Source organism: Gillisia hiemivivida, assembly GCF_007997295.1.
Taxonomy (GTDB): Bacteria; Bacteroidota; Bacteroidia; order Flavobacteriales; family Flavobacteriaceae; genus Gillisia; species Gillisia hiemivivida.
In genome coordinates this window covers 57,672-101,717 of the sequence record NZ_VORY01000011.1, presented here as the reverse complement: position 1 = coordinate 101,717, position 44,046 = coordinate 57,672, and the positions used below count along the sequence as shown (strand labels likewise).

Sequence of the window (44,046 nt, the reverse complement as noted above, 5' to 3'; positions counted from 1 at the left end):
ATCAAAATGATCCACTAAGAATTGTGGCAATACAAGCTTAATTAAATCTAGGTAGTTATCCAAACCTCTTTTTTTGGCAAATATCGAACTACATTTTCAATTCACACACAACTTTTGAGATTGATCCTTTTAGTCCCAACAATTTATGTCCTAAGTTTCCAGAAAATATTGGATAAAAAATAAATCCGGTAACTATTGAAGCCAATGCTGAATAAAGTACATGTTCCACTGAAACTTCCCTGTTCAAATAATCATCTACCGAGTTTCCAAGTATATTATAATATATTAAGGTAATTATGAGATATATAATTCCTTCTAACAAATGTGCTAAAAGGCGCTTTACTTTAGACGCTATTTTATATTGAGATTCGGGAGTTTGCTCCATGATTCCTAAATTATATTTTAAGCTAAATAGAGTGCGAAAATATCATTTATAAACCAATACCCCTATTTAAATTTAAACAGCTGTTAAATTGAATATTCTGATCCCAAAAAAACAATTTAAATCTATCATTAATTCTTTTGTTTAATTATTTAACGAAATAATTAAACATTTTAACATTACTTCAAAATTATCACTCAAAATTTTATGTAGATTTGTTTTTATTATTTCAAGCTACCCCATGGAACAGGTTAAACAGAATTTCAGCATAAAAGATTTAGAACACCTTAGCGGTATTAAAGCCCATACTATTAGGATTTGGGAAAAGAGATACAACATTCTTACTCCCAATAGAACCGAAACTAATATTAGAACCTACGATCTGGAAAGTCTACAGAAAATTTTAAATGTGACTTTCCTGAATGACCATGGTTACAAAATTTCCAGAATCGCAAAATTAACTGATCCCGAAATTGGAAAGATGGTAAAGGAAGTGGCCTCTACTGCAAGCGAAGAAAATAGAGCCATTAATTCTTTTAAGATTTCTATGGTTAATTTTGATTCTAATTTATTCCATAAAACTTATCTCAATCTCTTAGAATCTAAGAGTTTTAGAGAAATATTTTTAGAGATCTTTATTCCTCTATTAAATGAAATAGGTCTTTTATGGCAAACAGATACTATTAATCCTGTACACGAACACTTTTTAGTAGGATTAATAAAGCAAAAACTATATCTAAATATCGCTCAACTGGAAACATCTGGGGACTATAATGGTAATGAACTTTATGTTCTTTTTTTACCAGAAAATGAGATTCATGATCTAGGAATTTTATATTTAAATTATGAGCTTAATTTTCATCATAAAAAGACCATTTATCTTGGACCTAGTATGCCTTTAGACGATATGAGGTATCTTTTAGAAATTCATCCAAACCCAACTTTTATAAGTTATCTCACCACTGAGCCTAGAGAACTTTCTGATTTCCTCAAGGAGTTTGATGCTGTTTTATGTAAAGATAAAAAAATGGAACTGAATCTTTTTGGAAGTAAGATCCAATCTGTAGATCCCAATAGTTTTTCAAAAAACATCAAGATATTTAAATCTATTCCTGAGTTTGCTAATCAATTTTCAAGTTAATGAGTAAAACGGTAAGTATAATAGGTTCTGGTTTCGCATCTCTTGCTGCGGCTTCTTACTTAGCAAAAGATGGATACGATGTCTCTGTTTACGAGAAAAATGCGGACTTAGGAGGACGAGCAAGACAACTTAAAAAGGATGGATTTACTTTTGACATGGGGCCTTCTTGGTATTGGATGCCAGATGTGTTCGAGCGTTTTTTTGCCGATTTCGGTAAAACTCCATCAGATTATTACACCTTAGACAAATTGAATCCAGCTTATAAAGTTTTTTTTGAAGGCGGAAAGAGCATCACTATAGAAGATACTCTAGAAAAAATTTATGTGGCTTTTGAAAAAGAGGAAAAAGAAAGTTCTAAGAAACTTAAAAAATTTATAGATCAGGCGCAGAGCAATTATAATATAGCTATTAAAGATCTTGTATATAGACCGGGCGTATCACCATTAGAACTTATTACTCCAGCCACAATTAAAAAACTTGGACAATTTTTTGGAACTATTGCTGCAGATGTTCGTAGTGAGTTTAAAAACAAGAACCTTATTCAAATATTAGAATTTCCAGTTTTATTTCTAGGCGCTAAACCTAGCGATACGCCATCTTTCTATAGCTTTATGAATTATGCCGACTTTGGTCTAGGTACATGGCATCCTAAAGGAGGAATGAATTTAGTAATCCAAGGTATGATCTCTTTAGCAGAATCTTTAGGAGTTAAGTTTCACACTAATGCTTCAGTAGAAAAAATAAATGTTTCTGAAGGAAAAGCAAAAAGTATTACTATAGATGGAAAAGAAGTAGCATCAGATATTATTTTAACAGGCGCAGATTATCATCACAGTGAAACTTTATTAGAATCTAAATACCGTCAATATTCTGAAAAGTACTGGGAGAAAAAGATCTTTGCTCCCTCCTCTTTACTTTTCTATGTTGGTTTCAGCAAAAAACTAAAAAATATCGAGCATCATAACTTGTTCTTCGATGTAGATTTTGAAGCTCACGCGAAAGACATTTACGATGTTCCTAAATGGCCGAAAGATCCACTTTTTTATGCAAATTTCACCTCTGTAACAGATGCTAACACTGCGCCAGAAAATTGTGAAAATGGCTTTTTTCTTATTCCATTAGCTCCAGGCATAGAAGATACTGCAGAATTGAGAGAAGAATATTTTGAAAAGATTATTACTAGATTCGAAAAACTCTCAAACCAAAAGGTAAAAAAATTCGTTATATTTAAAGAATCGTTTTGCGTAAATGACTTTATTAAAGAGTACAATAGTTATAAGGGAAATGCATACGGAATGGCAAATACCCTTTTACAAACTGCCTTTTTGAGACCCAAATTAATGAGCAGCAAAGTAAAAGGTTTGTTTTTTACCGGACAACTTACCGTTCCTGGTCCAGGAGTTCCTCCTGCACTTATTTCAGGGAAATTAGTGTCTGGTCTCATTCAAAAAGAATTTACAATATGAAATCGATTTTCGACACAGTTTCTCGCGCTTGTAGCCAGACAGTAACTAATTCGTATAGCACTTCGTTCTCGATGGCTACAAAAATGCTAGCTCCTTCAATTAGGCAAGATATTTACAATATTTATGGATTTGTAAGGTTTGCAGATGAAATTGTAGACTCATTCCATGACTACAATAAAGAACAATTACTAGAAGATTTCACTCAGGATCTTTATAAAGCAATAGACCGTAAAATAAGTCTGAACCCTATTTTAAATTCTTTCCAGGAAACGGTACACAAGTATAAAATAGAACCTGAGCTTTATAATGCATTTTTAAAGAGTATGAAATTAGATTTACATAAATCTACCTATCTAACTCAAGAAGATTATAAAGAATATATTTATGGTAGTGCAGATGTTGTGGGTTTAATGTGTTTAAAGGTTTTTGTAAAGGGGGATAATAAAAAATATGACGAATTAAAAGATTCTGCCATGAGTTTAGGATCGGCCTTTCAAAAAGTTAATTTTCTGAGAGATTTAAAAGCAGATTTTGAAGATCTAAGCAGAAGTTATTTTCCAGACACAAATTTGGCCGCACTAGACGAAGTTAGCAAACAAAAGATTATTTTTGAAATTGAAGAAGATTTTAACGCAGGATTAAAAGGCATTGCTAAATTACCAGTAGAAGCAAAATTTGGAGTTTATACGGCCTATATTTATTACAGCAAACTACTACATAAATTAAAAAAAGTACCATCTCTGGAAATTAAGAATAAACGCATAAGCGTTCCTAATTACCAGAAAGCCGGATTGCTTGCAAAATCTTATATCTCATATAGGTTAAATTTAATATAATGGAACTCATATTTTGGATCGTAATTTTTATCGCAACCTTTTTAATGATGGAAGGTATGGCATGGTTCACTCATAAATATATAATGCATGGTTTTTTGTGGAAATTGCATCAAGACCATCATAAAAAAGATCACAGCCACTGGTGGGAAAGAAACGATCTCTTTTTCGTTTTCTACGCCATAGTTAGTATCACATTTATTCTTTTATGGAGACTCGAAGGTCTCTGGATAGGTTTACCAATTGGATTAGGGATTCTCGCCTACGGAATTGCATATTTTATGGTGCATGATATTTTCATACACCAACGATTTAAAATATTTAGAAATGCTAATAATAAATATGCAAAGGGAGTTAGAAGAGCACACAAAATGCATCATAAACATCTAGGTAAAGATGAAGGAGAGTGTTTTGGGATGCTTTGGGTACCTTTCAAATATTTCAATAAATAAATTCGTATACAAACACCCATTAATTAGTGCCACAAAAATTCGATTATATTATTATTGGAAGTGGCTTAGCAGGACTTCAGTTAGCATATACATTTGGTCAAGATCCTTTCTTCAAGAAATCAAAAATTGCGATCATAGACCCTTCTAAAAAAGAAACCAACGATAAAACATGGTGTTATTGGGAAAAGGGTGCTGGGAAATGGGATGAAATTATTACAAGTTCCTGGAACCAGGGTAAATTTATTTCTACAGAAGCCAACATAAATCTAAATCTAGATCCCTATTCTTATAAAATGCTGAGATCTTTAGATTTCTATAATTTTGTAAAAGCGGTATTAAAAGACAAGTCCAACTTTCACTTTATTTTAGACCAGATCGAAGAGATTGATGAAAAAAATTCTATCGCATTAGGCAAGAAAGAAAACTATACTGCAACCCATTTTTTTGATAGTCGAATAAATTCCGGCTATTTAGAGGATTCAGGTAGCACCAAAATTTTTCAGCATTTTAAAGGCTGGCACATCAAAACAAGTTCTCCTGTTTTTGATAAATCCACTTTTACAATGATGGATTTTAGAATAAAATTTCCGGATAGCACAAGTTTTACATACGTTTTACCTTTAAATGATTGTGAAGCATTATTAGAATATACGTTTTTCACCCCCTTTCTTACCGAGGAGTCTATCTATGATACATATCTAAAATCCTATATTAAGGATATTCTCAATGTTGAAGAATATGAAATTATTGGAACCGAAAAAGGAGTAATTCCTATGACCGACTATGATTTTCATGAGGCTAGTAGTCCAAAAGTGACTAAAATAGGAACTGCTGGTTCTTGGGTAAAAGGATCTACTGGCTATTCATTTAAACATACCGAAAAAAAAATAGCGCAATTAATTGAAAATATTAAAACTGGGAAAGATCCTAAGAAAGGCTTAATGAATGCTCGGTCTAGATGGTATGATGCTATTTTTCTAGATGTCTTAAACAGAAATAATGAGCATGGGGAACAACTTTTCACTAAATTCTACTCTAAGAATACTCCTCAAGAAATATTCAAATACTTAGATGAAGAAACGAATCTAACAGAAGAGCTAAAAATAATGTTTAGTCTATATGATTCACAGTTTGTTCGCTCATTTTTCAGAAAACTCTTCTAGTAGAAGTTTATCTATTGTTTTTCTAAGACTTTCACTATTCCAATCTGCTGCGCCAATCTTTTTAATAACAATAGCGCCATCTTTATTTATTAAAAATGTTGTTGGCAGTGTATTCCCATTTAAAGGATCTGGAGCCTCACTTAAGGGTCTGTATGCAGGTAGTGAATAGTTCTTTCGGTTTAAAAAACCTCGAACTGTTTCATGATCTTCAGAAGAAACAAATAAGAATTCCACTTTATCCTTATAATCTCGATATAGCAACTCAAAACTTGGCATTTCGGCGATACAAGGAGGACACCAGGTAGCCCAAAAATTAACAAGAACAACTTTGTTCTTTAAATCTACAAACTCTAATCTATCCTTATTGTTTTTTTCCAGAACCCACTTATAGTCTACAAGAGATTCTCTTTCCTCCTCTGACGTTACAGAAGGACTAAAAGCCAATAATTTATTTACAAAGATTTGTATGGGTTTACGGGTACCGGGAATGATCATCGCAAGAATTATTACAGCAATAATTATGTTAGACCATTGATTTTTAAAAAGCTTCATCTTAAAATATTCTTGTAACTATTGGACTCAAAAATTAGTCCCAAAGTTACTATCTATTTATCTAGATTGATTAATTTTTTGTTCAATTTAAACAATTCCATTTTTAAAAAATCTATAGCTTCTTCCATATTCTGTATTTTCCCTTTAGAAGCTATCTGGTGGTGAGGTAGTATTACGTTACTAATTTTACCTCGCACAACCATCGCTTGGTATATGTCAGATTTACGTATTTTTTTTAGTTGTTCTGTTTCGAGTTCGTTATCGCTTTCTAGAAGAAGATAATCTGTGTTGTTATCTAATCTAATACGTTTAATTAATATACCGCTTTCGGTCACTAATAAAATCAAAGACCCATCTAAAATATTATCTATTTTAGGTTGATCTTGACAAATTAAAACGTCCCCGGAAAGAAGGGTGGGTGTCATGCTATCACCAGATACTTCAAATAATTTTTGTTCAAAAGCTGGATTAAACCCAGGAATTCGATACCAGTCTGCAACTTCGAAACTATTCTCTTCATGAAAATTTTTGATAAAACCTGCATGTGCAGATGCTTTTATAAGCGGAATAAATCCGTTTGTTGGATCTATCCTAATCAAAAACCTTTCTCCTTTTAAAATAAAATCTGTCGTTACTTTATAGAGTTTGCTTAAATTAATAATATGGTCTACCGCTATCCCGTTTTGAGAGTTTTCAATTAAAGAATATGCAGCTTGGGATATATATAATTTTTCAGCCACTAGAGATTGAGAAAAACCATTTTGCTTACGTAAAGTTTTGAGTCTTTCACCAATAGATAATCTCTTATTCATCATAAATTTTCTTTTCTAATAAGTGAGGTTAATTGTTGGGAATTTAAGACGAAGGTCGACTAATAAAACGTAGGGGATTATGTTTATAATGAATAATAATATAATGCACTGAGAGTAGGACTTGACGCGTTAATTTTTTGTTAAAAAAATATTTCAAATAAGAGAAATTATCGATTTATTTTAATTTTAAATCGACATTATATAATAATTTGTTATTTAAATACCCGTAAATAATTATATATCAGTCAATTAAGTTGTACATTGGAACAATACTGAAAGATAATCAAGTTCTTAATGAATTGTTAATTTTACTTAAGAATCTAATGCTTTAACTTTCAATGTTTTTAAAGCTGATTTTCAGAAGCTGAAGAATCCATTAAAGAAAAATTGATTGAGCGATTGTAGGGTATTGCTCGGTCATATAAGAAGCTCGGAGAAATTTTTCCGAGTTTTTTATTTGTTTGATTATCAATATGATAACCAAATATATAATTAGTTGTGATTACTTTAAATATTTATCGGTTATTGTAGGTTGCACCACTTATATGTTAATTGTTTGTTAAAGCCTAACAATGCTCTATTGTAGCTTATTAAATCCCTAAATTTATTTTTTAATCGCATAGCGATTTTAACTGATTTTGCAACCCCTACCTTCTAAAATCAGTTTATTTCGAATTAAACACTATTCGAGATTAAACATAATTACATTATTTTATATGTCGGTGTATACAAAGTAATTCGTGTATATATTTTTTTGTGTGTTTAATATAATTGATACGCAAGCTTGTCTGACTTTGATAATTGGTTGGTTAGTTAATAGTAGGGTATTGACTTTCCTAACTAAAGAACCCCGGAAAATTAATTTTCCGGGGTTTGCTTTTTATAAAATGTAAGAGTATTACTTACTAGTTATGCATTGTTTTGGATCTTTATCAAGTTCAATGCAGAACCTCGTTTAAACCACTCTATTTGAGAGTCGTTATACGTATGGTTTGCTTTAAAAGTATCCTTACTCCCATCTGCATGCACAACCTCTATAGTTAAAGGTTTATCTGGTGCAAATTGAGCTAGATCTACTAAGTTGAAAGTATCATCTTCTTGAATAAGATCGTAATCCTTTTCATTTACAAAAGTGATTCCTAACATTCCTTGCTTTTTAAGGTTAGTCTCGTGAATTCTTGCAAAAGACTTCACTAGTACAACCATAACCCCAAGATGTCTCGGCTCCATGGCTGCATGCTCTCTAGAAGACCCTTCTCCATAGTTGTGATCTCCCACTACTATAGTTGAAATTCCGGCAGCTTTGTATTTTCTAGCCACTGCAGGTACCCCATCGTACTCGCCAGTAATCTGGCTTTTTACGAAGTTTGTCTTTTTATTAAAAGCGTTTATAGCTCCAATAAGCATGTTATTAGAAATATTATCTAAATGCCCTCTAAATCTTAACCATGGTCCAGCCATAGAAATATGATCTGTAGTACATTTTCCAAAGGCTTTAATAAGTAATTTTACTCCTGTAAGATTCTTACCATCCCAAGCTTCAAAAGGCTCCAATAATTGCAAGCGCTCACTATCTTCAGCAATCTTAATCACTACAGCACTTCCATCATCTGATGGCGCAACATATCCAGGATCTTTAACATCAAATCCTTTTGGAGGAAGTTCTATTCCGGTTGGTTCATCCAACATCACTTCTTCCCCATCTTCATTTAATAATTTATCTCTGGTTGGATCAAAATCCAATCTTCCAGAAATTGCTATTGCAGCAACCATTTCTGGAGAACCCACAAATGCATGGGTATTTGGATTCCCATCTGCTCTCTTAGAAAAGTTTCGATTAAAAGAATGAACTATAGTATTTCTTTCATCTCCTTTTCTATCACTTCTATCCCATTGTCCTATACAAGGACCACAAGCATTCGTGAAAATGGTAGCATCCAAATCCTCAAAGATCTGAAGCAATCCATCTCTCTCTGCCGTAAATCGAATAGTTTCTGAACCCGGGTTAATACCGAAATCTGATTTTGCTTTTATATTTTTGTCTACCGCCTGCTTCGCAATAGAAGCAGCTCGTGTTAGATCTTCATAAGATGAATTTGTACAAGAACCTATAAGACCCCAGTCCACCTTTAATGGCCAATCATTCTCTTTAGCTTTATCTCTCATTTCAGAAATAGGAGTTGCAAGATCTGGTGTAAATGGACCGTTTAAGTGAGGTTTTAATTCAGATAAATTAATCTCGATCACTTCATCAAAATATTGTTCTGGATTTGCATAAACTTCATCATCTCCAGTTAAATGCTCTCTAATTTCATTCGCTGCAGCAGCAACATCTTCTCTATTCGTAGCATTTAAATAACGTTCCATAGAATCGTCATAGCCAAATGTAGAAGTTGTAGCTCCTACTTCAGCACCCATGTTACAAATAGTTCCTTTTCCTGTACAAGACATAGATCGAGCACCTTCACCAAAATATTCAATAATTGCACCAGTACCACCTTTAACCGTTAGAATACCAGCTACTTTCAAAATAACATCTTTAGCAGAGGTCCATCCAGAAAGTTTACCAGTTAACTTAACACCAATCAGTTTTGGGAATTTTAGCTCCCATGCCATACCTGCCATAACATCTACAGCATCTGCACCACCAACTCCAATGGCCACCATTCCTAATCCACCTGCATTTACAGTATGAGAATCTGTTCCGATCATCATTCCTCCAGGAAAAGCATAATTTTCTAGCACTACTTGATGTATGATTCCCGCACCAGGTTTCCAAAATCCAATTCCATATTTGTTGGAAACAGATTCTAAAAATTCAAAAACTTCATGACTCGATTTGTTTGCTGAAACTAAATCTATTGCTGCTCCCATTTTCGCTTGGATCAAATGATCACAGTGAACAGTTGTAGGTACTGCAACATTCTTTTTTCCAGCTTGCATAAACTGAAGCAAAGCCATTTGCGCAGTAGCATCCTGACAGGCAATTCTATCTGGAGCAAAATCTACATAATCTTTACCACGTTTGAACGCTTGGTTAGAATCTGCATCCCATAAATGGGAATAAAGTATTTTTTCTGAAAGTGTTAAAGGTTTTCCAACAACTTCTCGCGCTTTATTTACACGATCTGCCATTTGACTATAAACCTTTTTAATCATATCTATATCGTATGCCATATTTTATTTGATTTTATGTTCTAAAAAAGTCTTGCAAATTTACGAAATCCAATCGAATTTTAAAAATTAGAACTAAATTTGAAGTATTATTGCGCATTACATAATTAACCAACCATTTAAGAACAGAAATTTATTAAATTGGCAATTTTGAATGATTAAATTGTTAAATCAACAATTAACGAATGCAGCTTAATTCGAAAATGATGGTTTTAACATTCTCTTGAATAAATAAACAGTAGGTGCAAAAGCGATGAGAAAAAACATGGACAAGATCCAAAATGTTTTATCCAAAATTGGTTTTTGAATCATATCTACCAGTATAACTGCCCAAAAGAAAACCAAGAGAAATAATCCAAGCCAAAATAAAGACTCAGCATTTGTAGCATGTTGGAAATAGTAAATTGCGCAGAAAAAATAAATCACATAAAAAGCTATGCTTACAACAATTCTATTTTTTATTAAAAACTGAATCATGTTAAAATAAAGATTTAATAATTTGATCTTCTGTGATTCCTTCTGCTTCAGCTTTATAATTTCTTATAATTCTATGCCTAAGAATTCCAGATGCAACTGCTTGTATATTTTCTATATCGGGAGAGAATTTTCCATTCAAAATAGCATGTGCTTTTGCTGCAAGCACCAAATTTTGTGACGCTCTAGGTCCCGCTCCCCAATCTACATAATTCTTTATAATCTCTGGGGTAGCTTCTCCATTTGGTCTACTCTTGCCTACCATTCTTACCGCATATTCAATTACATTATCTGGCACCGGCACTCTTCTAACCAATTGCTGAATCTCTGTAATTTCTGAAGCTGAAAATAAAGGATTTACAACCTGCTCTATATTAGAAGTAGTTGCTTTTACTACATCTACTTCTTCTTGAAAAGAGGGGTAATCTAAATTAATAGCAAACATAAATCTATCCAATTGAGCTTCTGGTAACGGATAGGTTCCCTCCTGCTCTATTGGGTTTTGTGTTGCCAGAACAAAATAAGGCAAACTAAGCTTGTAATGATTTCCCGCAACAGTCACAGAACGTTCCTGCATGGCCTCTAGCAAAGCTGCCTGAGTTTTAGGCGGTGTTCTATTTATCTCATCGGCAAGAATAATGTTAGAAAAAATAGGACCCTTAATAAATTTAAAATGCCTGTTCTCATCTAAGATTTCCGAGCCTAAAATATCACTTGGCATAAGATCTGGAGTAAACTGGATCCTTTTAAAATCCAGCCCCAAAGCTTTAGCTATGGTATTAACCATAAGAGTTTTTGCCAAGCCGGGAACACCTATCAATAATGCATGACCTCCGGAAAAAATTGATAAGAGGATTTGATCTATAACTTCCTCTTGACCAACGATTACCTTCGCTATTTCTTTTTTAAGAAGTTGATGTTTATCAACTAAATTTTCTACAGCGGTGACATCAGACATTTTTGTGTTTTATTTTTTTAACCAATCACGATCAAAAGTACAATTACGGAATTTACCGTTGATCTTAATATAGGTATTAGCTATTTTTTCGTTTTGCCATTCCCCTATTGCCTCAAGTTGTTTATTTTGAAGTGCCAATCCCTTGATCTTCATATAATCTTGCACAAAATCTGCATCATGCGCCTTATACCTTTTATTAACGGTGATAATTTTATAGAAAATCTTTCCTGTACGTTCTTGGTCTCTTAATACTAATGAAACATCACCTTCATTTAAATTCACGACTTGCTCGTAAAGTTCTGGATCTATTTTGGTAAGTTCAAATCTAGTATCCCCGTTTGTAGGGTTTATTAACTTCCCGTTATTTGCCGCGGTTTGCTCTTCATCTGAAAATTGTTTTGCAGCAGCTCCAAAGGTGATCTCTTTATTTAAGATTTTAGCTCTTAAACTATCTACTTCAGCCTTCGCACTTTCTACAGTTGCGTTGGTAACATCTGGAATCAACAATATATGTCTGATCTCAAGATTTTGTCCAATCACTTTTTCAACTTTAATAATATGGTATCCAAATTGTGAAGCAAATGGCTCACTAACTTCCCCTTCTTGTAAACTAAAAGCAGTGTCTTTAAAATCTTTATCAAGACCATCTTTTCTAGTGATCACCATTCTACCACCATCGCTACTAGAACCTGGATCTTGTGAGTAAAGCACAGCTTTAGTTCCAAAACTCGCGCCATTATCTACGATATCCTCTCTAAATTGCTTTAGCCTATCTATTACCTTTTGCTTTTCACTTTCAGGAACTTCAGGTTTAATTATAATTTGAGAGATCTCTACTTCATCCCCGAAATATGGTCTTTCTTCCGCTGCCATATTATCAAAAAATGAGCGAATTTCTTCTGGAGTAATTTCCACTTTCTCTATAATACTCTGTTGCATTCTTTTAGAAAGTTCCTGCTGCTTGTTAAGCTCAAATAATTCATTTCTAAAATCATCTTCAGAATCTCTTTTGTAGAAATTCAACACCTTTTGCATAGAACCAACTTGTCCCACCATTTGGGTGATTTGTTGATCTACATAATTTCTAACTTCAGCATCAGAAACCAGAATACTATCCTGGATTGCGTGGTGAGCATATAATTTATTTTCTAATAAACTCCCGGCTAACTGGCAATCTGTAATATCTTCAGTAGAAACACCTTGACTTTTAAGGTCTTTGTACATTAGGTCCACATCGCTCTCTAAAACCACATAGGCTCCAACAACCGCTGCAATACCATCAACTTTATATCGCTGAAATTCTGCCGGCTCCTCCTTAACTTCAACCACTTCTACAGTAGGTTGAATCGCGGTACTATCTGTTACAATTACTTCCTGTGCTTTAACATTGCTATTAAACCCTATTAAAAGGGTTCCTATAGCTATACCTTTAATTATAAATTTCAAATTGTTTGTTTTCAATCGCATCTCTTGTTATATCTTTTTCTAATTCTTTTACCAAATTGGCTTTCCGCTTATTAAGCAGAATCTGTTTTATTGTGGAAACCGCATATTCTAGCGGGGCTTGGTCGTTCCTTAATAACACGTCATTTACATACACCAAATATACCTCTAATGAATCTTCAAGCTGAAGAAAATTTGACTTTTTTAAAAGTTGAGACTTATTGCCATCATTTAAAGGAACTATTCTATTATATACAGATTTAGTACTTACCCAAACCGAATCATTAAAGGAGTAGGATTTAAACTGAAGGGAAATCTTATCCAGCTCAGCTCTGTCCTCTTCATTAAACCTAATGAACTTCCTTTTCACATCATCGAAATCTAGATTAGTATTCAGGTTAATAAATCTCAATTTCACAAGATCTTCATTCAGTCTGAAATTCTCCAGATGCTCATTGTAATATTCTTCAATTTCGTTCTGATTGAAAGTGGTGTCCAGTCTCTTGGCAACCATAGCATCTGCATAGGCTTTACTATAAAGTTCGTTTTTATAGTTACTTACCAATTCATCAAATTCCTTTTGTTGCTCAATACTTAAATTAAATTTTGCCTTATCTATTAGTAATTGCTGAGTGGCCCATCTTTTAATAAAATCGTTTACCATCAAGGTACTGTCTTCCTTAGAAACCCCTTCCCCAACCAAGGATTGAATGTCTTCTATATACAAATAGTTTTCATTAACCCGAGCCACTACTTCTTGTTCTTCTGCAGTTTGAAAATAATTACAACTTTGCAATAGGATTACGCAACCAAGGGATACTATAAATTTCGAAATATGATTCTCCATTGTAGGCAAATAACTTTAATAATAAAATGCATTTTCAATTAAAGCAGTATGACCTGAGTATTATAAAAATACAGCCGCAAAAATAATAATTCCTTAAGCTTATACAAGCTATAATGTGTAAACGATTCAAAATACGGGAAATTATGCCCTTCAAAATTAATTTTTCTGAAGTATCTTAGAAACTAAGCTAAAATGATACCAATATGAAATATTCAAAAGAAATTATCATCGATCTACCTAGGGAAGAAGTAATTGCCAAAATGGAAAATCCTGAAAATTTTAAGCATTGGCAAAAAGGCTTTATTTCCTACAAACATCTTAGCGGAAATCCAGGCCATGTAGATGCCCGTTCTAAATTGAAATATAAGATGGGAAAACGTGATATAGAAATGGTAGAGACTATAGAAAAAAATAACCTGCCTAAAAAGCTGTTTATGTCTTACGATGCAAAGGGAGTATGTAACAAACAGAAGAATTATTTTGAAGAAGTTGGAAACAATTCGACCAAATGGATATCAGATAATGAGTTTGAATGTTCGGGTTTCATGAAAATAATTGCAATTTTGACGCCGGGGTCTTTCAAAAAACAAACCTATATGTATATGAAAGATTTTAAAGCCTTTGCCGAAAATGGTAAAAGTGTCCTAAATCAATAAAAATAATGGAGAGACAAATTAAACTTATCTGGGATTTTAGAGGTCCCGAAGCACTACATATAGCTAAACACCATGAGATCCATTTAAAGGATTTTATTAAAGCTGAAAAAATTACTGATCGAGATCTAACAGGATATGAAGAAGTAAATGATTTACATGCTATTGCATATTGGGTTATTATGGAGTCTGAGATCAAAAAATATCGGGATGTATTAAAACCCAATAGAGCAACAGTTTATGAAAAGTGATCTTTTTAGGATTAAACTTATAATTATTTGATTGTCTCTATTATATTTGAAAAAATAAAAAAATCATGAAAAACGTTTTACTGGCCCTAGCCATTTTTATTACAAGCATTAGTCTTCAAGCGCAAACTAAAGTAGGAACTATAGATGCAGAATATATTCTTTCACAAATGCCTGAGGTTGCAGCGGTTGATGAAGGCTTAAAAGCCTATAACACCAAACTTCAGGAAGACGTGCAGGCAAACATTGTGAAATACGAAGAATTAGTAGCAAGTTATCAAACTAATAATTCCACATTTACTGAGGAAGAAAAGTCAACCAAAGAGTCTGAAATTATTTCAATTGAAAATGATATCAAAAATTTTAGACAGAAAGCTACCGTCCTTATGCAAGTAAGACGCAACGAATTAACACAACCTCTTTATTTGAAAATTGACGAGGCTATGAAAGTTATTATTACAAATGAAAAATACACTCAAATCTTCAATACAAGTGTGAATGGCTTGGCCTATTCAGACGAAAAGTATGATATTACCGATGCGGTGATGAGAAAGTTAGGTATAGAAGCTCCAAAAGAATAGTTTTAATTGGATTCAATAAAAAAGAGTGCTCCAAATAGAGCACTCTTTTTTATTGAAATAGTCTCAGTTTGAACCTATAGAAACCAAATTTATATTTCGACAAGCTCAATATAACAAATATCTATCTACTGTAATTTGGAGATTCATTAGTGATTGCAACATCATGAGGATGACTTTCATTAATTCCAGAAGAAGTGATCTTTACAAACCTACCGGTCTCTTTTAAAGTTTCAATATCTTTTGCTCCGCAGTAACCCATTCCTGCTCTTATACCTCCAACAAATTGATGGATGCTTTCCTCTAGCTCTCCTTTGTATGGCACTCTACCAACAATTCCTTCAGGAACTAATTTCTTAATATCGTCTTCTACATCTTGGAAATACCGGTCTTTGGAACCTTGTTTCATAGCTTCAACAGACCCCATTCCTCTGTAAGACTTAAATTTTCTACCTTCATAAATAATAGTCTCTCCAGGAGATTCCTTAGTTCCTGCAAGTAAAGATCCTAACATTACACAATCTGCTCCAGCTGCAATTGCTTTAGGAATATCTCCCGTATAGCGTATTCCACCATCTGCAATAACAGGAATTCCAGTTCCTTTAAGTGCGGCTGCAACTTCCAATACTGCAGAGAATTGAGGGAATCCTACTCCCGCTACAACTCTTGTGGTACAAATGGATCCAGGTCCAATTCCAACTTTTACAGCATCGGCACCAGCATCAACTAAATATTTAGCAGCTTCAGCAGTTGCAATATTTCCCACAACTACCTCTAAATCAGGAAATTTTGCCTTTATATTTTTTAATACCTCTACTACTCCTTTGGTATGTCCATGAGCAGTATCTATTATAATTGCATCTACCCCTGCTTTTACCAACGCGCTAGCACGTTCTACAGAATCTGCAGTAACACCAATAGCTGCTGCAACGCGAAGTCTTCCGTAGCTATCTTTATTTGCATTTGGTTTTAGGGTAAGTTTTGTAATATCACGAAAAGTAATAAGTCCAATCAATTTATCCTGATCGTTTACTACTGGTAACTTTTCAATTTTATTTTTTTGTAAGATCACCTCAGCTTCTTCTAGCGAAGTCCCTTCAGAAACAGTTACTAAATTTTCTGAAGTCATTACCTCAGCAATTGGCCTGTCATTGTTTTTTTCGAATCTTAGATCTCTGTTAGTTACAATACCTAGCAACTTTCCGTCTTCATCAATAATTGGAATTCCTCCAATACTGTGCTCCCTCATGTTGTTCTTGGCATCGATCACCTTAGCAGATAGAGGTAAGGTAACCGGATCTATGATCATTCCACTCTCCGCACGCTTCACCTTACGAACCTTCAAAGCTTGCTCCTCTATGCTCATGTTCTTATGTAAAACACCTATACCGCCTTCTCGAGCCATGGCAATAGCCATTTTACTCTCTGTAACCGTATCCATAGCAGCGGATATTATTGGCACATTAATAGTGATGTTTTTTGTGAATTTTGAGCGAATACTTACGTCTCTTGGTAGAATTTCGGAATATGCAGGAACCAATAATACGTCATCGTATGTAAGGCCTTCCCCAATGATTTTGGAATTGTTTGCAGTCATAGCAATTAAAGATTTAATTGCGTGCAAATATACGTAATTTAAAACAAGGAAATAGTCTGAAAATCAGCTAATCTTGAATTTATTCGGAAAAAAATATTCAGCATAAAGAATACAGAAAACCTCTTTAACCAATTTTACAACTTTATTTGTAATGTTGCATACCATGTTATTGGTTGGGCCGGAATAATTCCAGGACCAGGATAACCTGTGGCTCTTCGAGTAAAATAAGAATTATCCAATAAATTGTTTATTCCCGTCTCCAGTTTAAATTTTCCTAAACTATAAGATGCTGAAAGATCCATTATTCCATAAGCAGGAACTGCTCCTTCTATCCCTCGATTATTTTCCGATTTTACCTGTGGAGCATTCGTTGCATCTGTAAACTGACTCGATAAATAGGTATACTGTAAACCTGCAAGAAAATTCTTGTAACCAAAGTTCAAACCTGTTTTCAAGTTGACCTTTGGAATGAATTCAACTTCATTTCCTTTCACGTTGACCTCCTCTGAACTGGTGTACTCAGAGTTTGTAAATGCTGCATTTACAAAAGCACTCAACTGATAGTTTTTTGCAGACTGAAAAAAGCTATTTCTTATATTCCATTCGGCAAATGTTTCAAGACCATAAATAAATGCGTCTCCTATATTACCTCTAAACCTAACAAGTCTGCCGGTCTCCGCAAGTTCCCCTTCGGCGTTAACTCGCTCTTCAGGTCTGAGTACTTCCCCAATCCTGCCATTATATTTCAATGCGAAAACACTCGCATCATAGGATAAGAAGTCTTTTAACTGCCCGCGAATACCAATATCTGAAGTAAATCCTTCTTCATCATTAATGTTTTCATCTACCTGAAAGCTTGGATTTACAACTCTAATATCACTAAATGTAACCGACCTGTAGTTTTGTGAAAAGTTAGCATAAAGCTCATTTGAAGCATTTAAATTATAACTACTTCCAACTCCAAGCAGAATAAAATTTCGTTCAAATTTTCGATCATCTTCAATAGTCTCATTCAACAAAGTATTTTCTGCGTTATCCTTTATTATATTTTTATAAAAACCATCGGACTCGGTATTGATATACTCAAATCTGAAACCTGGAGTTACTGAAAAATTATTTGTGATATTAAAAATATTCTCACCAAAAAACGCAAGGTTTCTATTTGGAAATTCAAATACTGATTGTCTTTCGTAGTCTGGATATTCTGCTGTTGCAAAATCAAAATCTGGCCCTACTGTAGCACTACCTGCTCCTTGCTGCTGTTGGTTGGAAGCCTGATAATATTTACTTCCCAATAACAGGACTGATTCATCTTCAAACAAATCATATCTGGTCAAAACTCTGGCTTCAGCTCCCCAGTTGGAAAAATCATCTACCAACAACTCCCTCGGCTCTTCAGGATCATCAGCCTGTGCTACTCTGTTTTGTCTAAATCCTAAAGCCTTACGTGTGGCATCGAGACCAAAAACGTTCAAACTAAAATCTGTCTTCTCAGAAAATTTGTGTTCCAGCTTCAGTGCAAAAAGATTCCAGTTTACATCAAACCAATTGCGGGAACGATTGCTGAAATCAGGATCATTATAAAATTGAGAATCTGTTAATCCTCCTGGTTGCTGAGCTAAATAGTCTAAGTAGGTATATTCAAAGCTAATGTTGGTGTTTTCATTAAATTTCCACCCTAAATGTGCGAAGGCGTTATGAGATTCATATTCTGAATTTGGCCTGAAACCTTTACCGCCCTTATAATTATAATAAGTATAATAGCTAAACTTTCCTATTGTTCCGCTAAGGCTATTAAAGCTGGTAAAAAGATCATAAGAGCCTACAGATTGACGGGAAATGAGCTCTATCTCTTTATCTGGCACAGGATCTTTAAATCTGAAATTTATTAGACCCCCAAACTGAGTACCATATTGTAAAGAGGCTGCACCACGAACTACCTGAATTTCTTTCAAAGCTTCTGGAGGCGGAGTATAATAACTTTCCGGATACCCCAACACATCAGCAGAAATATCATAGCCATTTTGCCGTGTATTAAAATTCTGCGTTCTATTGGGATCCAATCCCCTACCACCAATATTCAATTGTAAACCGGCATCTCCGTTATCGTAAATATTCAATCCCACAACCTGGCTATAGATCTGTCTTGCATTATTTGCCGCCAGATTTGCAGATACTTTATCCATTACCACCACCTCACTTTTCTTTCCCGCATAGATAGCAGTACCCTCTACTTTTCGCAATTTTCTTAAAGCGAATATCTGCTCTCTTCTATTGGTGATCATTACTTCATTAAGACTTTCTGCCAGTGGAGAAAGTTCAAAATTGATTTTAGTATTCCCAGTTATAGTTAACTCCCGTTCTATGATCTCATATTCGTAACTAAATACCGCAAAAACATAAGTCCCCTCTTTTATGGAATTAAATTCAAATTCTCCATTTTCATTAGCTACAGTTGGTTTTCCGGTGGTCTTATTCCAAATTTCGGCATTTGGAACAGGCTGACCGGTTTCTGAAGAAGTCACTTTTCCACTTAATGAATATTGGGCATTCACAAACAGGCTAAAAAAGAAAAATAAGCTAAAGACCTTTAATTTCATCATAAAATGGTAAAATGAATGTTTTGTGTTTAAAAGAGTCGGCAAAATTAAGCAAATTAACATCGGCACCTATATAGGGCTTACTTTTTCTGCCATTAAGACCTACATAACTTTCTACATAGACTTCAATATTGCTATGACCTTCTTTTCTGAAATGATCTGCAAGAAAATGAGCGTATTGTAAAATAAAATCGGGTTGAAAAGACATCTGCTTTTCTTGAAATGGAGTAAGAAAATCTGAATTATTCACATAGAATCTTTTGCCGGAATCTGCATCTACAACTTTAAATTCGGCATATCCCGCTTTCTCCATTAGCATTACTCGCCATGAGAATCTAAAGCCTTCTTCTGTCCAGAATAGTTCGTTGGGATACAGTAAATATCGCCAAGGAAATAATAATTGAACAAGGAAAAATATAGCAACAACCGAAATTTTAAATTTTCTATTTCCTGGTTTACTAAAGAGTAACTTATTATTATCAAATTTCACTTTACTTATATTGAACCATGAAGAAATCTTATTCAAAATTTGGTGATGTACCTGTGGGCTGAAGAATATTAGGGCACTAATTATCATGATATAAGGAAACATCCCAATAGGAAATAAAACCCGTGTGAGTACGTGAAAAACGATCACAGCCAAAAACGCTACAAACCGCGTTCTTTTGTATAATAATAAAAAAGGTATTAAAAGATCATAGAGCATACCGCTCCAACTGAAGGCATAAGGAACCCATTCCTGTTGCATAAGATCTCCAAAGAAAGGCAGATCATATTTTGAAGGGAGCCAGATCTTTAATGGCATAGCATTAATTAACCAATCTGAATTAAGTTTAGCCAGACCGGCATAGAAATAGACCATTGCAAGCAAGAGCTTAATTGAATCTATGCACCAGCGTGGAATTTTTTGAAAAGCTTTTCCTGAATTCCTCCACGCATCTAAAGAAAAGTAGGAACTCGCCGGTAAAAAAATTAGTAAGAAGCTAAGAATACTTATAAAATAATAATGGTTTAAATAAGTGGTCTTGTCCATTAGTTCTATATAGGTGAAACTAAGGAAAAAAGTGATGATAGCAATTCTATATTTATAACCTATCGCAACAAAAAAGGCTGCGGCTCCACATACTATAAAAAGCAAATAGGTGAAATCGCCAAGCGGTTTCACCCATTCAAATCCATAATAACTAAAATGAAATTTTGGAGTTATATAAAGTTTTTCAATCCATCCATTCAGATAAAAACGTATAATACTGGCCAACATCATTATTCCAAAACCTATGCGAAAAACTGCTAATGGAGCGGCATCGGTATAAGAATTAAGATATTTTGTTATGGACCGCCTCATCTGCTACCTACTAATCTCCGTCTGAGTCTACGTAGTTTATGCTGATTGAAAGCGCCTGAACCATATCTAATTTTAATAGAACCACCCCTTTCTGAAGTTCATCAAACGCAACCAGCATCAATGTATTATTTGTTTGTACCTGACTTTTAAAACTAGTATCGAGATTACTAGCCTGAGAATTGATTGTGCCAAACTGGCTAAGAATATCATTTGCTAGATCACCTCTTTCCAGAAATTCTAAATACTGCTTATAGCTCTTACCGGTCTGACTGGCATTAAAATGTTTTCCGTTGAAAAAATCCTGGGTTGTTTTTAAAGCTTGCAGATAAAGTTTTTTAGAAAGATCAACTGAATAGTATGCCTCCACATTAATTGGAGAAGGTGTTCCAGTAAATGCACCCGCTGGATAACCTATCTTCCCTGATCGAAGAAAAGTCTCATAATACATGATGAATTTATTGGTAAACTTATCTACAGAACCAGTACTCGAAGAACTTGTACTACTAACAAATGTATCTCTATAATCACCTTGCCAAGAAGAATTCACTTCTGTAGTTAGTGAGTTTATTCTTTTGGAAACATCTAAAAGATAATTTCTATAGTTTTCAGAAGAATATTTGGCAACTATTTCAGCATCTGTCTCTCCTAGGCCATTCAACAGATAATCCAGTGCAGGAAAACCCTGCTTTGTAAAGCTGGAAGGCAATTCTAAATTATGCGAACCACTAGCTATCTTACTTTCAACTTCTGAAGTCGCCAGTGGGTAAGTATTTAGAAACCTTCTGTAACTTAACTCCTCTGCTCTACCAATATCAAACATTGCAACTGTTTGAAAATCGAGGTAAGAACTTTCGAATTGACTTCTTAAGGCAACCAGGTTTTCTTCAGAAGGGTTTGAAGTAAAAGCAATTGTAAGATCTTCTAATTGCTGAGTTGAACTTTTGAAATTATCAAAAGACGGAACAATTATATTGTCGGCCCAATTCTCCAACATCGCTCCGCGATCAAAAGTATTGACCTCATTGTTTCCACTACCTTCATCTTCTGAAGAGCATGCAGTAAAAATCAAAGAAGCAAAAATTAAAATTCTAGAAAATTTTTTCATAATTAAAAATATTAAAGACCGGAGCTTATAAAAATAATGCTCCGGCTAATTGTTTTATTCTGCTGCATCAGCAACACTAAATCCAAAGGCCCCTGCGATCTCTTCAGAGATGCTATCCAATGTTTCTGGAGTTACATCCCAAAAACCATTTCCTTCTAATAATTGCTCCTTGTACATAGCTACCTTTTCCTTTGATATGTATGGCATGTCAGTACCTGGATTATTAGTAAATCTAAGACTGTATATGAAACCGAAGCCTTCTGAAAGCTCATGAAAAGCAGCTCCTTTATTATCTTCAGCTAAAGCAGATTTACCTCCTTGAAGATAATGTACCGCTCTTACTGCGATCACTTTTGAAATATTCTCCTGAATAATAGCAACCTGCTCATCACGGGTTTGATAATCTCCTGCTACAATTGCCGCCCGACCTGTTTTAAAAGCTTCAAAAGTACTTTCCGCTAATCCGGCAAAGTTCTCATTAGCATCAACCTGACCTAAATAATTGAAAAGTAAACGATCGTCACTTTCATTTAATTTCGAATTAGGATTAGCAGTAGGGATAGAAGGGTCACCATAAAGGTATCCATAAGCCTCATCCCATTTATGCTCCATGGTAGTATAAAGCTCTCCTTCTTCTAGAACCTTTGCATCGTTATTTGAACGGTTATCTGCTTCATCCAATACAAGTTTAGACAGATAATTATTAAGGATCTGATCTGCAAGGAATCCACCTATTAAACCTTTAGCAAATGCCTGATTCAACTCAAGTCCTTTCTCATTAACGTAACGTACACTTGAACCCTGAGCAATTTGCCCGGAAACACCGGCTTCCGCCAAAACATCTTTATTTTCCTTTACAGTAGTGAACTGCCCAGAAATATAAGAATCAAAATCATTTTTAATCTCTGAACTTTCTACAGTATTTGCAGAAAAATATAGACTTGAAGCAGCTACTTTAGATTTTACACTTTTTGAAGATTCATTTAGGCTAGCATTTTCAAACGGAGAGTTTTCATTGGAAAACATGTTCAATAATAATTCTTCTGAAGCATTATCAAAGTCTGTAAAGTTAGAGAATAACTCCGCGGACATTTGTAATCTTGTAGTCTGACCATTATAGTCTACTGTAGAACTATTATCTCTTTCGAAGGTGTAATTTACAGGAGTTTCAATATTATTAGCTCCGGGCTTAGGGGTGTCATCAGATGTACATGAAAGCAATGTTAGGCTTCCTATGATTGCTGATAAAAATATTTTTCTCATCTTCTTTTATTTAGACTGATTTAAAATAGTGATTAATTTCGAGTGCAAATATATACACGAAATCCAATTTCACAAAACTTATTTAGATTAATTTTAAATAATATTTAGCAATAATAGTCAGGAGAAGTATCGATAATATTAATGGTAAGCAGAGAATATTTTAGTTGCCTCATTATATGAAGATTCGAAGCTGGTCATTTTAATATTGGAATCTGCTTTCTTAGCATTGAAGTAGGAAAGCATTTTTTCTGTAGGCATATTCCCTGTTAAATCGTCTTTTGCCATAGGGCAGCCGCCAAAACCTTGGATGGCACCATCAAACCTTCTGCAACCAGCAGTATAACCTGCATCTATCTTTTCGTGCCACTTACTTGGAGTAGTATGTAAATGTGCACCAAATTCAATATGTGGATATCTTGGAATTAAATTAGAAAACAAATAAGAAATTATTTCTGGGGTGCTACTTCCAATAGTATCCGATAATGATAGTATACTTACTCCCATCTTAGATAATTTTTCTGTCCACTCTCCCACTATTTCCACATTCCATGGATCACCATAAGGATTTCCAAATCCCATAGATAAATAAGCAACCACTTCCTTATCTGAAGCATTCGCAATTTCCAAGATCTGTTTTAAAGTCTCTACAGACTCATCGATGGTCTTATGGGTATTACGCATCTGAAAGTTTTCAGAAATAGAGAACGGGTAACCAAGATATTTGATCTCGGGATGTTTAGAGGCATCTTGAGCGCCTCGGACATTTGCGATAATCGCAAGTAATTTACTTTGAGTTGCGGAGAGATCTAATTTAGATAAGACCTCAGCAGTATCTATCATCTGTGGAATAGCCTTTGGAGAAACAAAACTGCCAAAATCTATAGTATCAAAACCACACCGAAGAAGCGACTGGATATATTGAACTTTCTCTTTTGTAGGGATAAAAGATTTTATGCCTTGCATTGCATCCCTGGGACATTCAATGAGTTTAATTTTATCCATGCTCAAAGATACTATTTTAGCAATTATATAAAAATAAAGAAGAAATATGTGAAGAATGTAAATCCAAAGGGAATTAAGTCCTGAAAATTAAGATATTGCAAATATTCTCAGAACTATATCAATATCAAAATTCCTATTCCAACAAAAACCACCACCTGTATCCATTTCAAAAACACACCCGATCTTCTATGCTGCATTAAATATTCAGAAATTTTACCGGCAAGCAATGCTACAGCTCCAAAAATCAATAAAGCCTGCAAAATGAATAGGAAACCTAGTATATAAAATTGAAGAATAGTATTACCCTCAGGTTCCCATAGAAATCCTGGAAAAAAGGCTAGAAAGAAAATAGTAACCTTAGGATTTAAGACATTCATTATAAATCCTTGACGAAATAAATTTTTAGAGCTTTTTTGAGGAACCCCATCAATCGCAATAGAACTATCACTTTTAAAAACCTTATAGGCTAGAAAAAACAAATACAAGGCGCCGAATATCTTAATTAAGCTAAATAATATTGGGGAAGCTTTAATAACTGCAGAAACTCCGAATGCTACAAGGCTAGTATGGATAAGAATTCCAGAAACAAGACCTAATGTGGTTGCAATCCCAGCCTTTTTCCCATTAGAAATACTTTGTACCAATACATAAATTATATCTGGGCCTGGAGATAAGGTTAATAATATTGAAGCTGTTAAAAAAGGAATAAGTTGTAGTAGCACTAAAAAATGGGTTTACTATATTTTATTAGTTGAAGATAAAATAGCTTTATTTATCTCTTTTATCAATCCCGGACCTTCATAAATAAAACCTGTATAAAGCTGAATTAAACTAGCTCCAGCTTCTAGTTTTTCCAGCGCATCTTCGGCAGAATGAATTCCTCCAACTCCTATAATAGGGAATGCTTTATTGCTTTTTTCTGAAAGAAAACGAATTACTTCCGTAGATCTATGTTTTAATGGTTTCCCACTTAAACCACCCATTTCAATTTTATTCTTAGACTGAAGCTTATCTCTGGAAATAGTAGTATTAGTAGCAATTACTCCTGCAATACCTGTAACTGAAACAATTTCTATAATATCCAGAAGCTGATCGTCTGAAAGATCTGGCGCAATCTTCAAAAGAATTGGTTTTGGTTTGGGTTTCGATAAATTTAATTGCTGAAGTGTATTTAATAATGCTGTTAAAGGTTCCTTATCCTGCAGGGCACGAAGATTTGGAGTGTTTGGAGAACTAACGTTCACCACAAAATAATCTACGTAGTTAAATAAAGCTTCAAAGCATATCTTGTAATCTGAAACAGCCTCTTCATTTGGTGTGATCTTGTTCTTTCCTATATTGCCACCAATTAGAACATTCTTATTGGTTTTCAATCGTTTAACTGCTGCCTCAACCCCTTCGTTATTAAATCCCATTCTATTAATAATAGCCGAATCTTCCTTGAGCCTGAACAATCTTGTCTTATCATTCCCCGGTTGTCCTTTTGGAGTAACAGTTCCTATCTCCACAAACCCGAAACCTAACTGATCTAATTCCTTGTATAAAACTGCATTTTTATCGAAACCTGCAGCCAATCCAACCGGATTTTTAAAGGTTAATCCAAACACCTTTCTCTCCAATCTTGGATCATTCATCTGAAACTTGTTTTTCAACAACATTGAAACCCCTGGTATCTTAAAAAGGAACTTAAGTGCATCAAAGGTGAAATAATGAACCTTTTCAGGGTCAAAATTGAATAAAAGAGGCCTTATCAGGGATTTATACATAGCTGGACAGTTTGTGCAAAAATAGCTTATTTAGTAAAATTGAGGCTATTATATTTACGGACTTTGGAATACTTGCCAAATAAACTTCTAAAAAATATGAATAAAAAAAGCAGCCCGAAGACTGCTTTACTAATTTAAGTATTTGTTTTTATTTCAATGTAAAGGCTACTCTGGCAAATAAAAATCTACCACCAATCCCAAATTGTTGAGCTCTCCTAGACCAGTCGAAACGTCCATCACTTCGGTTATTAAACTCGGCTTTTGCTCTATCTGGATACACATCTAATAAATTATTAGCTCCTACTGTTAGTGTCAATGCTTCAGAAGCTTTATAACCAAGAGATAGATCTGTCACTATCTTGGAACTAAACACTTGTTGGTTAGCTATGGTTGTAGATGCTTCTGTAACCTCCCCAAAGAAAACATTCCTTAAGAATACATTAAATTTTCCAGCCGTTAAGCTATTGGTAAGGTTCACTTTTGTTCTTGGAACTGCTTCTTCTAAATATACTCTACTATCTTCCGGAAAGTAGGTACCAACTAATTCTGCACGTCTCAAAATATCGGAAGAATTTATATCTCCTACTTGTTTTGTTTTTGAAAGTGTAGCTGCTAGATCGGATTTCAAAGTAAATCCATTATTAAAAGTTGCATCATGAGTTAATACTAGATCCACACCTTTAGATTCGGTATTTATTGCATTGGCAAAAAAGGAAGCTGCCGTTGCGTTAGCTTGATTCAACAAATTAAATAGTTCTAATTGAGCACCAACGTATTCACCATCAGCATTTTTCTTAGGCTCAAACTGACCTGTGTAAACCACTCGATCATCTATTGCTACAAAATAACCATCTACAGTCAAAGATAAATTAGCATCTGGAATTTGTGCAGTAAAACCAACACTTAAACTTTGTGAAGTTTCTTCTTTTAGCTGAGGGATCCCTAATAATTTGGCTGCGCGACTATCGTTTGTAAATGTTCCTACTTCTTGTGGGTTTCCGTCATTATCAAAAATTGTGGAAGTCGAATTAAAATTTAACTGATGTAATGAAGGGGCTCTAAAACCAGTATTTACAGCACCTCTAATATTAATGTTATCTGTTAATTTATATCTTGAAGATACTTTAAAATTAATAGTTGAACCAAAATCTGAATAGTCCTCAAATCTAGTGGCGAAAGTCATTAAGAATCGTTCTGTAAGATCTGCTTCAATATCAAAATATCCCGCAATACTGCTTCGCTCACGAGACAATTCATTTTTCGGACTGAATCCTGGAAAAACTTGAGATCCTCCTGGTCTTGCCCTACCGAAGAAATCTGTTGCTGGAGATTGTGACGCCATCGTTATAGGAGTCCCATTCTCGGTATACTGTTCATAAGAACCTCTCTCACCTGAAACTATCTCATAATTCTCCAATCTATATTCTGCTCCAAAGGCCACATTCACACCAGAAAAGAAATCTTCATAAAAATTGGAAATATCTAAGTTGGTTGTGTTTTGAGCAAAAGAGAATCCTCCAGCATCAAAAGTAGTTGGACTGGCTTGTTTTAAAGATGCATTAGAAGTATTAGATATCAAATACAAAAATTCATTTCTCCCCCAGGTGTTACTGAAATCTACTTCCCATTCTCCAATTTTTCCACGAATTCCGGTAGCGATAGATTTGTCATTTATCTTAGAATTGATCTCTGGTAAGAATCCGTTTATATATATAGGTGTATAGGTTCTATTTTGATTTGGCAATCTGTAAAAACCGGCAGAATTCCCTCTTCGAGAACTTATTCCCGCAAAGGAATATAATTCGGTCCCTTCATCATCTAATGGCAAAGAGAAGTTAGCAAAAAATCTTCCACCTCTTAGCGCAGATTGTCCTACTCTCATATTGTAATCACTTCTTTCTTGTCCACGAGTATTCAATTCGTCTTCGGTTACATCAAAGTTCAAAAGTGTTTGCAAAGTCTCCCTATCTGGAGCTGCATTAATATCGTCTTTCAATTGCTGACTGAAATAGGAAACTCCTTGTGCAAATTGCTGGATTTGCCCATTAGTTAAATTGGTAATATCTTCTCCAGAATTAAATGCAACATTTTCCACTGCATTGTATCCCTTAAAGATTTCGCCTTCCCATTCCTTCATTCTGCTGTAATCTTCACGATAATCGAAATCTCCAGAGAATGTAATGTATCCGCCATTCTCCCCTAAACCTATCCCATAACTAGCAGCAACATTTACTGTTTCACCATCTACACCACCGGTTTGATCGTTTGCATTTTCAGTAAAATTAGCACCAGTTGTAACAGAAAGATCCAGTTCATTTATGCTTTTATTTAATACAATATTTATCACTCCTGCAATAGCATCAGATCCGTATTGAGCTGAAGCACCATCTCTTAAAACCTCTATTCTTTGGATAGCTACAGCTGGAATTGCATTTAGATCTGTTCCCACACTTCCTCTACCAAAGGTTCCATTCACATTGATCAAGGAAGAGTTATGTCTTCGTTTTCCATTTATCAAAACCAAAACCTGATCTGGTCCCAATCCCCTTAAAGAAGCAGGATCTATATGATCTGTTCCATCTGAAATTGTTTGGGTATTAGACGTAAATGAAGGTGCTACATAATTAAGCATCTGATTTAAATTAACCTGTGGCACTGCAGAAGATAATTCTTTAATGTTCAGAACATCAATTGGAACAGTAGATTCTACAACAGTTCTATTTGGATTACGAGACCCTGTTAGCAAAACTTCACTTAGAGCTAATCCAGATACCATAGTTACATTCATGCTTGCACTTTGTATCTCAACTCTTTTGGTGTCAAAACCCACAAAAGAAAAAACCAAGGTTTCACCCATGGCTGCTTCAATATTAAATTTTCCATCAAAGTCTGTTATGGTACCTTTATTAGTACCTTCAATTGCGACCGAAACTCCACCTAATGGCTGCTCCTGATCGTCTACAACTGTTCCTGTGATTTCTTGTGTTTGAGCTTGAATTCCCAAAGTGAGAAAAAACAAACAACACATTAAGTGAAAATTCTTCATAAGTTTATATTTTTGGTTTAATTAAAGATAGCTACGAGATATTTAACATACTGTAGATCAACATTTAACTTATCACCAGCTTATTAACATTACTACATATAAATTATCAAACATTTAAAATGATTTCAAAAAATAACATTATAGAAAGGTTTATCAGTTATGTAATTATAGATACTCAAAGTGATCCGGACAGCAATAAAACTCCGAGCACAGAAAAGCAATGGAACCTAGCCAACAAGCTTGCAGTAGAGCTTAAGAAAATTGGAATGGAGGAAGTGGAAATTGATGAAAATGCCTATATCATGGCTACTTTATCAGCAAATGTTGCACATGACGTTCCAGTAATTGGCTTTGTATCTCATTTTGATACTTCTCCAGATTTCACAGGAACAAATGTGAAACCTCAAATAATAGAAAACTATGACGGGAAAGATATCGTATTAAATAAGGAGCAGGATATCATTCTATCTCCAGATTATTTTGATGATCTTTTACAGTATAAAGGTCAAACTTTAATCACTACAGATGGAACCACTCTATTAGGTGCAGATGATAAAGCAGGAATTACCGAAATAGTAACTGCTATGGAATATTTAATTAATAATCCTCAAATTCTTCATGGGAAGATCCGCATAGGATTTACTCCAGATGAAGAAATTGGGAGAGGGGCTCATAAATTTGATGTAAAGAAATTTGGTGCAGCTTGGGCTTATACAATGGATGGTAGCCAAATTGGCGAATTAGAATATGAGAATTTTAATGCTGCAGAAGCTGTTGTTAAAATTAAAGGGAAGATCGTGCATCCTGGATATGCCAAAGATAAGATGATAAATAGTATGTATATCGCTCAGGATTTTATTAATTCATTACCAAGATTAGAAACTCCAGAGCATACTGATGGTAGACAAGGGTTTTTCCATTTAACTGATATAAAAGGAGATGTAGAAGAAACCATTTTAAAATATATAATTCGAGACCATGATAAAGATCATTTTGAAGCTAGGAAGGAAATGATAAGCAATCTCGCACAGGAAATCAATTCCCAGCATGAAAGGGAAGTTATAAATATCGAAATTAAAGATCAGTATTATAATATGCGGGAAAAAATAGAGCCAGTAATGCATATTGTAGATATAGCTGAGGAAGCTATGAAACAACTTAACATCACTCCGCATATAAAATCAATTAGAGGAGGAACAGATGGATCTCAGTTAAGTTTTATGGGCTTACCATGTCCAAATATATTCGCCGGAGGGCACAATTTCCATGGAAGATATGAATATGTCCCTGTAGAAAGTATGCAACGAGCAACAGAAGTTATCATTAAAATCGCAGAGCTCACTTCAGAAAAACATAAATAATTTCAAGAATGGCTAAAGCTGAAAATGTAGAACAGTATATTAACGCTAATCCGAAATGGGAAAAGCAATTACAACAACTAAGAAAATTACTCCTATCCTGTAATTTAACCGAAACCATAAAATGGGGCTCCCCGGTTTATTCTAAAGATGGTAAGAATTTAGTTGGAATAGCTGCATTCAAGAATCATTTTGGATTATGGTTTTTTCAAGGAGCATTACTTCAGAAGAATACTAAATTATTGGTAAATGCTCAGGAAGGAAAAACCCAAGCAATGCGACAACTTAAATTAGATGAAACTTCTAAAATTGATCTTGACATTTTGAAGAAATATATTGAAGAAACCATCTTGCTCCATGATCAAGGAAAAACAGTAAAATTAGTCGCTCCCAAAAAAGTTCAAATTCCAACAGAATTAAAACAAGCACTGAAGAATAACTCAGAACTGCACAAGGCCTTCACATTACTTACACCCGGGAAACAAAAAGAATATTCATTATATATTATCGAAGCTAAACGAGAAGTAACCAAGCAAAATAGGATGGAAAAAATCAAACCAATGATACTGGAAGGAATTGGGCTAAACGACAAATACAAAAATTGTTGAACAAAAAAGGAGCAAATTAAATTTGCTCCTTTTTTAATATATTGTCTGTATTTTATCCTTAGAAATAGCAGCTTCCACCTTTTCTGCGTCTAGTTTTGTTTTCGGAATCCCATAGTTTTAAAGTAAGACTAACTATAATTTGATTTAAACGTGGATCTTTTATTGTAGCATTATTGATTGTGAGAATAGGAAAAAGAAGAATTGTATTTGATTCAAAATTAACACTAGAGGTTTCAGCTGAAGATAAAGAATAATCATATCTTACATCTAATCCAATACTTCCAAATTCAACCTTCGCACCAATTTGTGCCGAAAATGGAGTGTTTTGTATAACAACCTGAGGTGGATCATTTAAAGGTTCAAGCCTCTCTATAGTAGATGAAATTATGTTTTTGTAAGCTACTCCAGCATAAATATCTAATGGACCATAAATATTATATCCGACCAGAAGAGGAGCACTAAATTCTTCAACTTCAAATAAAGATGGTCCCTGAGGAAATTCAAAATTTGACTCTAATTTAGAATAAACCAATTCAGGTCTAATAAAAAATTTACCGAAATTAACTTGTACCCAACCTCCCCCATGAAATCCGATTTTTCCCTCAGCAGTAAAAGTTTCTTCTGTATATCTTCTAGGAGTAAAATTAGAATGTTCACCTTTTATCTCACCACCATAAGTCTTATTAATCCCTCCTTTCAATCCAACTTGAAATTGTTGAGCATTCATTTGTGAAATAGAAAAGCTAGTTAAGCTTATTAGGAGGGCGATAACTAATTTATTCATAGGAAAGAGGTTAGTCTAAAAAGTGGCTATTGTTGGTAAATATATTATTTTAATAGATATTACAAAGTTGTTTCTTCTGATAAACGCTTCAAAAATAAAAAAATTATATAAATCTTAAAGTTATGTAAAAATAAAAAGGTTGTTTCAAATATCGAAAACTATTTTCAATATTTGAAACAACCTTTTTAAAAGAACTATTTTTTTCTAGTGAACTATAATTGCATCAGCATTTCCATCAGGATCGTTTGCAACTGTACCATCTGTACTTGCAGCACCTAAAAGAAGTACTCCTGCAGCGTGAGGAGAAGCCATAGAGGTTCCGCTTATTGTATTGTATCCACCATCTTTCCAGGTTGATTTAACAGCAACACCCGGAGCAGCAAAATCTACTGGAGGGTTTCCGAAGTTAGAAAAACTAGCCCATCTATCGTTTACATCCATGGCAGAAATGGTTACTATATTAGTTCCATTAACTCTAGCTGGTGAGCTATTATTAGCATCACTACTTTCATTACCTGCAGCCAAAGCGAAAATGATTCCGTTATTAGAGGCAGCCAAAATTGCATCATCTAAAGCTTGTGAAACTGGTCCACCTAAACTTAGGTTTGCAACATCTCCATTGTTTCCGTTAGCACCAACATAATCTACTCCTGCAATAACACCCGAGTAAGATCCACTACCTGTACTACCTAACACTTTAACCGGAATAATTGTCGCTCCAGGAGCTACACCAATTACCCCGAAACCATTATTTAAAGCTGCGATAGTTCCTGCTACGTGAGTTCCATGACCATTCCCATCATCTGCAGATTTACCATCTTTTCCAGAAGTAAAAGCATTAAATGCCCGAGAAGCATCAACGTTTAGATCTGGGTGATCTAAGTCTACCCCAGAATCCACTACAAAAGCAACATTAGTTCCTGTATATCCGGTAACTCCATTTACTCTTAAGATACCATAAGGCGTTTCTTGTGTACCTCCTCCTCCAGTTCCTGGATCTGGTTCTCCACAAGGACCTCCTTTTGGTGTTCCACATGGTGGTGCAAATGTTACGATTCTATCTTGTTCTATATATTTAACACCTTTTTTATTTTTTAAAACTTCTAACTGAGCTTTATCTAATTTTAAAGTTGCCCCGCTAAGCGCGTTACTATAAACATTTACAATTTCTGCAGAAACCGAAGCTTCAGATAAGAATTTTTTAGTTTCTGAAAACATAGCTTCCTGTGCTTTCGTGTAATTGTTTGGATATTTTGAACTCACATTATCAACAGCTCCATTCTGAAAAACAACTATATACTGTCCTTCAATATTTAGAGCGTCGAAATCAGCATCGGTCTCAGTAAAAGCTTCAGATTCGGTAGATGTGTTTTGATCCTGAGTACAGGAATAAAAAAGTGCAGAAGCAGCTAATACAGCAACTCCTATTTTAAGTTTAGATTTTAACATTTTTAATTAATTTTTGGTTAAAAATAAGTTAATAGTTGATTCAAATCTAGACTTTTAAATCATTAAACAAAAAAAATCTCCAGTTGATACTAGAGATTCATATTGTTATTTAAAGAAATAAAATCAAAAACGTAGGATTTATAGTACGTGTCGGAAATATGTTAAATTTTATTTTTTCCTAATTAGATATTTGATTTTCAGGCATCCACTTTGTAATTCCACCATCTAAAATATAAATTTGTTGAAATCCAAAGTTTTCTAGAATTAGGGCAGCTTTATCAGATTTATCTTCAGAAGTGAAATATATGGCAATAGGAGATTTCCTATCTAGCTTATTTAAATCTTCTCTTAAGCCCTCATTATCAATTATATTCTCTGCATTTACCAAATGTGATTTTTTGAAATCTTCTTTGGATTGAATCTCACTTTCCTCTGCAGGATTATACCGGATATGAGTATTTACTTCGTCTCCTGTAACTACTTGTATTTCCTTCCCTTTAGACTTTACACAGCCTTGCGAAAAAATAACAATAATCAATAAGCTAAAAAAAAGTTTGATCATTAGTAGAAGATTATTTTTCTATCTCACCATCCCAATCGGTAATACCACCCATTAAGTTGTAAGCACTATCGAAACCTTGTTGTTTCATTAAAGCACAAGCCTGAGCACTTCTAGCTCCAGATCTGCAATACACATAGTAATTCTTAGATTTATCCAATTTCTCGATCTCATCTAAAAATCCTTGTCCTTTGTAAATATCTATATTAGTTGCAGTTGGGATGTAGCCTTCAATAAATTCTTCTTCCGTACGCACATCGAGAATTACGGCATTTTTATCGTCGGCAACTTCTTTGGACCACTGATCTTGTGTAAGGTTTTTCATATTTATGATTTTTATGCTTAACTAAAAGTAAATTGAAATGTAAATATAATGTAAAGGAAATTATTTAGTATTTCAGAATAGAAAAAATAAAAAAATTATCATCTCTTATTTTACCGTCCACTTTTAAAGTTTATTGGTTCAAACAATTTATAGCCTTTTTATGGAAATAAATTCTTAACAAAAGTTTTAGTTTAGGTAGAAAGATATGAATTACATTTGTATATACAAATATTGTAGAAACAAATGAAAATAGAAGATCTTATTAAAACAGACCAACCACTTCCACCTTCCAGGAAGCTGCTTCTTAGCATTTTACATACTACCAATCTGATAAATGATAACATGTCTGAGGCATTAAAACCTTTCGATATTAGCATTCCACAATTCAACGTTCTTAGAATATTAAGAGGGCAGAAAGGGAAACCAGCTAATTTATCTACAATTCAGGAAAGAATGGTTAGTAAGATGAGCAACACTACACGAATTGTAGATAAGCTTATCACAAAGGAATATGTAGAAAGAGTGGTTTGCGAAAAGAATCGCAGAAAAGTGGAAATAACAATTACCTCCGAAGGATTAAATTTTTTAAATGAAATAGATCCAGTTATAGATAATACTGAAGCCATGCTTACAGAAAGTTTATCTGCTTTAGAATTAGAATCGCTAACAAATAATTTACAAAAATTATTAAAATAAAAATTATGAGTACTTATATAGACGACTTAAACTGGCGATATGCAACTAAGAAATTTGATATCAATAAAGAAGTTTCATCTAAAGATCTTCAAACCTTATTAGAAGCTATTCAGCTTACGGCATCTTCTTATGGATTACAACCTTATGAGATTATAATTATAAAAGATGCTGCTTTGAGAGAAGAATTAAAGGCACATTCTTGGAATCAAACACAAATTACTGATGCTTCCGAAGTGATTGTTTTTGCCAACAAAACCCATATTACAAGTAGTTATGTAGATTCTTATTTACAAGATATTGCACAAACTAGAGGCCTTAAGACTGAAGATTTACAAGGTTTAAAAGGAATGGTGGAATCTACCATCATGAAACTAAACCCAGAAGACCAAAACACTTGGGCAGCAAAGCAAGCTTATATAGCATTGGGTAATTTATTATCTGCGGCAGCAAATCTGAGAATAGATACTTGCCCTATGGAAGGTTTTGATGCTGCGAAGTATGACCAACTTTTAAACTTGAAAGAAAGAGGGCTTACTACTGCTGTAATTGTAACTATTGGATACAGAAGTGAAGACGATCAAACACAATTTGCAGCAAAAGTTAGAAAAAGTAAAGAAGATTTAATAAATAAATTATAAACCAAAAAAAAGAGAATTGTTATGAAAAAGAACTTATTAAAAGGAGCTGCGGCTTCAGTAATTGTATTAACAACATTAGCATTTACAACTATGAAAAAAGAGATTAATATTAAAGAAAGCAACGTAACCTGGACGGGTAAAAAAGTTACAGGATCGCATACAGGAACTATCCAACTAAAAAGCGGATTCTTCCATATGGAAGATCAAAACTTGGTTGGTGGTGAATTTGTGATAGATATGACAAGCCTAACTAATACAGATCTTTCTGGAGAGAATAAGCAAAAATTGGAAGGACACTTGAAGTCTGAAGACTTTTTTGGAGTAGAAAAACACCCTACTGCCAAATTAGTGATCACAAGTGTTGCTTCAAAAGGAAACGGAACTTATGGAGTTGTTGGGAATCTAACTATTAAAAACATCACTAAACCTATTACTTTCGATCTAGAGATGAAAAATAATGTTGCCAATGCAAAGTTATCTATAGATAGATCTAAATATGATGTAAAATATGGCTCTGGAAGCTTTTTTGACGACTTAGGAGACAAAACTATCTATGATAATTTTGATCTTGAAGTAAATTTAAAGTTCTAAGTATTAATTAATTTCAACAGAAGCATCATTTTAGAAAAAACCTTTGTCAATTCAACAATGATACTTATATTTGGACCAATGAAAAATAATACAGTACATACTTGGTGGTGGAGTAGCTTACGTCAGAACGTCGTGAAGTAACACTGCTATAGTATTTTCATATACAAGGCTTGTCTCACGACAAGCCTTTTTTTGTTTAATTTTTTTCGAAACAATAACATGTATAAATTAAAGACCACTTATAAAAAACTTCTTGCAGATACCCTTACTCCGGTGAGTGTGTATCTTAAAATTCGGGATAAATACCCCAATAGCCTACTTTTAGAGAGTAGTGATTATCATGCAAACGATAATAGTTTTTCTTATATATGTTGCAATCCCATTGCTTCAATAAAAATAAAAAACGGACAGATCCAGGAACTCTATCCAGATGGTTCTAAAAAAGTAACGGAGATAACTCCTGAAATTAAGGTTTCAGAGGCAATACAAAATTTCTCCTCTTTATTTCAAACCGAAAATTCAAATTTCAAGTTTATAAACAACGGACTGTTTGGATATACTGGATATGATGGGGTTCAATATTTCGAAGATATTAAGATAACCAAAAAGAAAGGAGATCTTGAAATTCCTGAGGTTTATTATGCAGTCTATCAGAACATCATTGCCATCAACCATTTCAATAACGAAGCATATATCTTCGATCATAACTTTAATTCAGAAAGCAAATTAGAGGAAATTGCTCAACTCATAAAAGTGAAGAATTTTGCGAGTTATAATTTCAGAAGAGACCTTGCTCCTATCTCGAATCTTACCGATGAAGAGTTTATGGAAAATGTGAAATTAGGAAAGAAACACTGCCAAAGGGGAGATGTTTTTCAGTTGGTGCTTTCACGCAGATTTACACAAAACTTTAAGGGAGATGAATTCAATGTATACAGAGCCTTAAGAAGTATTAACCCTTCTCCTTATTTATTCTACTTCGATTATGGTGATTTTAAGATCTTCGGAAGTTCTCCAGAAGCACAATTAGTGGTTTCTAATGGAAAAGCGGAGATACATCCTATCGCCGGAACTTTTAAAAGAACCGGAAATGATGAGCAGGATGCCGCTTTAGCTAAAGAATTATCTGAAGACGATAAAGAAAATGCTGAGCATGTGATGTTAGTAGATCTCGCCAGAAATGACCTTAGCCGACATAGCACTAATGTAAAAGTGGATAAATACAGAGAGGTTCAATTCTTCTCCCATGTTATTCATTTAGTAAGTAAAGTAACTGGAACAATAAACAAAGATGTTGGTACCATGCAAATTGTTGCCGATACTTTTCCTGCAGGGACGCTTAGTGGTGCACCAAAACATAGCGCGATGACCTTAATTGAAAAATATGAGAATGTAAATAGAAGTGCTTATGGAGGTGCAATTGGTTTCATGGATTTCAACGGAAATTATAATCAAGCCATTATCATTAGGTCCTTTGTAAGTAAGAATCATCAATTACATTATCAGGCAGGAGCAGGAATTGTTTCTGAATCTAATGAAGAAAACGAATTGCAAGAAGTGTTTAACAAGCTAGGCGCATTAACTCAGGCAATGGAAATTGCTGAAGAAATTTAAAATGAAAGTGAACGAAAATAAGAACATAGACGCAAAGATCGAGTTTCAAACTAGCAAGAGAACCTCTGTTTTAGTTATAGACAACTACGATTCTTTTGTATACAATTTGGTGCATTATCTGGAAGAATTAGATTGTGATGTAACTGTAATTAGAAACAATGAAGTTGATCTGGACATGATCGCTAAATACGATAAGATCTTGCTTTCTCCCGGCCCCGGTATACCAGATGAAGCTGGTTTACTAAAGGAGGTCCTCATTAAATATGCTCCAACAAAAAGTATTTTAGGAGTTTGTTTAGGTCAACAAGCAATTGGAGAAGTTTTCGGAGGAAAATTGATCAATTTAGATTCGGTTTTTCATGGGGTTTCTTCAAAGATCAATGTTACAGTAGATGACGAAAGCTTATTTTATCATTTAGACAAAGAACTTATAGTAGGGCGCTATCATTCCTGGGTAGTAGATCCAAATTTACCCGGATCATTGGAAGCTACTTCTTTCGACGAGAATGGGCAAATAATGTCCCTACGCCATAAAGAATATGATGTAAAAGGGGTTCAGTTTCACCCGGAATCGGTTTTAACGCCTATGGGAAAACAAATTATGAAGAACTGGATCTTAGAAAGCGGAAAATAACCGACGAAATGAGCCATAAAAAAACCTCAATACCAATCGAGATGATTATTGGCGAATTATATCTGTACGTTGAAAAAAATAAATCTAAATAGATGAAACACATACTTAATAGATTAATAAATCACGAAACCATTTCGAAACAAGAAGCCAGAGAAGTTCTGGTGAATATTTCGAAAGGAGAATACAATGAGAGTCAGATTGCTGCATTTCTAACGGTGTACATGATGCGAAGCATTACCATAGATGAGTTGGAAGGATTTCGAGACGGGCTTTTGGAGCTGTGCCTTTCTGTAGACCTTAGTGCTTACAATGCTATAGATCTTTGTGGAACCGGAGGAGATGGAAAAGACACTTTTAATATTTCTACGCTATCTTCTTTTGTAACTGCAGGAGCAGGAATAAAGGTTTCCAAGCATGGTAATTATGGAGTTTCTTCCATAAGTGGAAGTTCGAATGTAATGGAATATTTGGGTGTTAAATTCACCAATAAAGCTGATTTTTTAGAACGTTGTATAGATAAGGCTGGGATATGTGTATTGCATGCGCCTCTTTTTCATCCAGCTATGAAAAATGTTGCTCCTATAAGAAAATCTCTTGCGGTAAAAACCTTTTTCAACATGTTGGGACCTATGGTAAATCCAGCATTTCCAAAGAACCAATTAGTGGGCGTTTTTAGTTTGGAATTGGCCAGAATGTATGGATATCTTTATCAGAACACCGATAAGAATTTCACAATTTTACATGCTTTAGATGGTTATGATGAGATCTCATTAACCGGAGCTACAAAAACAATTTCCAATGCTACTGAAGGAATTTTAGAGCCTTCAGATTTTGGAGTAGAAACTTTAAATGCTTCTGAGATATCTGGTGGAGATTCTATTGAAAGTTCAGCTAAAATATTTTTGAATATCTTGAACGGAAAGGGAACTACGCCTCAAAATAATGTGGTTTGTGCCAATGCAGGAATGGCAATTGCTACTTCCACAGGATGTTCTCCTAAGGAAGGTTTTCTGAAAGCTCAAGAATCTCTAAATTCTGGAATGGCGCTGAAATCTTTGAAGAAATTACAAGAACTTAGTGCTGTATAATTATATTGAAATTTATAAAATGAATATTCTAGATAAAATTATTGCTGATAAACGAAATGAGGTTAGTCTAAAAAAACAGCTGATATCTGCTGAAGATTTAGAGCGTTATCCGCTTTTCGGTCATATAACCAATTCGCTAGCAACAGCATTAAAAAACAGCTCTAGCGGAATTATTGCAGAACATAAACGTAGATCACCATCTAAATCTGTGATCAATCAAGATCTGAATGTGCAAGATGTGGCTTCAGGATATGAAAATGCGGGTGTTTGCGGGATGTCGGTACTAACAGATGGAAAATACTTTGGTGGCGCGTTAGACGATCTTATTTTAGCCAGAGCATCGGTAAAAATGCCTTTATTGAGAAAAGAATTTATTATTGATGAATATCAGATTATTGAAGCTAAGGCTCACGGAGCCGATGTAATTCTACTTATTGCTGCAGTATTAACTCGAGATGAAATAAAATCTTTTTCTGAATTAGCCAAAAGTTTAAACTTAGAGGTGCTTTTGGAGGTTCATAATTTAGAGGAATTAGAGAAATCTATCATGCCTAGCCTGGATATGTTAGGGGTGAACAATAGGAATTTAAAGACCTTTGAAGTGAGTACGGATATTAGTAAGCAACTTTCAGAAAAGATCCCAAGTGATTTTGTGAAAGTTTCAGAAAGTGGAATTAGCAGTGTTAAAGTTATCAAGGATCTAAAAAATTACGGATATCAAGGATTTTTAATTGGTGAGAATTTTATGAAAACCAATTATCCTGGAAAAAGTGCATCACAATTTATTCAAGAATTAACAAGCAATTAAAATGAAGGATCTCAAACTGAAGATATGCGGAATGAAGCATTCAGAAAATATTCTGGAAGTTGCAGCTTTAAATCCAGATTATCTTGGATTTATCTTTTATGAAAGATCTCCTAGAAATTTTTCAGGAGACATCCCTGATATAGATCCAACCATCAAAAAAACCGGCGTTTTTGTAGATGAAGAAATCGATTTTGTTTTAGAGAAAGTTGAAAAACACAAGTTCAGAGCGATTCAACTTCACGGAAAGGAATCAGCTGAATACTGTAAAAAATTAAGATCAGCCTTGGCTCAGAATAATTCCGTAGAACTAATAAAAGTGTTTCCCGTCAAGGAAACCTTCAATTTTGAAGAACTTAAGGCTTATGAAGGCATTGTAGATTTTTTCTTATTCGACACTCAAGGGAAAAATAAAGGCGGGAACGGAATAACTTTCAATTGGGAGCTTTTGAAAGATTACCCTTCTTCTACTCCATTTTTTCTTAGTGGAGGAATTGGGGAAGATGAACTTCAAAAGATAGCGGAGCTTTATGCTTATTTCGAAAAAAGCAACAAGTCGCATTTGCTTTTTGGAGTAGATGTGAATAGTAAATTTGAATTGAAAGCAGGCTTAAAAGACACGAATACATTAAAAATATTTAAAGATAATTTGGGTTTTAAAACTCAAGCATAAAATATATATTATGACCTATCAGGCAGACGAAAAAGGCTATTATGGCGAATTTGGCGGAGCTTATATCCCGGAAATGCTATACCCTAATGTAGAAGAATTAAGGCAGCAATATATACAGATAATGCAGGAGGAATCTTTTCAGAAAGAGTTCAAAGATCTTCTGAAAGATTATGTAGGCAGACCTACTCCATTGTATTTTGCTTCCAGATTAAGTGAGAAGTACAATACCAAGATCTATTTAAAACGTGAAGATCTTTGCCATACAGGAGCTCATAAAGTGAACAATACGATTGGGCAGATCTTAATGGCAAAACGTTTAGGCAAGAACAGAATCATTGCAGAGACCGGTGCAGGACAGCATGGTGTTGCTACTGCTACGGTTTGTGCCTTGATGGGAATTGAGTGTATTGTGTATATGGGCGAAATAGACATTGACCGCCAAGCTCCAAACGTGGCAAGAATGAAACTGTTGGGCGCTACAGTTATTCCGGCAAAATCTGGAAGTAGAACCTTAAAAGACGCAACCAACGAGGCCATTCGAGATTGGATTAACCATCCGGTAGATACTCATTACATTATTGGATCTGTAGTAGGACCTCATCCTTATCCGGATATGGTGGCACGTTTTCAAAGTGTGATCTCCGAGGAAATTAAATCTCAACTTCTTGAAAAGGAAGGAAGAGAAGCTCCAGATTATGTGGTTGCTTGTGTTGGAGGAGGAAGTAACGCCGCTGGAATTTATTATCATTATTTAGACAACCCAGAAGTGGGAATCATCGCTGTGGAAGCTGCTGGAAAGGGAGTTCTTTCTGGTGAAAGTGCTGCAACTTCAGCTTTAGGAAAAGAAGGCATAATTCACGGGAGTAAAACCTTATTAATGCAAACGCAAGATGGACAGATCACCGAGCCGTATTCAATTTCTGCAGGTTTAGATTATCCAGGGATCGGACCAATGCATGCCAACCTTTATAGAACTGGAAGAGCTGAATTTATATCAATTACCGATGAAGATGCAATGAAAGCCGGACAAGAATTAGCCAGATTAGAAGGGATAATTCCAGCCATTGAAACTTCACATGCTTTAGCGATTTTCGAAGACCGAAAATTCAAGAAAGATGATATTGTAGTATTGAATCTTTCGGGACGTGGGGATAAAGATCTTAGTACATATATCGATTATTTTAATTTATAATTTAACAACCTAGATCATTTTGTTGCCATAGTAATAGGAACATGTCAGGAACTATTTTACTAGACACTGAAATAATTCCGATAGCTACCGGAATAGTGTGACGATTGAAAATATAAAAATTTAAAAATGAACAGAATTCAAGAAAAATTACAAGAAGACAAAAAGCTTCTTTCCATATATTTTACAGCGGGTTATCCCAAATTTAATGATACCGTCTCTATTATTCAAGATCTTGAAAAGAACGGTGTGGATATGATAGAAATTGGATTGCCTTTTAGCGATCCATTAGCAGATGGACCAACCATTCAAGAAAGCAGCACACTAGCTTTAAGAAATGGAATGACCACAGAAAAGCTATTTCAGCAGCTAAAAGATATTAGAAAAACAGTGAATATTCCCTTGATCATCATGGGGTATTTTAATCCGATGCTTCAGTACGGAGTTGAAGAATTCTGTAAAAAATGTGAAGAGATCGGTATAGATGGATTAATTATACCAGATCTTCCAGTGGATGTATATTCAGAAAAATATCAAGCTGTATTTGAGAAATATAACCTCATCAATGTTTTTCTAATAACTCCTCAAACTTCAGCAGAGCGAATTGGATTTATAGATTCGGTTTCTAATGGATTCATCTATATGGTGAGTAGCGCAAGCGTAACGGGAACAACATCTAGTTTCGGGAATGACACTAAGGATTATTTCAAAAGAATTTCAGGAATGAATTTAAAGAATCCTCAGATCGTAGGTTTTGGAATTAGCGATAAGCAAAGCTTTAAGGAAGCTACCGAATATTCTAATGGAGCCATTATTGGAAGTGCCTTTATTAAGCAGCTTACAAAAAATGGAGTGGAATCGATTTCAGAATTTGTTAAAACTATTAGATAGCTTTAACCTTACTGTAACAAGGCATTAATACATTTTGTGATTGATTTTCTTTATATTTAAATGAATATAAAAACAAATATCATGGAAAAAAAGTTTGAAAGAAAATCCGAACAAACAACGCCTACCAACCCTACTGGGGATAGAAATCAAAAAACCAATAAGGTAGATATAGACGAAAAGACAATTAAAAAACAGCAAAACAAAAAGTAATTATGGGGAGAGGAGATAAGAAAACCAAACGAGGAAAAATAGCTTTAGGAACGCATGGAAGATTGAGACCTAAGAGAGGAAAGTTTAAAACTAAACCAACCACTCTTGCAGATCAAGATAAAAAAGAGCTGAAATAAACTCGGTTAAACCTATCTAGAAATACCCATTATATTGAAGGATTCTAAAATCAATAGTATTGAATTTAGGATCCTTTGCTTTTTTAAACTTATAAGAATCCATACTTCCTATTGCCCTGTTGGCAGAACCTGAGGGCGCTGTTAAGGATACTGTGTTAATTAATCTTCCATCCAGCAAGAATTGATGCACTCTGGGAACTTCATTGGAAATAACTTTAAGTTTAATCCCTTCTCCCAGTTCTCTTAAATGTCTTCTAAAAAAATATTCCGGGCCATTCTTGGAATTTCCTCCCGTAAAAAGTAAGGTTTTAATAAGTGGATTCTTTCTAAGTATATTTGTTAGATCCCTTAATTCCACTTCTTTCATTCCCAGATCTGAAGCATCAATCTTGCTTCTTCTGCTACTCTCCACCACATCACAAATCCCAATTCCCCTCTTTATTAAAAACTCTTTTCGCTGATCTATTGCAGCTTCGGTGTTCTCATACTTTAAATTGAGATCGAATAATTTATCTAGGATTGGCCATAAAAAACCATCCCTACTTCCGTAACAAAAATTTACATCATCATGTTTTAGATACCCAGTTGTAAACCTAGGAGGTGGCAAAGTGCCTACAATTAATTTGGTTGCATTCTTCGGAATAAATGGTTTGTATGGATGTGTATGATGAAACATTTTAATTCTGTGTAAAGCATTTTAAATTGAAATGAACGTCATTGTGAACTTGTTTCAGAATCTCATAACATTGTAAATCAATGTATTAAATTGAGACCCTGAAATAAATTACCATTGACGTATTTTCAAAGTTACTCCGAATAACAGACCCTGAAACAAGTTCAGGGTGACGATACCGGTTTTAACTTCCGTCATGCTGTCCCGACGCTTCGGGAGTTTCA

At 34.3% G+C, this 44,046-nt stretch carries 43 protein-coding genes; 22 read left to right on the top strand and 21 right to left on the bottom strand.

All coding sequences use genetic code 11. The features are described from left to right. Positions 1-88: 88 nt before the first annotated feature. Positions 89-385, bottom strand: a complete 297-nt coding sequence (locus ES724_RS10610; RefSeq protein WP_211362760.1) for a hypothetical protein — start codon at positions 383-385, stop codon at positions 89-91. A 238-nt stretch (positions 386-623) separates the two neighbouring features. Here ES724_RS10610 and ES724_RS10605 point away from each other — a divergent pair, with 238 nt between their 5' ends. The 5 genes from ES724_RS10605 to ES724_RS10585 are packed head-to-tail and all read left to right on the top strand — an operon-like array spanning position 624 to position 5,437. Continuing rightward, positions 624-1,523: a MerR family transcriptional regulator gene (locus ES724_RS10605; protein WP_146932810.1), complete on the top strand. Its 900-nt coding sequence runs from the start codon at positions 624-626 to the stop codon at positions 1,521-1,523. Next, positions 1,523-2,989, top strand: coding sequence for a phytoene desaturase family protein (locus tag ES724_RS10600; RefSeq protein WP_146932808.1), 1,467 nt, complete (start codon positions 1,523-1,525; stop codon positions 2,987-2,989). Before ES724_RS10605 ends, ES724_RS10600 begins: the two co-directional genes overlap by 1 nt. Continuing rightward, positions 2,986-3,825: a phytoene/squalene synthase family protein gene (locus ES724_RS10595; protein WP_146932806.1), complete on the top strand. Its 840-nt coding sequence runs from the start codon at positions 2,986-2,988 to the stop codon at positions 3,823-3,825. The genes ES724_RS10600 and ES724_RS10595 overlap by 4 nt, the downstream gene beginning before the upstream one ends. After that, positions 3,825-4,274 carry a sterol desaturase family protein gene (locus ES724_RS10590; protein WP_146932804.1) on the top strand — a complete coding sequence of 150 codons (450 nt, stop codon included), beginning with the start codon at positions 3,825-3,827 and terminating at the stop codon, positions 4,272-4,274. Before ES724_RS10595 ends, ES724_RS10590 begins: the two co-directional genes overlap by 1 nt. Positions 4,275-4,300: 26 nt before the next feature. Beyond that, entirely contained in the window at positions 4,301-5,437 is a 1,137-nt protein-coding gene (locus ES724_RS10585) for a lycopene cyclase family protein (protein WP_146932802.1), read from the top strand. On the opposite strand, the gene ES724_RS10580 is transcribed toward ES724_RS10585, so the two are convergent. From ES724_RS10580 to ES724_RS10555, 6 genes are all read right to left on the bottom strand, one after another. Beyond that, positions 5,414-5,989 carry a TlpA family protein disulfide reductase gene (locus ES724_RS10580; protein ID WP_146932801.1) on the bottom strand — a complete coding sequence of 192 codons (576 nt, stop codon included), beginning with the start codon at positions 5,987-5,989 and terminating at the stop codon, positions 5,414-5,416. The genes ES724_RS10585 and ES724_RS10580 overlap by 24 nt on opposite strands. A gap of 53 nt (positions 5,990-6,042) precedes the next feature. Next, on the bottom strand, positions 6,043-6,804 hold the full coding sequence (locus ES724_RS10575; protein ID WP_246136859.1) for an XRE family transcriptional regulator: 762 nt from the start codon (positions 6,802-6,804) through the stop codon (positions 6,043-6,045). A 906-nt stretch (positions 6,805-7,710) separates the two neighbouring features. Then, positions 7,711-9,978 (bottom strand): aconitate hydratase, encoded by a 2,268-nt coding sequence (locus ES724_RS10570; RefSeq protein ID WP_146932799.1) that lies wholly within the window; start codon positions 9,976-9,978, stop codon positions 7,711-7,713. 475 nt (positions 9,979-10,453) lie between these two features. Beyond that, on the bottom strand, positions 10,454-11,407 hold the full coding sequence (locus ES724_RS10565) for an AAA family ATPase (protein ID WP_146932798.1): 954 nt from the start codon (positions 11,405-11,407) through the stop codon (positions 10,454-10,456). Positions 11,408-11,416: 9 nt separating this feature from the next. Then, entirely contained in the window at positions 11,417-12,874 is a 1,458-nt protein-coding gene (locus ES724_RS10560) for a peptidylprolyl isomerase (protein WP_146932797.1), read from the bottom strand. Continuing rightward, on the bottom strand, positions 12,837-13,697 hold the full coding sequence (locus tag ES724_RS10555) for a peptidyl-prolyl cis-trans isomerase (protein WP_146932795.1): 861 nt from the start codon (positions 13,695-13,697) through the stop codon (positions 12,837-12,839). The genes ES724_RS10560 and ES724_RS10555 overlap by 38 nt, the downstream gene beginning before the upstream one ends. A 203-nt stretch (positions 13,698-13,900) precedes the next feature. Here ES724_RS10555 and ES724_RS10550 point away from each other — a divergent pair, with 203 nt between their 5' ends. The 3 genes from ES724_RS10550 to ES724_RS10540 all read left to right on the top strand — a co-directional run bounded on the left by ES724_RS10550 (position 13,901) and on the right by ES724_RS10540 (position 15,179). After that, the gene (locus ES724_RS10550) at positions 13,901-14,353 is read left to right on the top strand and encodes an SRPBCC family protein (protein ID WP_026837869.1); all 453 of its coding nucleotides are present in this window, start codon (positions 13,901-13,903) and stop codon (positions 14,351-14,353) included. A 5-nt stretch (positions 14,354-14,358) separates the two neighbouring features. Next, entirely contained in the window at positions 14,359-14,601 is a 243-nt protein-coding gene (locus tag ES724_RS10545) for a hypothetical protein (RefSeq protein ID WP_026837868.1), read from the top strand. Between the two features lie 65 nt (positions 14,602-14,666). Continuing rightward, positions 14,667-15,179: an OmpH family outer membrane protein gene (locus tag ES724_RS10540; RefSeq protein WP_026837867.1), complete on the top strand. Its 513-nt coding sequence runs from the start codon at positions 14,667-14,669 to the stop codon at positions 15,177-15,179. Positions 15,180-15,300: 121 nt separating this feature from the next. On the opposite strand, the gene guaB is transcribed toward ES724_RS10540, so the two are convergent. The 9 genes from guaB to ES724_RS10495 all read right to left on the bottom strand — a co-directional run bounded on the left by guaB (position 15,301) and on the right by ES724_RS10495 (position 28,900). Beyond that, complete coding sequence (guaB, locus tag ES724_RS10535) at positions 15,301-16,773, bottom strand: IMP dehydrogenase (RefSeq protein WP_146932814.1); 1,473 nt, start codon at positions 16,771-16,773, stop codon at positions 15,301-15,303. 134 nt (positions 16,774-16,907) lie between these two features. Then, positions 16,908-19,373, bottom strand: coding sequence for a TonB-dependent receptor (locus ES724_RS10530; RefSeq protein WP_146932812.1), 2,466 nt, complete (start codon positions 19,371-19,373; stop codon positions 16,908-16,910). Next, a complete protein-coding gene (locus ES724_RS10525; protein WP_146932793.1) occupies positions 19,354-20,718 on the bottom strand; it encodes an HTTM domain-containing protein in 1,365 nt (454 codons plus the stop codon). The genes ES724_RS10530 and ES724_RS10525 overlap by 20 nt, the downstream gene beginning before the upstream one ends. 10 nt (positions 20,719-20,728) lie before the next feature. Further along, positions 20,729-21,823, bottom strand: a complete 1,095-nt coding sequence (locus ES724_RS10520) for an imelysin family protein (RefSeq protein WP_146932791.1) — start codon at positions 21,821-21,823, stop codon at positions 20,729-20,731. A gap of 54 nt (positions 21,824-21,877) precedes the next feature. Further along, positions 21,878-23,086, bottom strand: coding sequence for a DUF4856 domain-containing protein (locus tag ES724_RS10515; RefSeq protein ID WP_146932789.1), 1,209 nt, complete (start codon positions 23,084-23,086; stop codon positions 21,878-21,880). A gap of 138 nt (positions 23,087-23,224) precedes the next feature. Next, positions 23,225-24,088, bottom strand: coding sequence for a hydroxymethylglutaryl-CoA lyase (locus tag ES724_RS10510; RefSeq protein WP_146932787.1), 864 nt, complete (start codon positions 24,086-24,088; stop codon positions 23,225-23,227). A gap of 113 nt (positions 24,089-24,201) precedes the next feature. Then, positions 24,202-24,810 carry a LysE family translocator gene (locus tag ES724_RS10505; protein ID WP_146932785.1) on the bottom strand — a complete coding sequence of 203 codons (609 nt, stop codon included), beginning with the start codon at positions 24,808-24,810 and terminating at the stop codon, positions 24,202-24,204. A gap of 15 nt (positions 24,811-24,825) precedes the next feature. Next, entirely contained in the window at positions 24,826-25,854 is a 1,029-nt protein-coding gene (locus ES724_RS10500; protein ID WP_146932783.1) for a quinone-dependent dihydroorotate dehydrogenase, read from the bottom strand. A 148-nt stretch (positions 25,855-26,002) separates the two neighbouring features. Then, positions 26,003-28,900, bottom strand: a complete 2,898-nt coding sequence (locus ES724_RS10495) for a TonB-dependent receptor (RefSeq protein ID WP_146932781.1) — start codon at positions 28,898-28,900, stop codon at positions 26,003-26,005. 119 nt (positions 28,901-29,019) lie between these two features. Between ES724_RS10495 and pepT the strand changes: the two genes are divergently transcribed. Continuing rightward, positions 29,020-30,261 (top strand): peptidase T, encoded by a 1,242-nt coding sequence (pepT, locus tag ES724_RS10490; protein WP_146932779.1) that lies wholly within the window; start codon positions 29,020-29,022, stop codon positions 30,259-30,261. Between the two features lie 8 nt (positions 30,262-30,269). After that, positions 30,270-30,866 (top strand): YdeI/OmpD-associated family protein, encoded by a 597-nt coding sequence (locus ES724_RS10485; RefSeq protein WP_146932777.1) that lies wholly within the window; start codon positions 30,270-30,272, stop codon positions 30,864-30,866. Between the two features lie 58 nt (positions 30,867-30,924). Here the strand turns inward: ES724_RS10485 and ES724_RS10480 are convergent, their stop codons facing one another. From ES724_RS10480 to ES724_RS10465, 4 genes are all read right to left on the bottom strand, one after another. Continuing rightward, positions 30,925-31,650, bottom strand: coding sequence for an outer membrane beta-barrel protein (locus tag ES724_RS10480; RefSeq protein ID WP_146932776.1), 726 nt, complete (start codon positions 31,648-31,650; stop codon positions 30,925-30,927). Between the two features lie 204 nt (positions 31,651-31,854). Continuing rightward, entirely contained in the window at positions 31,855-33,099 is a 1,245-nt protein-coding gene (locus ES724_RS10475) for a S8 family serine peptidase (protein ID WP_146932774.1), read from the bottom strand. 178 nt (positions 33,100-33,277) lie between these two features. Continuing rightward, positions 33,278-33,661 carry a rhodanese-like domain-containing protein gene (locus ES724_RS10470; RefSeq protein ID WP_146932772.1) on the bottom strand — a complete coding sequence of 128 codons (384 nt, stop codon included), beginning with the start codon at positions 33,659-33,661 and terminating at the stop codon, positions 33,278-33,280. Between the two features lie 10 nt (positions 33,662-33,671). Next, positions 33,672-33,983 (bottom strand): rhodanese-like domain-containing protein, encoded by a 312-nt coding sequence (locus ES724_RS10465; protein ID WP_146932770.1) that lies wholly within the window; start codon positions 33,981-33,983, stop codon positions 33,672-33,674. A gap of 243 nt (positions 33,984-34,226) precedes the next feature. Between ES724_RS10465 and ES724_RS10460 the strand changes: the two genes are divergently transcribed. From ES724_RS10460 to ES724_RS10410, 12 genes are all read left to right on the top strand, one after another. Further along, a complete protein-coding gene (locus tag ES724_RS10460; RefSeq protein WP_146932768.1) occupies positions 34,227-34,679 on the top strand; it encodes a MarR family winged helix-turn-helix transcriptional regulator in 453 nt (150 codons plus the stop codon). A gap of 5 nt (positions 34,680-34,684) precedes the next feature. Further along, positions 34,685-35,317: an NAD(P)H-dependent oxidoreductase gene (locus tag ES724_RS10455; RefSeq protein ID WP_146932766.1), complete on the top strand. Its 633-nt coding sequence runs from the start codon at positions 34,685-34,687 to the stop codon at positions 35,315-35,317. Between the two features lie 21 nt (positions 35,318-35,338). After that, complete coding sequence (locus ES724_RS10450) at positions 35,339-35,908, top strand: YceI family protein (protein ID WP_146932764.1); 570 nt, start codon at positions 35,339-35,341, stop codon at positions 35,906-35,908. Positions 35,909-36,127: 219 nt separating this feature from the next. Then, complete coding sequence (locus ES724_RS10445; RefSeq protein ID WP_146932762.1) at positions 36,128-37,522, top strand: anthranilate synthase component I family protein; 1,395 nt, start codon at positions 36,128-36,130, stop codon at positions 37,520-37,522. Between the two features lies 1 nt (position 37,523). Continuing rightward, positions 37,524-38,156 (top strand): anthranilate synthase component II, encoded by a 633-nt coding sequence (locus tag ES724_RS10440; RefSeq protein WP_146932760.1) that lies wholly within the window; start codon positions 37,524-37,526, stop codon positions 38,154-38,156. 92 nt (positions 38,157-38,248) lie between these two features. Beyond that, positions 38,249-39,244, top strand: a complete 996-nt coding sequence (gene trpD, locus ES724_RS10435) for an anthranilate phosphoribosyltransferase (RefSeq protein WP_146932758.1) — start codon at positions 38,249-38,251, stop codon at positions 39,242-39,244. 19 nt (positions 39,245-39,263) lie between these two features. Next, the gene (gene trpC, locus ES724_RS10430) at positions 39,264-40,052 is read left to right on the top strand and encodes an indole-3-glycerol phosphate synthase TrpC (RefSeq protein ID WP_146932756.1); all 789 of its coding nucleotides are present in this window, start codon (positions 39,264-39,266) and stop codon (positions 40,050-40,052) included. Position 40,053: 1 nt separating this feature from the next. Continuing rightward, complete coding sequence (locus ES724_RS10425; RefSeq protein ID WP_246136858.1) at positions 40,054-40,722, top strand: phosphoribosylanthranilate isomerase; 669 nt, start codon at positions 40,054-40,056, stop codon at positions 40,720-40,722. A 10-nt stretch (positions 40,723-40,732) separates the two neighbouring features. Further along, positions 40,733-41,914: a tryptophan synthase subunit beta gene (trpB, locus tag ES724_RS10420; protein ID WP_146932752.1), complete on the top strand. Its 1,182-nt coding sequence runs from the start codon at positions 40,733-40,735 to the stop codon at positions 41,912-41,914. Between the two features lie 126 nt (positions 41,915-42,040). Next, positions 42,041-42,802, top strand: a complete 762-nt coding sequence (gene trpA / locus ES724_RS10415) for a tryptophan synthase subunit alpha (RefSeq protein ID WP_146932750.1) — start codon at positions 42,041-42,043, stop codon at positions 42,800-42,802. Positions 42,803-42,883: 81 nt separating this feature from the next. Beyond that, positions 42,884-43,012: a hypothetical protein gene (locus ES724_RS16915; RefSeq protein ID WP_262712810.1), complete on the top strand. Its 129-nt coding sequence runs from the start codon at positions 42,884-42,886 to the stop codon at positions 43,010-43,012. A gap of 2 nt (positions 43,013-43,014) precedes the next feature. After that, the gene (locus tag ES724_RS10410) at positions 43,015-43,149 is read left to right on the top strand and encodes a 30S ribosomal protein THX (RefSeq protein WP_146932748.1); all 135 of its coding nucleotides are present in this window, start codon (positions 43,015-43,017) and stop codon (positions 43,147-43,149) included. A gap of 16 nt (positions 43,150-43,165) precedes the next feature. Here the strand turns inward: ES724_RS10410 and ES724_RS10405 are convergent, their stop codons facing one another. Next, positions 43,166-43,825 carry a uracil-DNA glycosylase family protein gene (locus tag ES724_RS10405; protein ID WP_146932746.1) on the bottom strand — a complete coding sequence of 220 codons (660 nt, stop codon included), beginning with the start codon at positions 43,823-43,825 and terminating at the stop codon, positions 43,166-43,168. Between the last annotated feature and the right edge of the window lie 221 nt (positions 43,826-44,046).

What these genes read in the sequence shown, in the direction of transcription:
- ES724_RS10610 (WP_211362760.1), bottom strand. Translation starts at nt 385, where the DNA reads ATGGAGCAAACTCCCGAATCTCAATATAAAATAGCGTCTAAAGTAAAG.
- ES724_RS10605 (WP_146932810.1), top strand. Translation starts at nt 624, where the DNA reads ATGGAACAGGTTAAACAGAATTTCAGCATAAAAGATTTAGAACACCTT.
- ES724_RS10600 (WP_146932808.1), top strand. Translation starts at nt 1,523, where the DNA reads ATGAGTAAAACGGTAAGTATAATAGGTTCTGGTTTCGCATCTCTTGCT.
- ES724_RS10595 (WP_146932806.1), top strand. Translation starts at nt 2,986, where the DNA reads ATGAAATCGATTTTCGACACAGTTTCTCGCGCTTGTAGCCAGACAGTA.
- ES724_RS10590 (WP_146932804.1), top strand. Translation starts at nt 3,825, where the DNA reads ATGGAACTCATATTTTGGATCGTAATTTTTATCGCAACCTTTTTAATG.
- ES724_RS10580 (WP_146932801.1), bottom strand. Translation starts at nt 5,989, where the DNA reads ATGAAGCTTTTTAAAAATCAATGGTCTAACATAATTATTGCTGTAATA.
- ES724_RS10575 (WP_246136859.1), bottom strand. Translation starts at nt 6,804, where the DNA reads ATGATGAATAAGAGATTATCTATTGGTGAAAGACTCAAAACTTTACGT.
- ES724_RS10570 (WP_146932799.1), bottom strand. Translation starts at nt 9,978, where the DNA reads ATGGCATACGATATAGATATGATTAAAAAGGTTTATAGTCAAATGGCA.
- ES724_RS10565 (WP_146932798.1), bottom strand. Translation starts at nt 11,407, where the DNA reads ATGTCTGATGTCACCGCTGTAGAAAATTTAGTTGATAAACATCAACTT.
- ES724_RS10560 (WP_146932797.1), bottom strand. Translation starts at nt 12,874, where the DNA reads ATGCGATTGAAAACAAACAATTTGAAATTTATAATTAAAGGTATAGCT.
- ES724_RS10555 (WP_146932795.1), bottom strand. Translation starts at nt 13,697, where the DNA reads ATGGAGAATCATATTTCGAAATTTATAGTATCCCTTGGTTGCGTAATC.
- ES724_RS10550 (WP_026837869.1), top strand. Translation starts at nt 13,901, where the DNA reads ATGAAATATTCAAAAGAAATTATCATCGATCTACCTAGGGAAGAAGTA.
- ES724_RS10545 (WP_026837868.1), top strand. Translation starts at nt 14,359, where the DNA reads ATGGAGAGACAAATTAAACTTATCTGGGATTTTAGAGGTCCCGAAGCA.
- ES724_RS10540 (WP_026837867.1), top strand. Translation starts at nt 14,667, where the DNA reads ATGAAAAACGTTTTACTGGCCCTAGCCATTTTTATTACAAGCATTAGT.
- guaB (WP_146932814.1), bottom strand. Translation starts at nt 16,773, where the DNA reads ATGACTGCAAACAATTCCAAAATCATTGGGGAAGGCCTTACATACGAT.
- ES724_RS10530 (WP_146932812.1), bottom strand. Translation starts at nt 19,373, where the DNA reads ATGAAATTAAAGGTCTTTAGCTTATTTTTCTTTTTTAGCCTGTTTGTG.
- ES724_RS10525 (WP_146932793.1), bottom strand. Translation starts at nt 20,718, where the DNA reads ATGAGGCGGTCCATAACAAAATATCTTAATTCTTATACCGATGCCGCT.
- ES724_RS10520 (WP_146932791.1), bottom strand. Translation starts at nt 21,823, where the DNA reads ATGAAAAAATTTTCTAGAATTTTAATTTTTGCTTCTTTGATTTTTACT.
- ES724_RS10515 (WP_146932789.1), bottom strand. Translation starts at nt 23,086, where the DNA reads ATGAGAAAAATATTTTTATCAGCAATCATAGGAAGCCTAACATTGCTT.
- ES724_RS10510 (WP_146932787.1), bottom strand. Translation starts at nt 24,088, where the DNA reads ATGGATAAAATTAAACTCATTGAATGTCCCAGGGATGCAATGCAAGGC.
- ES724_RS10500 (WP_146932783.1), bottom strand. Translation starts at nt 25,854, where the DNA reads ATGTATAAATCCCTGATAAGGCCTCTTTTATTCAATTTTGACCCTGAA.
- ES724_RS10495 (WP_146932781.1), bottom strand. Translation starts at nt 28,900, where the DNA reads ATGAAGAATTTTCACTTAATGTGTTGTTTGTTTTTTCTCACTTTGGGA.
- pepT (WP_146932779.1), top strand. Translation starts at nt 29,020, where the DNA reads ATGATTTCAAAAAATAACATTATAGAAAGGTTTATCAGTTATGTAATT.
- ES724_RS10485 (WP_146932777.1), top strand. Translation starts at nt 30,270, where the DNA reads ATGGCTAAAGCTGAAAATGTAGAACAGTATATTAACGCTAATCCGAAA.
- ES724_RS10480 (WP_146932776.1), bottom strand. Translation starts at nt 31,650, where the DNA reads ATGAATAAATTAGTTATCGCCCTCCTAATAAGCTTAACTAGCTTTTCT.
- ES724_RS10475 (WP_146932774.1), bottom strand. Translation starts at nt 33,099, where the DNA reads ATGTTAAAATCTAAACTTAAAATAGGAGTTGCTGTATTAGCTGCTTCT.
- ES724_RS10470 (WP_146932772.1), bottom strand. Translation starts at nt 33,661, where the DNA reads ATGATCAAACTTTTTTTTAGCTTATTGATTATTGTTATTTTTTCGCAA.
- ES724_RS10465 (WP_146932770.1), bottom strand. Translation starts at nt 33,983, where the DNA reads ATGAAAAACCTTACACAAGATCAGTGGTCCAAAGAAGTTGCCGACGAT.
- ES724_RS10460 (WP_146932768.1), top strand. Translation starts at nt 34,227, where the DNA reads ATGAAAATAGAAGATCTTATTAAAACAGACCAACCACTTCCACCTTCC.
- ES724_RS10455 (WP_146932766.1), top strand. Translation starts at nt 34,685, where the DNA reads ATGAGTACTTATATAGACGACTTAAACTGGCGATATGCAACTAAGAAA.
- ES724_RS10450 (WP_146932764.1), top strand. Translation starts at nt 35,339, where the DNA reads ATGAAAAAGAACTTATTAAAAGGAGCTGCGGCTTCAGTAATTGTATTA.
- ES724_RS10445 (WP_146932762.1), top strand. Translation starts at nt 36,128, where the DNA reads ATGTATAAATTAAAGACCACTTATAAAAAACTTCTTGCAGATACCCTT.
- ES724_RS10440 (WP_146932760.1), top strand. Translation starts at nt 37,524, where the DNA reads ATGAAAGTGAACGAAAATAAGAACATAGACGCAAAGATCGAGTTTCAA.
- trpD (WP_146932758.1), top strand. Translation starts at nt 38,249, where the DNA reads ATGAAACACATACTTAATAGATTAATAAATCACGAAACCATTTCGAAA.
- trpC (WP_146932756.1), top strand. Translation starts at nt 39,264, where the DNA reads ATGAATATTCTAGATAAAATTATTGCTGATAAACGAAATGAGGTTAGT.
- ES724_RS10425 (WP_246136858.1), top strand. Translation starts at nt 40,054, where the DNA reads ATGAAGGATCTCAAACTGAAGATATGCGGAATGAAGCATTCAGAAAAT.
- trpB (WP_146932752.1), top strand. Translation starts at nt 40,733, where the DNA reads ATGACCTATCAGGCAGACGAAAAAGGCTATTATGGCGAATTTGGCGGA.
- trpA (WP_146932750.1), top strand. Translation starts at nt 42,041, where the DNA reads ATGAACAGAATTCAAGAAAAATTACAAGAAGACAAAAAGCTTCTTTCC.
- ES724_RS16915 (WP_262712810.1), top strand. Translation starts at nt 42,884, where the DNA reads ATGGAAAAAAAGTTTGAAAGAAAATCCGAACAAACAACGCCTACCAAC.
- ES724_RS10410 (WP_146932748.1), top strand. Translation starts at nt 43,015, where the DNA reads ATGGGGAGAGGAGATAAGAAAACCAAACGAGGAAAAATAGCTTTAGGA.
- ES724_RS10405 (WP_146932746.1), bottom strand. Translation starts at nt 43,825, where the DNA reads ATGTTTCATCATACACATCCATACAAACCATTTATTCCGAAGAATGCA.